Source organism: uncultured Gemella sp., assembly GCF_963519265.1.
Classification (GTDB): Bacteria; Bacillota; Bacilli; order Staphylococcales; family Gemellaceae; genus Gemella.
Genome location: NZ_CAUQNQ010000003.1, coordinates 1 through 57,671, shown reverse-complemented (window position 1 = coordinate 57,671; position 57,671 = coordinate 1). Strand labels below are relative to the sequence as shown.

At 30.5% G+C, this 57,671-nt stretch carries 48 protein-coding genes and 2 pseudogenes (1 of these 50 running past the window's edge); 43 read left to right on the top strand and 7 right to left on the bottom strand.

Features of this window, described 5'->3' with window-relative positions; all coding sequences use genetic code 11:
- The 20 genes from RWN11_RS01035 to RWN11_RS00940 form a co-directional block, all read left to right on the top strand.
- Positions 1–74: the 3' portion of a glycosyltransferase family 2 protein gene (locus tag RWN11_RS01035; protein WP_314159939.1), read on the top strand. Its footprint begins 910 nt before the window's first position; only the last 74 of its 984 coding nucleotides appear in the window; its start codon lies off the left edge, out of view; it ends in the stop codon at positions 72–74.
- Between the two features lie 3 nt (positions 75–77).
- Complete coding sequence (locus RWN11_RS01030) at positions 78–1,025, top strand: glycosyltransferase family 2 protein (protein WP_314159938.1); 948 nt, start codon at positions 78–80, stop codon at positions 1,023–1,025.
- A gap of 49 nt (positions 1,026–1,074) precedes the next feature.
- Entirely contained in the window at positions 1,075–2,073 is a 999-nt protein-coding gene (locus RWN11_RS01025) for a Stealth CR1 domain-containing protein (RefSeq protein ID WP_314159937.1), read from the top strand.
- A 24-nt stretch (positions 2,074–2,097) separates the two neighbouring features.
- Complete coding sequence (locus RWN11_RS01020) at positions 2,098–3,159, top strand: glycosyltransferase (RefSeq protein WP_314159936.1); 1,062 nt, start codon at positions 2,098–2,100, stop codon at positions 3,157–3,159.
- On the top strand, positions 3,152–4,291 hold the full coding sequence (locus tag RWN11_RS01015; RefSeq protein ID WP_314159935.1) for a hypothetical protein: 1,140 nt from the start codon (positions 3,152–3,154) through the stop codon (positions 4,289–4,291). Before RWN11_RS01020 ends, RWN11_RS01015 begins: the two co-directional genes overlap by 8 nt.
- A gap of 6 nt (positions 4,292–4,297) precedes the next feature.
- A complete protein-coding gene (glf, locus tag RWN11_RS01010) occupies positions 4,298–5,395 on the top strand; it encodes a UDP-galactopyranose mutase (protein ID WP_314159934.1) in 1,098 nt (365 codons plus the stop codon).
- Positions 5,396–5,514: 119 nt separating this feature from the next.
- Entirely contained in the window at positions 5,515–6,924 is a 1,410-nt protein-coding gene (locus RWN11_RS01005) for an oligosaccharide flippase family protein (protein WP_314159933.1), read from the top strand.
- Between the two features lie 61 nt (positions 6,925–6,985).
- Entirely contained in the window at positions 6,986–7,858 is an 873-nt protein-coding gene (gene rfbA, locus RWN11_RS01000; RefSeq protein ID WP_314159932.1) for a glucose-1-phosphate thymidylyltransferase RfbA, read from the top strand.
- 2 nt (positions 7,859–7,860) lie between these two features.
- A complete protein-coding gene (gene rfbC, locus RWN11_RS00995) occupies positions 7,861–8,433 on the top strand; it encodes a dTDP-4-dehydrorhamnose 3,5-epimerase (RefSeq protein WP_314159931.1) in 573 nt (190 codons plus the stop codon).
- A 143-nt stretch (positions 8,434–8,576) separates the two neighbouring features.
- Complete coding sequence (locus RWN11_RS00990) at positions 8,577–10,136, top strand: RNA-binding domain-containing protein (protein WP_314159930.1); 1,560 nt, start codon at positions 8,577–8,579, stop codon at positions 10,134–10,136.
- Between the two features lie 34 nt (positions 10,137–10,170).
- Entirely contained in the window at positions 10,171–11,199 is a 1,029-nt protein-coding gene (gene rfbB / locus RWN11_RS00985) for a dTDP-glucose 4,6-dehydratase (RefSeq protein ID WP_314159929.1), read from the top strand.
- Positions 11,200–11,345: 146 nt separating this feature from the next.
- Complete coding sequence (gene rfbD, locus RWN11_RS00980) at positions 11,346–12,200, top strand: dTDP-4-dehydrorhamnose reductase (RefSeq protein WP_314159928.1); 855 nt, start codon at positions 11,346–11,348, stop codon at positions 12,198–12,200.
- A gap of 18 nt (positions 12,201–12,218) precedes the next feature.
- The gene (locus RWN11_RS00975; protein ID WP_314159927.1) at positions 12,219–12,974 is read left to right on the top strand and encodes a hypothetical protein; all 756 of its coding nucleotides are present in this window, start codon (positions 12,219–12,221) and stop codon (positions 12,972–12,974) included.
- Positions 12,975–13,235: 261 nt separating this feature from the next.
- On the top strand, positions 13,236–13,391 hold the full coding sequence (locus tag RWN11_RS00970; RefSeq protein ID WP_314159926.1) for a hypothetical protein: 156 nt from the start codon (positions 13,236–13,238) through the stop codon (positions 13,389–13,391).
- A gap of 441 nt (positions 13,392–13,832) precedes the next feature.
- On the top strand, positions 13,833–14,138 hold the full coding sequence (locus tag RWN11_RS00965) for a hypothetical protein (protein WP_314159925.1): 306 nt from the start codon (positions 13,833–13,835) through the stop codon (positions 14,136–14,138).
- A 362-nt stretch (positions 14,139–14,500) separates the two neighbouring features.
- Positions 14,501–15,334 carry a KilA-N domain-containing protein gene (locus RWN11_RS00960; RefSeq protein ID WP_314159924.1) on the top strand — a complete coding sequence of 278 codons (834 nt, stop codon included), beginning with the start codon at positions 14,501–14,503 and terminating at the stop codon, positions 15,332–15,334.
- Between the two features lie 7 nt (positions 15,335–15,341).
- Positions 15,342–16,781: an Eco57I restriction-modification methylase domain-containing protein gene (locus tag RWN11_RS00955; RefSeq protein ID WP_314159923.1), complete on the top strand. Its 1,440-nt coding sequence runs from the start codon at positions 15,342–15,344 to the stop codon at positions 16,779–16,781.
- A gap of 10 nt (positions 16,782–16,791) precedes the next feature.
- Positions 16,792–18,951 (top strand): ATP-binding protein, encoded by a 2,160-nt coding sequence (locus RWN11_RS00950; RefSeq protein ID WP_314159922.1) that lies wholly within the window; start codon positions 16,792–16,794, stop codon positions 18,949–18,951.
- Positions 18,920–19,516: a hypothetical protein gene (locus RWN11_RS00945; RefSeq protein WP_314159921.1), complete on the top strand. Its 597-nt coding sequence runs from the start codon at positions 18,920–18,922 to the stop codon at positions 19,514–19,516. Before RWN11_RS00950 ends, RWN11_RS00945 begins: the two co-directional genes overlap by 32 nt.
- Entirely contained in the window at positions 19,506–20,132 is a 627-nt protein-coding gene (locus RWN11_RS00940) for an HNH endonuclease (RefSeq protein WP_314159920.1), read from the top strand. Before RWN11_RS00945 ends, RWN11_RS00940 begins: the two co-directional genes overlap by 11 nt.
- Positions 20,133–20,416: 284 nt before the next feature.
- On the opposite strand, the pseudogene RWN11_RS00935 reads toward RWN11_RS00940, so the two are convergent.
- A pseudogene (locus RWN11_RS00935) lies at positions 20,417–20,662 on the bottom strand (transposase); the annotation flags it as partial.
- A 2,005-nt stretch (positions 20,663–22,667) separates the two neighbouring features.
- Here RWN11_RS00935 and RWN11_RS00930 point away from each other — a divergent pair.
- Together RWN11_RS00930 and RWN11_RS00925 are read left to right on the top strand one after the other, a co-directional pair.
- Positions 22,668–23,819: a hypothetical protein gene (locus RWN11_RS00930; protein WP_314159919.1), complete on the top strand. Its 1,152-nt coding sequence runs from the start codon at positions 22,668–22,670 to the stop codon at positions 23,817–23,819.
- Positions 23,813–24,844 (top strand): hypothetical protein, encoded by a 1,032-nt coding sequence (locus RWN11_RS00925; RefSeq protein ID WP_314159918.1) that lies wholly within the window; start codon positions 23,813–23,815, stop codon positions 24,842–24,844. The genes RWN11_RS00930 and RWN11_RS00925 overlap by 7 nt, the downstream gene beginning before the upstream one ends.
- A gap of 810 nt (positions 24,845–25,654) precedes the next feature.
- On the opposite strand, the gene RWN11_RS00920 is transcribed toward RWN11_RS00925, so the two are convergent.
- From RWN11_RS00920 to RWN11_RS00910, 3 genes are read right to left on the bottom strand one after another with little or no spacing between them, the layout of a single operon-like run.
- A complete protein-coding gene (locus RWN11_RS00920) occupies positions 25,655–26,227 on the bottom strand; it encodes a CYTH domain-containing protein (RefSeq protein WP_314159917.1) in 573 nt (190 codons plus the stop codon).
- The gene (locus tag RWN11_RS00915; RefSeq protein ID WP_314159916.1) at positions 26,215–26,784 is read right to left on the bottom strand and encodes a class I SAM-dependent methyltransferase; all 570 of its coding nucleotides are present in this window, start codon (positions 26,782–26,784) and stop codon (positions 26,215–26,217) included. Before RWN11_RS00915 ends, RWN11_RS00920 begins: the two co-directional genes overlap by 13 nt.
- Positions 26,785–26,805: 21 nt before the next feature.
- A complete protein-coding gene (locus tag RWN11_RS00910; protein WP_314159915.1) occupies positions 26,806–27,735 on the bottom strand; it encodes an SAM-dependent methyltransferase in 930 nt (309 codons plus the stop codon).
- Between the two features lie 735 nt (positions 27,736–28,470).
- Here RWN11_RS00910 and RWN11_RS00905 point away from each other — a divergent pair.
- From RWN11_RS00905 to RWN11_RS00855, 11 genes are all read left to right on the top strand, one after another.
- Complete coding sequence (locus RWN11_RS00905; protein WP_274460090.1) at positions 28,471–28,752, top strand: DUF6110 family protein; 282 nt, start codon at positions 28,471–28,473, stop codon at positions 28,750–28,752.
- Position 28,753: 1 nt separating this feature from the next.
- Positions 28,754–30,808, top strand: coding sequence for a heavy metal translocating P-type ATPase (locus tag RWN11_RS00900; RefSeq protein ID WP_314159914.1), 2,055 nt, complete (start codon positions 28,754–28,756; stop codon positions 30,806–30,808).
- Between the two features lie 535 nt (positions 30,809–31,343).
- Positions 31,344–32,942 (top strand): hypothetical protein, encoded by a 1,599-nt coding sequence (locus tag RWN11_RS00895; protein WP_314159913.1) that lies wholly within the window; start codon positions 31,344–31,346, stop codon positions 32,940–32,942.
- Positions 32,942–33,952, top strand: a complete 1,011-nt coding sequence (locus tag RWN11_RS00890; protein ID WP_314159912.1) for an acyltransferase — start codon at positions 32,942–32,944, stop codon at positions 33,950–33,952. The genes RWN11_RS00895 and RWN11_RS00890 overlap by 1 nt, the downstream gene beginning before the upstream one ends.
- A 117-nt stretch (positions 33,953–34,069) precedes the next feature.
- Positions 34,070–34,750: a sugar transferase gene (locus RWN11_RS00885; RefSeq protein WP_314159911.1), complete on the top strand. Its 681-nt coding sequence runs from the start codon at positions 34,070–34,072 to the stop codon at positions 34,748–34,750.
- A 45-nt stretch (positions 34,751–34,795) separates the two neighbouring features.
- Positions 34,796–36,013: a DegT/DnrJ/EryC1/StrS aminotransferase family protein gene (locus RWN11_RS00880; protein ID WP_314159910.1), complete on the top strand. Its 1,218-nt coding sequence runs from the start codon at positions 34,796–34,798 to the stop codon at positions 36,011–36,013.
- On the top strand, positions 36,006–36,851 hold the full coding sequence (locus RWN11_RS00875; protein WP_314159909.1) for a phosphorylcholine transferase LicD: 846 nt from the start codon (positions 36,006–36,008) through the stop codon (positions 36,849–36,851). The genes RWN11_RS00880 and RWN11_RS00875 overlap by 8 nt, the downstream gene beginning before the upstream one ends.
- Entirely contained in the window at positions 36,835–37,797 is a 963-nt protein-coding gene (locus tag RWN11_RS00870; protein WP_314159908.1) for a glycosyltransferase family 2 protein, read from the top strand. The genes RWN11_RS00875 and RWN11_RS00870 overlap by 17 nt, the downstream gene beginning before the upstream one ends.
- 7 nt (positions 37,798–37,804) lie before the next feature.
- Positions 37,805–39,961 carry a LicD family protein gene (locus RWN11_RS00865; protein WP_314159907.1) on the top strand — a complete coding sequence of 719 codons (2,157 nt, stop codon included), beginning with the start codon at positions 37,805–37,807 and terminating at the stop codon, positions 39,959–39,961.
- Between the two features lies 1 nt (position 39,962).
- Positions 39,963–40,679 carry a LicD family protein gene (locus tag RWN11_RS00860; protein ID WP_314159906.1) on the top strand — a complete coding sequence of 239 codons (717 nt, stop codon included), beginning with the start codon at positions 39,963–39,965 and terminating at the stop codon, positions 40,677–40,679.
- 22 nt (positions 40,680–40,701) lie between these two features.
- Positions 40,702–41,694 carry an acyltransferase family protein gene (locus RWN11_RS00855; protein ID WP_314159905.1) on the top strand — a complete coding sequence of 331 codons (993 nt, stop codon included), beginning with the start codon at positions 40,702–40,704 and terminating at the stop codon, positions 41,692–41,694.
- 2 nt (positions 41,695–41,696) lie between these two features.
- Here RWN11_RS00855 and RWN11_RS00850 read toward each other — a convergent pair whose 3' ends face one another.
- Complete coding sequence (locus tag RWN11_RS00850; RefSeq protein ID WP_314159904.1) at positions 41,697–43,172, bottom strand: MBL fold metallo-hydrolase; 1,476 nt, start codon at positions 43,170–43,172, stop codon at positions 41,697–41,699.
- A gap of 13 nt (positions 43,173–43,185) precedes the next feature.
- Positions 43,186–44,667, bottom strand: coding sequence for an oligosaccharide flippase family protein (locus RWN11_RS00845; RefSeq protein WP_314159903.1), 1,482 nt, complete (start codon positions 44,665–44,667; stop codon positions 43,186–43,188).
- Positions 44,668–44,832: 165 nt separating this feature from the next.
- Between RWN11_RS00845 and RWN11_RS00840 the strand changes: the two genes are divergently transcribed.
- From RWN11_RS00840 to RWN11_RS00800, 9 genes are all read left to right on the top strand, one after another.
- A complete protein-coding gene (locus RWN11_RS00840; RefSeq protein WP_003144473.1) occupies positions 44,833–45,540 on the top strand; it encodes a 2-C-methyl-D-erythritol 4-phosphate cytidylyltransferase in 708 nt (235 codons plus the stop codon).
- Position 45,541: 1 nt separating this feature from the next.
- Positions 45,542–46,564, top strand: a complete 1,023-nt coding sequence (locus RWN11_RS00835) for a ribitol-5-phosphate dehydrogenase (protein ID WP_314159902.1) — start codon at positions 45,542–45,544, stop codon at positions 46,562–46,564.
- A 161-nt stretch (positions 46,565–46,725) separates the two neighbouring features.
- On the top strand, positions 46,726–47,595 hold the full coding sequence (locus RWN11_RS00830; protein WP_314159901.1) for a phosphotransferase family protein: 870 nt from the start codon (positions 46,726–46,728) through the stop codon (positions 47,593–47,595).
- Positions 47,585–48,463: a DMT family transporter gene (locus RWN11_RS00825; protein ID WP_314159900.1), complete on the top strand. Its 879-nt coding sequence runs from the start codon at positions 47,585–47,587 to the stop codon at positions 48,461–48,463. The genes RWN11_RS00830 and RWN11_RS00825 overlap by 11 nt, the downstream gene beginning before the upstream one ends.
- Before the next feature lie 10 nt (positions 48,464–48,473).
- Positions 48,474–49,169, top strand: coding sequence for a sugar phosphate nucleotidyltransferase (locus RWN11_RS00820; RefSeq protein WP_314159899.1), 696 nt, complete (start codon positions 48,474–48,476; stop codon positions 49,167–49,169).
- A 160-nt stretch (positions 49,170–49,329) separates the two neighbouring features.
- The gene (locus RWN11_RS00815) at positions 49,330–51,456 is read left to right on the top strand and encodes a glucosaminidase domain-containing protein (RefSeq protein ID WP_314159898.1); all 2,127 of its coding nucleotides are present in this window, start codon (positions 49,330–49,332) and stop codon (positions 51,454–51,456) included.
- A 59-nt stretch (positions 51,457–51,515) separates the two neighbouring features.
- Complete coding sequence (locus RWN11_RS00810) at positions 51,516–52,517, top strand: glycosyltransferase family 2 protein (RefSeq protein ID WP_314159897.1); 1,002 nt, start codon at positions 51,516–51,518, stop codon at positions 52,515–52,517.
- A 168-nt stretch (positions 52,518–52,685) separates the two neighbouring features.
- On the top strand, positions 52,686–54,461 hold the full coding sequence (locus tag RWN11_RS00805; protein ID WP_314159896.1) for a CHAP domain-containing protein: 1,776 nt from the start codon (positions 52,686–52,688) through the stop codon (positions 54,459–54,461).
- 230 nt (positions 54,462–54,691) lie between these two features.
- A complete protein-coding gene (locus RWN11_RS00800) occupies positions 54,692–55,378 on the top strand; it encodes a C39 family peptidase (protein ID WP_314159895.1) in 687 nt (228 codons plus the stop codon).
- A 360-nt stretch (positions 55,379–55,738) separates the two neighbouring features.
- On the opposite strand, the gene galE is transcribed toward RWN11_RS00800, so the two are convergent.
- Complete coding sequence (gene galE, locus RWN11_RS00795) at positions 55,739–56,761, bottom strand: UDP-glucose 4-epimerase GalE (RefSeq protein WP_294683680.1); 1,023 nt, start codon at positions 56,759–56,761, stop codon at positions 55,739–55,741.
- Between the two features lie 216 nt (positions 56,762–56,977).
- Here galE and RWN11_RS00790 point away from each other — a divergent pair.
- Positions 56,978–57,671 (top strand): annotated as a pseudogene (locus RWN11_RS00790) (choline-binding protein); the annotation flags it as partial.

Here is a 57,671-nt window from a genome sequence, read left to right as displayed (position 1 = left end):
CATTATATAAATCGAGGTTACTAATCCCAATAATTAAATTAAAGAAAATTTTAACTAAGGAAGGAACTAGATAATTTATGAATGTTGAAATTTCTATTATTGTACCCTGTTATAATTGTCAGGATACAATTAGGGAGTGTTATAAAAGTATTGTTAAATCAATAGATAATCTATTTTTGTATGAAGTGATTTTCATTAATGATGGATCGACAGATAATACATTAAATATACTTAATGAAATAAAAAGTATAGATAAAAATGTAAATGTCATAAATCAAGAAAATTTTGGTGTTTCAGTTGCTAGGAATAATGGCTTGAAAATATCAAAAGGAATGTATGTAAGTTTTGTAGATTCTGATGATACTATTATGTCAGAGTTTTATCCAAAAATGTTAGCACCGTTCAAAGAAGAAAAAGGATTAGACTTAGTTATGTGTGATTATACTAGCAGTGGATTAGTTGAAAAGGATATACAAAATATTGCATTGGAAAATATATATACTGAGGTATTAAAATCAAAAGGTAGTTTAGTGAAACTTAGAGGATCTGCATGTAACAAAATTTATAAAAAGGAAATACTGGATGAAAAAAATATTTTTTTTGATGAAAAGATAAAATTTTGTGAAGATTTAGGATTTAATTTAATATATTTTAAATATATCAGTAAGATTAGTATTATACCTGAGAAACTATATGTTTACGATATACATAACACTGATATTCCAGGGAATTCTGATAAAAAAATTACAGCATTTAAAATATGGGATAATCTGTTTTCTAGAGAGAACGAAGAAAAATATGAAAATGTAATAAAGTTGGAAAAATATAAATATATGATTTGGGGACTATGTGAACAACTATCAGAAAAAGGAGAAATTCAGAATAAAGAGTATCTTGAATTATTAAAAAAAGAGAAGGATTTTATTATTAAAAATAAATTTTTATTAGGTAGAAAATTTGAATTATTTTTTAGATTGATGATGATATCACCTATTCTTGTAAAATATCTTTATAAAATATTATAAAAAATGTTAAGTTTGTTATATACAAAAATTATAATTAGAAGGTGTAAAAATGACTGAAAAAATTGACATCGTTGTTACCTGGGTTGATTCAGAAGATTTAAATTGGTATAACGAGAAAAATAAATATCTAGGTAATACAGGTATTAATCAAACAATGAATAGCGATGAAAGATATAGAAACTGGAACTTAATTAAATATTGGTTTCGTGCAGTAGAGAGGTATGCCCCATGGGTGAATAAAATCTTCTTTATTACTGAAGGACATTTACCCGAATGGCTGAATGCTAATCATGAGAAGTTAGTGATAGTAAAGCATTCTGATTTTATTGATCAGAAGTTTCTTCCTACATATAATTCGAATGTAATAGAATTAAATTTACATAATATTGAGAGTTTATCTGAGAACTTTATTTTATTTAATGATGATATATTTTTGATGAATTCTACAACTGAGAAAGATTTTTTCGAGGATGGATTACCAAAGGATATAGGAGTATTTAGCCCACTAGTTCCAAATTATGGGGGGATTGCTTCTATTGTCTTGAATAACTTGGAGGTTATAAATAAGTATTTTAACAAAAAATCTGTGCTAGATGTTGCTGGAAAGAAATTCTTTAAACTATCTTATGGAAAACACTTAATAAAAAATTTTGTAGCTCTACTCTGGAAACCTGTTTTGGGTTTTTATGATTATCATATTCCTATATCACATAAGAAGAGTGTCTTTAAGCTATTAGAAAATCAGGAAAAACAACTTTTTCTTGATACTTACAAGAATAAATTTAGATCGAAAGATGAGATTAATCACTGGCTGATGAGGTATTGGAATTTATGTAGTGGAGACTTTATTCCCCGAAATATAAACTTCGGAAGATACTATGAGATTTCTAATTCAAATATTGAATTAAGAAATATTCTTATGAAAGATAAATGTAAAGTTATTTGTGTTAATGATAGTACAGATATTGAAAATTTCGAAGAAACAAAAAAAGAAATATTAGAGATATTTGAAGAAAAGTTTCCTAATAAATCAAAATATGAATTATAAAATTGCTGAAGATGGAGGAATTATATGATATATTTTATTGAACTTAGAAAAAATGATGAGCACACTGCAGGTCCAAAGGCTCCAAATGATATATATGATATATCAAAAAAGTTAGGGTTTAAAAGCTTAAAGTTAATGATAGAAGATGGGAAGGCATCTAAACTTAAGAAAAAATTTGAAGTTGGTAAATTGTGGTTAAGTTTATTGTTTAAATTGAAGAAAGATGATGTTATAATATTTCAACATCCAATGTATGGAATTAAAGAAGCAATTAAACTTATTCCAATTTTTAAGAAGATAAAGAAAACCAAGTTTGTTACTGTTATTCATGATTTAGAATTATTACGTGGGGGGACCTCAACTTACGATGAAGAAGTTGCAATATTGTCAGATAAGGTTCTTTTGCCCATGTTTGATAAGATAGTCTGTCACAATGACAGTATGAAGAAGTATTTAGTTAATGAGGGAATTAGTGAAAGTAAGTTAGTTAATTTGGATATATTTGATTACTTATGTAATAAAAGTCAAGAAACAGAGAATAATGGAGTAGGATTAATTATAGCAGGGAATCTTAATAGAGCAAAAAGTAGTTATTTGTATAAATTAATTGAACAAAATCCAAATTATACATTAAATTTATATGGTCCAAGTTTTGATAAAGACATCAATTTGAGTGAGAATATTTATTATTTAGGAAGCTTTACTCCGGATGAATTGCCCAACAAGCTACAAGGAGAATTTGGATTAGTTTGGGATGGAGATAGTATAGAAACTTGTAGTGGGAATACAGGGAACTATCTTAGATATAATAATCCACACAAAACTTCGTTATATTTATCAGCTGGAATTCCAGTATTAATATGGAAAGAAGCGGCAATTGCGAAATTTGTTAAAGAAAATAATGTAGGAATATTGATTGATAATCTTGGGGAAATTGAAGAAATATTAAGTAATACTCCTCAAGAAAAACTAGATGAAATACAGAAAAATGCTAAAGAAGTAGGTTTAAAACTTAGAGATGGCTACTATTTTAAGAGAGCAATTGAGAAGTGTCTAGATAGAAGGGAAGTCAAAGAATATGAATAGAAGTATAGTATCAAAGTATTTATATATCTTTTCATTTGTATTAGTTATTTTTGTTGACTTTTTATCTAGAACTATGTTTGTAGAGGGATTCTCTATCTTAAAAAATGTTAGTAAGATATTAGTAATATCTGCTTGTATCATGTTATTAGTAAAATTATTAATAGACAAACATAGTAAAATAGAGTTATATACAATTTTAATTTTAATCCCTATTTTATCAGTAATAATTTTTATGACAAAAACTTATTACACATTATTGCCAATTTTTTTGTTAGTAATAAGTGTTAGGAACATTAATTTAGAAAAAATATTAAGAATTTGGTTATTTGAAATTATTATATTAATGTTATTTGTATCAGTTTCTTATTATATGGATATCATAGGTGAAACAACTCGTGTGTTCGGGAGAGAAGGAGATAAAATAAGATATGGATTAGGATATGGGTACTCTAGTTTCTCAGCAAACTATTTTTTCCACTTTACACTATTTTATAGCTTCATTAGAAGAGAAAAGATAAAAGTTTTAGAGATAATAGCTTTATTTATAACTAATTATTACTTATATATAAAAACTGATACTAAATCTGCTTTTGCTTGTAGTGTATTACTATTATTTTTAGTATCGATCATTAAATATTTAAAATTATCGAAGCAAAGTAATTTTTTAAACAAGTATACTATGTTATGTGGTTTCATAATATCATTAGGTACGTTGTTCCTATATCGATTTGGAACTGAAGTAGGAGAATTATTAAATACATTAGTTACAGGGCGTTTACGTTTGGCTGATAAGGCATGGGATGAATTTGGAATTACTATATTCGGTCAAAAGATATTGTGGGTGACAGAGAACCAGTGGATGTCAGAAATAGAATACGATTATGTAGATTCATCTTTTCTTAATATACTATTTAACTATGGGATAATACTAATATTATTAATTATTGTAGGATATTATTTATTAGGGAAAAAGAAACTGAGTAATAATGTTTTTTATACGTTAATGATTGTTATATTAGGAATTCATTGTATATACGATCCGCAATTATTAGAGATTTCTCACAATCCATCTATTCTGTTCTTAGGATACTTAATTACAGGTAGTGATATAATTTATAATCTAAAGAGGTAATAGAACATGTACGATTATTTAATAGTAGGAGCTGGATTGTCAGGTGCAATCTTTGCTCATGAAGCAACAAAACAAGGAAAAAAAGTAAAAGTAATAGATAAACGTGACCACATTGGTGGGAATATCTATTGTGAGAACGTTGAAGGAATCAATGTTCACAAATACGGTGCACATATCTTCCATACTTCTAACAAAGAAGTGTGGGATTATGTGAATCAATTTGCTGAGTTTAACAACTACATTAACTCGCCAGTAGCAAACTACAAAGGTAAGTTATATAATCTACCTTTCAATATGAATACTTTCTATGGATTATGGGGAACTAAGACTCCTGCAGAAGTAAAAGCTAAAATCGCTGAACAAACAGCCCATCTGCAAGATAGTGAACCTAAAAACCTAGAAGAACAAGCTATCAAACTTATTGGTACTGACGTATATGAAACTTTAATTAAAGGCTACACAGAAAAACAATGGGGACGCAGTGCTACAGAACTACCACCATTTATTATTAAACGTCTTCCAGTACGCTTCACATTCGATAACAACTACTTCAACGATAGATATCAAGGTATTCCAATTGGTGGGTACAATGTTATTATTGACAATATGCTGAAAGGTATCGAAGTAGAACTAAATGTGGACTTCTTTGAGAATCGTGAAGAATTAGAAGCAAGTGCGAAAAAAGTAGTATTCACAGGAATGATCGATCAATACTTCGATTATAAACACGGAGAATTAGAATATAGAAGTCTTCGCTTTGAACATGAAGTACTAGATGAAGAGAACTACCAAGGTAATGCTGTAGTGAACTACACAGAGCGTGAAGTTCCTTACACTCGTATTATCGAGCACAAACACTTCGAAAAAGGTACTCAAGAGAAAACAGTTATTACGCGTGAATACTCAGTAGATTGGAAACGTGGGGATGAACCATACTATCCAATTAACGATGCTAAAAATAATGAAATGTATCAAAAATATTTGGAAGAAGCAAAAGGTAAAAATGTTATCTTCTGCGGACGTCTTGCAGACTATAAATATTATGATATGCACGTAGTAATCGAAAGAGCTCTTAATGTAGTAAGAGAGGAATTGAATAAATAAGAGGGAATAAGTACTCTATTCTAATACCAGCTGTTATAGTTTAGTGTATAGCAGTTGGTATTTTGTGAAGTGAGATTACTTTATAATATTAGAAACTCTTAGTATGATGAGGAAATATAATGAAAGTAATAAAAAATTATTTATACAATCTTTCGTATCAAATATTAACGATAATTCTTCCTATAATCACAGTTCCATATGTTACAAGGATTTTTACTAGTGAAGATTTAGGTAATTATGTATTTTATAGCTCTATTGTAAATTACTTCTCCTTATTTGCGATGTTAGGAGTTGCAGTATATGGTACGAAGCAAATCGCTGCTGCAAGTGATGTTAGTAGCACATTTTGGAATATTTATGCAATTCAATTTATTGCGAGTTTGCTTGCACTTATTGCGTATGTGATAGCGGTCATTAGTATTCCAAATATGGGTGGAATAATACCGATAATATTAGGTGTTGTTCTATTTTCAAAAATGATTGATATTTCATGGTTATTCGCAGGAAAAGAAGATTTTAAGAAAATAACACTTAGAAATACTGTTGTGAAATTATCTGGAGTAATTAGTATTTTCACCCTTGTTAAAAGTAGTGAAGATTTATATCTTTATGCATTTCTAATTATCGTATTTGATTTTCTAGGACAATTTGTAATGTGGGTACCAGCAAAGAAATTTATAAAATACCCTTCATTTAATATTAAACTTATTAAGAAAAATTTTCATCCAATAGTGTTATTATTTTTACCGCAAGTTGCTATCTCGCTTTATGTGGTATTGGACAAAACGTTACTAGGTATTTTAGGGTCGTATTCGGATGTTGGAATTTATGAACAAGGTCAGAAGCTAACGAGTATTCTTATTACTGTAGTTAGTTCATTAGGTGCTGTTATGCTTCCTAGGGTAGCGAATCTTCTTTCTGAAAAAAAAGAAAAAGAAGCACAAAATATGGTGAGATTTTCATTTATTTTGTATAATCTAATAATTTTTCCAATGATTTTCGGATTAATTGCGGTTAATGAAGTGTTTGTTAAATTATTCTTAGGAGAAAATTTCCAAGATGTTAAGTATGTCTTGTATATTATAGTATTTAACATTATGTTCATTGGGTGGACTAATATTCTTGGATATCAAGTATTAGTGGCTAGAAATAAGAATAAAGAATTTATGTTGTCAACAACGATACCTGCATTTGTCAGTGTAGTCGTTAATATTGTAGTCATTCCATTTTTTGGATATATCGGAGCGAGTATAACATCTGTAGTAGTAGAAATTCTTGTATTTACCATTCAATGGTATTATAGCCGTAATATTATTAGCAAGAACCTATTGTTTAATATTGATCTAGTAAAAATTATTAGTGCATCTCTCCTAATGTTTATAGCTATTATGTTATGTAAATATATGTTAGGATTAGAAGGAGTAGTTGGGCTATTGATTTATATTGGAGTTGGTGGTATTACGTATGTTATAATGAATATTGTATTAAGAACAATAAACATTAAAGAGATCAGAACACTTTTAAAGTAATATATATGAGAAAGATATAATTAAGAAAAATAAACTATTCTAAAATAAGGATGTGATTTTCATGAAAGGAATAATTTTAGCGGGAGGAAGCGGAACGCGTTTATATCCTCTTACAAAGGCGATATCAAAACAATTGATGCCAATATACGATAAACCGATGATTTATTATCCGATGTCTATCTTAATGCTTGCAGGAATTAAAGATATTTTAATAATATCTACACCAACAGATACTCCGCGTTTTGAGGAGTTATTTGGAAATGGTAATGAATTAGGTTTAAACATTGAATACAAAGTTCAAGAAAGTCCAGATGGATTAGCTCAGGCGTTTATCATTGGAGAAGAATTTATCGGTGATGATTCTGTGTGCTTAATTCTTGGAGATAATATATACTATGGTGGTGGACTTAGTAAGATGCTTCAACGTGCTGCTAGTCGTCCAAGTGGTGCTACGGTATTTGGATATCATGTTCATGATCCAGAGAGATTTGGGGTTGTTGAATTTGATAAGGAAATGAAGGCTGTATCAATCGAAGAAAAACCAGAAAAACCTAAATCTAATTATGCAGTAACTGGTTTATATTTCTATGATAACACAGTAGTAGATATTGCGAAAAATATTAAACCTTCTCCAAGAGGAGAGTTAGAAATAACTGACGTAAATAAAGCATATCTAGAAAAAGGTGAATTAAATGTAGAGCTTTTAGGGCGTGGATATGCATGGTTAGATTCAGGAACACATGAATCATTACTAGAAGCAAGTAATTTTATTGAAACTATAGAAAAACGTCAAAATCTTAAAGTTGCATGTCTAGAAGAAATAGCATATCGCATGGGATACATCGATAGAGAACAATTGATTAAGTTAGCACAACCGTTGAAGAAAAATAATTACGGACAATATATGTTACGTATTGCTGAACAGGAGTTATAACAATGATAGTAATGGAAGCAAAATTAAAAGATGTAAAAATAATAGAGCCAGATGTTTTTGGTGATCATCGCGGATTTTTCACGGAAAGTTATTCTGAAGAAAAATATAAAAAACTAGGTATAGATTTTAACTTTGTTCAAGACAATCATTCATTATCAGTTGAAGCTGGTGTTGTTCGTGGTTTACATTTCCAAAGAGGAAGTGCTGCGCAAACAAAGCTTATTCGTGTGGTGACTGGAGCAGTGCTTGATGTTATTGTCGACATGAGAAAAGGCAGTCCTACATATGGTCAGTGGGAAAGTTTTATCCTTTCAGAACATAATAGAAGACAACTTTTAGTTCCTAGAGGATTTGCTCATGGTTTTGCGACTTTAACACCTAATGTTAACTTCATGTATAAGTGTGATAATTATTATAATGCAGAGGCAGATGCAGGAATTGCGTTCGATGATAAAGAGCTTGGAATTGACTGGCAGATTGATCTATCAAAAGCTATTACATCAGAAAAAGATGCTAAACATCCTACATTTAAAGAATATGAAGCAAATAATGATTTCGTATATGGAGAGATATAATAACTGAGTAGGAGCTCATAACTCATCATTGATGAGAAAGTAGTTGTATATGTTATTTTAAAGATTCAAAGTTGAAGTATATTAAAGAATAATTTGATAAGATTAGAGTGTATATTTATATTATATAAAGGTGAGAAAATATTATGAAAATAGAAGATATTAAGGAGCTTGCGAATGAAATTTTGCAATCAAAGAAAATAGAGAATGAATATATAGAATATAAAAAATCTGCTAGTTTTAAAGATAAAATTTTAAAAACCGCATGTGCATTTGCCAATAATTATATGGAATCGGAAATAGGTTTAATATTCATTGGAGTAGAGGAAGAAAACGATATCGAGAAGGGGATAAAGGCTATTCCGAAAATTCCAATTTGTGGAATAGAAGAGTCTGTGATAGAAACAACAGAAAATCAATTGAGGAAGTTATTAGCGAATATACATCCAAGAATATGTTATCAAATTATAGTAAATGAATATCAAGGTATTAAGTATTTAATAATCGCTGTAGAACCTGGTACTAATGGACCCTATCAAACCAGTGATAAAGCTGAGAGTACTAAGGGGATTAATCTGAAACCTGGTAGGTATATAAGGGATAATAGAGACAGTGTTTTACCATCTCCGTCACAAGAATTAGTGTTATTAAAAAAATTTACTGGGAAATTATTTTCGAGTTCATTAAATAATACTGCAACTCTAGATGATTTAAATTATGAATATATGAGAGAATACCTTATTGAAACAGAATCAAAACAAGATATAAAAGAGCAAAATAAACTTGAAATGGCTAAAAGTCTAGATTTGATTAGTAAGACTGAATTAGGAAAATTTAGAGTTAAGAATTTTGCTGTACTTATGTTTTGTGATGAACCTAGGAGATTTATTCCTGGGGCATTTGTTAAAGTAATAAGAGAAGTTTCTAAAACAGATAAAATGGAAGCTAAGGATTTTGCAGGACCAATTTGGAAGCAGGCAAAAAGAGTGATAGACTATTTTAAAGATGAGGTTATGCGATCACATACAATCAGGAAAGAAGATAAAATTGAGCATAATATCAAATACAATTATCCGCTTTCCACATTTGAAGAACTACTAATAAATGCAATAGTTCATAAAGATTATGAATCACAACAATATATAGGTGTATATATTTATGAAAATTATATTTCGATTATTAATCATAATCGCCCATTGCCACCTGTGACTATAGATTCCTTAAATTCTAAGGATAGTTTTGATAATAGGCAGTATATTAGTGGTGAATTAAAAGATATGTTCTATTCCTTGAATTTAATAGAGTCTTATGGTTCGGGAGTAAGGCGCGCCAAAGAAGCGCTGAGAGCAAATGCATCACCTTCTTTGGAATATGTATTAGATAATAAAGATGATGACTATACAAATGTAATAATAAAAATTAATGAAGAGTTCATGGAAACAGTTCAAAATAGTAATAAAAATGAGATTCATAAAACTACCCAAGAAACTACCCAAGAAACTACCCAAGAAACTACCCAGCAAGGTAGAATTCTAGAGATAATTAGAAGGCATCCACGGATTACTATAAAAGAATTAGCTGTTGAATTGGGATTAACTTATGATGGAGCTAAATATCATGTAAGTAAGTATAAAAAAGAGGGTATATTAGAACGTAAGGGGTCAACAAAAGCAGGAGAATGGATCATTAAAAGTATAGAGAAGTAGAAAGATAAAATTAAGTAGGAGTTAACAAGAAAAAATGAAGAATATTATAGTAACAGGTGGAGCTGGATTTATCGGTTCTAACTTTGTACATTATGTTATAAATAATCATCCAGATATTCATGTGACTGTTCTGGATAAATTGACTTATGCGGGAAATAGAGAGAATCTTGCTGGGCTTCCAGAAGATAGATTTGAATTAGTAGTTGGAGATATTTCAGATGCTGAATTAGTAGATAAATTAGTTAGTAAGACTGATGCAGTAGTACACTATGCAGCAGAGTCTCATAACGACAATTCCCTAAAAGATCCGTATCCATTTTTACATACGAATATCATTGGAACATATGCTTTAATCGAAGCGTGTCGTAAGTATGATGTTAGATATCACCACGTATCTACAGATGAGGTATACGGAGATCTTCCATTACGTGAAGATTTACCAGGAAAAGGTGAAGGAGTTGGAGAGAAGTTTACAGCTGAAACACCTTATAATCCATCAAGCCCATACTCATCAACAAAAGCAGGTTCAGATCTACTAGTAAAAGCGTGGGTGCGATCTTTTGGACTTAAGGCAACTATTTCTAACTGTTCAAATAACTACGGACCATATCAACATATTGAAAAATTTATCCCTAGACAAATAACTAATGTCTTGTCAGGAATAACACCAAAACTATATGGTGAAGGAAAGAATGTGAGAGATTGGATTCACACAGAAGATCACTCATCAGCAGTTTGGACTATCTTAACAAAAGGTAGAATTGGAGAAACATATTTAATTGGTGCTGATGGAGAAGAGGATAATAAAACTGTTATTGAGTTAATCCTTGAACTTATGGGTGAAGATAAGAATGCATATGAGCATGTAAATGATCGTGCGGGACATGACCTACGTTATGCGATAGATGCTTCTAAATTACGCGATGAATTAGGATGGAAGCCGCAGTTCACAGACTTCCGTCAAGGATTAGCTGAAACTATCCGTTGGTATGAAGAAAATGAATCTTGGTGGAAAGAACAAAAAAAAGCAGTAGAAGCTAATTACGCTAAAAATGGACAGTAATAAAAAAGGGGTTGACCCGAAAGTAATAGTCCTAGATTAAAAAAATCTATATGAGGGTTCATAAATTTTGCGGGGGTGACTTGACAAAATCGATTTCTCCAAAATCACGATTTTGAGTCACTCCCTTTTTATTAGGAGGTAATATAATGATATTAATTACAGGTAGTAATGGACAATTAGGTAGTGAATTAAGAAATCTTTTAGATTCAAGAGATATTTCTTATGTAGCCACAACAACAAAAGAATTAGACATAACAGATAAAGATTTAGTTAGCAGATATGTTAAGGAATTAAATCCTAGTGTAATCTATCACTGTGCAGCGTACACAGCTGTCGATAATGCTGAAGATGTTGGTCGTGAAGATAATCACAAAGTAAATGCAGAAGGAACACGTAATCTTGCTTTGGCAGCAAAAGAATGTGGAGCAACTTTTGTGTATATTAGTACTGATTATGTTTTTGATGGGACTTCTGAAACGGAATATTTACCAGAAGACGCAACTAATCCACAAAATGAATATGGTCGAGCAAAATTAGAAGGTGAAAATGCAGTACGAGAATTATTAGAAAAATACTATATAATTCGTACATCATGGGTATTCGGAGAATATGGAAACAACTTTGTATATACAATGCAAAGATTAGCTAAAGATCGTGATAAATTAACAATCGTAGCAGACCAGTTCGGAAGACCAACATGGACAAAAACATTGGCAGAATTCATGGTATATTCAGTAGAAAATAATGTAGAATATGGAACATATCATTTATCAAATGATAATAGCTGTTCATGGTATGAATTTGCAAAAGAAATTCTAAAAGATGAAGCTGTAGAAGTAGTACCGATTGAATCTAAGGATTTCCCACAAAAAGCAAATAGACCAAAATATTCAATTATGAATTTAGAAAAAACAAAAAAAACAGGGTTTGAAATCCCAACATGGCAAGAAGCGTTGGGGGAGTTTAAAAATAAAATTTTTAATAATATATATGAAAGTTAATTATAGGAGGTGGATATTATGAAATATATTTCTTATTTAGCCGAGTTGATAACCATTATTAAAGAAATTATTGCTGTGCTATTTCGTGTGAAAAAATATTTTAATAAATATGTAGAAAAAAGAAAATTAAAAAGGAATAATATATATATTTTTATTGCTGATCGAGCAGAAAAACGATTTTCTATAAATTATGAAAAAAGTACAAAAATAGATTTTAATGATTGGAGTGATAAGATAAATAAAGGAGGAGAGTTATTTGTGGAATGTGAGTGGTCTAAGGAAATAGAAAAGGGACTCAGTGACAAGAATTTAGATGAGAAAACTAGCAAAGAAATAAAAAATGCAATAAGAATATTGGACAAGCATGAAGATAGGATAAAGAGTATGCTTATGATGGCGTTATCAGATGGTATAATATCTTCTAAAATTAGTTGTTTCCCTCGTGTTGTAGAAGCTATTATAGATAAATATTTTTCTGCTTATAGAGAAAATGACAGCAAAGATAAAAAAATAGTTCTTGCTGTATATAATCATAAAAATCAGCATTTTAATTTTGAAATCTCTAAAGATGAGTATTTGAATGTTTTGGATAAGAGTAACGGAAGAATAAAAATCATCCATTTTGTCAGTTTAAAAGAGTTTATAACCATGCTAAATGATAAAACGATATTAGAAAGTGAAATTATTCCGAGTTATTTGATGAGTACTGTAAAGACAGTAAATAGTGAAGTGCCGATTGAAGATTTTATGCACTGGGATATTTCAGTTGCTTAGAGTTGAGAATAGATGATAATGATAAAATTTTAAATAACGTAATAAAGTTAGATAAATATTTCTTATGATTGACTATTCCAAATTTAAGTTCTAGTTAAAAAATTGATTTCAGGTTAAATTCCAGTTTTTTATTTGAACTGGAATTTACTTAGGGAATTAACAAATTTACTTTGAGAATTTACGTTTTGACATTATATATAGAATTTTAATTAGAAATATGATAAAATTATTTGGAGATTATATTATGCTAGGAGAATAATAATGAAAAAGGAAGCAACAACGACTAACCAATATATCAGAAGAAAAATAGAAAAGTTTGGAGTGCGTTATGATGAACAAGGTTCAATAGCTAAAGCGCTTAAAGTAGCAAGTAAACAAGGAAAATCTGGAATTTGGAAACCTGAATTTGTTATGTAAATTTCAGACTATCTAGTTGTTATAGAAAATAAGAGAGATAATGATAAACTCATTAAGTTTGATAAATGCTTTATTGCCAAGGATGTTGCTTCTTTATCAGGCTATGCAGTTAATGGTGCGGTTCACTATGCAAACAATATTGTAACTAAAACTAGCTCTTTTGATGAAGTAATTGCAATAGGTGTAACAGGAGATGAGGAGTTACATAATATTTAACCTGTCTTAGTTAGTTTTGTAGATAGTGAGATTACTGAAAAGATTTTTCCAATATTGTGAGATTTCCAAGTACTTAATCTAGATAATATTAATGAATGGTATTCTGTTAATGTTCTTGGAGAGGCTCCGATTGAACAAAAACGTATTTTTGAGTTGCAAAATGTTTCTAGAGAGCTTCATGAGGATTTGAGGAATTACGCTTCTCTTGAGGGCGAAAATAAGGCTATGGTAAATTCAGCAATACTTCTAGCTCTTAATGAAGATGGGATTGATATACCTAAATTAAGGGGTAATAAATATCCTAAAGGTAAAGATGGGAAAGAGGATTTAACAAAACCAGTAATTAGCAGTGATGGAATGAGAATACTGAAATCAGTTAAAGATTATATTACGGCTGAAGGTATTATGCCAGAAGACAAGGTCAGTATTCTTATTAATAAGTTCTCTTTTTTAGAAACAAATGTTTACTTAAATGGAAAAAACGAGATGTTGGGGATAACACCACTTCATTATTTTATTAGAAAATTATAAGATAAAGTTATTCATCATTTTAAGTAAAATATAAATTACGATATTTTAGGTAATTTTTATGACGAGTTTGTTAAATATGGAGGTAGCGACGGAAATGGTCTAGGAATTGTTTTAACGCCCCACCATATTACAACTCTTATGACAAAATTTATTGATGTATTGCTAACTGATTATGTGTTAGAGCCTGTTTGTGGATTTCATGTCATAATAATGACATAGGCAAATAGTCGAGTAATTACAAGGATTTTAGAGCTTCTACCAAAGTTTAAAACTAGAAAAATGAATTGTTGGTATGTTGTTTAGAGCGGTTATTACGAAAATAAATGTTGTAAATAGTACATCAGCATAAAGGAGGAACATACATGTCTAAGGTAAAAAAAGATATGATTGAAGCAAAAGGTTTTGCTATTCAAATTTATACTGAAGATTTTAAAAACGACTATATAAGTCTAACGGATATTGCAAGGTATAAAAGTGATGAACCAAGTGATGTAATTAAAAATTGGATGAGAAGAAAAGATACAATTGAATTTCTTGGTTTATGGGAAAGCTTAAACAACATGAATTTCAATTCGGTCGAATTCGACCGAATTAAATCGGAAGTTGGATATAATCCCTTTACATTGTCTCCTGAGAAATGGGTAGAGAAAACAGAAGCAATCGGAATTATCTCAAAAGGTGGAAGATATGGAGGTGCATTTGCACATACAGATATTGTCTTTGAATTTGCTTCATGGATTTCTGCTGAATTTAAGATGTATGTAATTCAAGATTACAGAAGACTTAAATTAGATGAGAATTCAAAACTATCATTAGGTTGGAACTTGAAGAGGGAAATTTCAAAGATTAACTACAAAATCCATATAGATGCACTCAAAGAATATCTCTTAAAGGATCTTACCAACGAACAGTTATCCTATAAATACGAAAGTGAAGAAGATATGCTAAATGTTGCTTTATTTAATAAAAGAGTAAAACAGTGGTGTGAAGAAAATCCAGATTTAAAGGGTAATATGAGAGACTATGCAAGTCTGAATGAGTTATTGGTACTTGTAAATATGGAAAGTTATAATGCAATCCTAATTGGAAAAGGTACGGACCAAAAAGAAAGAATGATAGAACTTAGAAAGCTTGCTCAAAAGCAAATTATTTCTTTGGAAAAAGTAAATAATGAAGTAATAAAAAAAATGGAGTAATTTAATGATGAAAAAATTAAATAAAAAAAATATAGCGAATAAATGTCAAATTTTTACTCCATCAAATTACGTTAATGAGTTGCTGGATTCGGTTGGATATTGTAGAAATATAATAAATAAAACAGTATTAGAGAATTCATGTGGTGATGGTAATATTCTTGTTGAAATAGTTAAAAGATATATTGAAGAAGCAGTAAAACTTAAATATTCTAACAAAAAAATAAAAGATGGTTTAGAACGTAATATTTTTGGGTTTGAAATTGACAAAAAACAATTTGAAAAGTGCATATATAACTTAAACTTAATTGCGGAAGAAAATGAAATACAGGATGTTAATTGGAAAATTTATAATGAAGACTATCTAAAAAGTGAAATAAAAACACAATTCGATTTTATAGTAGGGAATCCGCCTTATATAACTTATAGTGATTTGTCTAAAGAGGAAAGAACATTTATTAAGGAGAAATACGAAACATGTAGACAAGGGAAATTTGACTATTGCTATGCATTTATAGAACATAGTATAAAGTTGTTATCAAATGAAGGTAAAATGTCTTATTTAATACCGAGTAGTATATTTAAAACGGTTTTTGGTGATAAACTTAGAGAATTTATGAGTGAGAATATTGTTGTCATAAAAGATTATACAAAAGAAAAGATATTTGATGATGCATTAGTTAAGTCAGCTATTATAATTTTTGATAAAAACTATATTAGTAAAAAAATTAAATATTTCGACATGTGTTGTAATAATAGATTATCCATTAATAAAAAAATAATGAAAGGGAAATGGATTTTTTCTAATGAGTTTAATATAGGAAACAACCGATTTGGCGATTATTTCAAAGTTTCACATGTGATAGCAACTTTGTTAAATAAAGCATATGTAATTAATGAAAATATGTATGATGAAATAGAGGAATATTATAAAGTTGGAAATTTCATGATTGAAAAAGGTGCAGTAATGCCAACTGCAACACCAAGAACTATAAGGTATGGTAAAGTTGAAAAAATTATTTTTCCATATAAATATATTAATAATCGGTTAATAAAATATGAAGAAAATGAATTTGCAAATTTATATCCTGGTACTTTTTTCTATTTGAGCCAATTCAAAAGAGAATTAACAGAAAGAAAATCTGACAAAAGATCAAAGTGGTTTGAATATGGAAGAACGCAAGCACTTTCAGGAATTAAATGCGAAAAACTTCTTATATCAACAATTATCACAGATAAAGTCTGTATATATAGGCTAGAGGAGGATTATATTCCATATGCAGGAATGTATATTTCCTTAAGAGATGAAAACCAAGAATATAATTTGGATTTTGCAAAAAGAATTCTTGAAAGTGAAAATTTCATGGACTATGTAAAGAAGGTGGGGATAAATATTAGTGGAAGTTCATTGAGAATTACATCGAAGGATATTGAAGAATTTAATTTTTAGAGGAGGAAATATGGAATATCTTAAGTATAGTATTGAAGATAGTACAATTGCAGAGCTTTTAGGCGTACAAAACTTTTCCAATGATGAGGCGGCAGTTTTAGAATTGGTTAAAAATGCATATGATGCGAATGCTTTGATTGTTACATTAGAGTTTATTGATAAAACAACGCTGAGAATAACTGATAATGGAGATGGCATGGATTCAGAGGATATAAAGAAACACTGGATGCATATTGGAAAAAGCAGTAAAGGATATGATTTCATTGATACAAATAATAATGTTAGAGTGCAAGCTGGAGCGAAAGGAGTAGGTCGTTTTGCCTTGTCTAGATTAGGTGAAAATATACGATTGTATAGTAAAAAGGCACAAAAAGATGGAGTCGTTTGGAAAACAGATTGGGATAAATCAACATTAGATTTAGATTCTAGCATAGAAAATAAAGGTACTTGTATAGTAATAAACAATCTTAGAAAAAAATGGACTCTTAGGAGAATTGAAAAATTAAATAAGTACCTTGAGAAAACATATAATGATACAGCTATGAAGATACGGATTATAGCTAATGAATACGATGAATTTGTGAAGTTGCATTTTCCAAAACCTGAACCTGGAAAAAATTGTAGAGCGAATATTGTACTAAAATATAATAAAGGAATACTGTCTGTATTAGTGCTTTCAGACGAGTTTGATAGTGAAGCCATAAAGTATTGCCCAGAAATGGATTTAAATACATATAAAAGTGAAGTGAATATTTTTGATGAATTTGAAGGTAATGAAATTGCTGAGATGCGAGGAGAAGAATTATTTTCTGAGTTAGAGGAACTTGGGGGATTCTCTGTAAACTTATTTTTCAACTTAAACGCAACAAAGCAAGATAAAGAAAAATTTTTATATAAATATTTAAGTACTGATGAAAGTGTTGATAGTGGGGTGATTCTTTATAGAAATGCTTTTAGCATATCATCGTTTGAAGGTGAAAGAGATTGGTTAGGATTAGGGAAAAGAACAAGAAAATCTCCAGCAGCGGCATCACATCCCACAGGGGCTTGGAGAGTTAGAGAAAATCAAATGTCTGGATATGTATTGATTGATAAGCAACAAAATATAGTATTGCAAGATCTTATGAATAGACAAGGATTAGATGAAAATATATACTATAAATTGTTCGTTCAAATTATATTAACTGGTATCAAAGAATTTGAAAGATATAGACAAAAAATAATTCGAAAAATAAATGAAAAAAATAAAGGTGAAGAAGCGCCTATAAAAAAAATATCAGATGAAATTGTTAAAAATCCTAAAAAGATAGAAAATTTAAATAAAAGTGAACAGGATAAGCTTATTAATGAACTAAAATTATTTAAACAAGATAGTAAAAAATTTGAGCAAGAGAAAGCAAGGTATAAATATGATGTTAGAATTTTAAATGCTCTAGCAACATCTGGAATGAAGGCTACATCAATAGCACATGAAATAAATAACGACAGAAATCAAATGGAACCATCCTATGATGACATCGTTAATGCTTTAAAAAAATATAGGGTTTGGGAAATTGTTAATAGTCCAGAGAATAGAAAAATTGCGTGTGAAGATATACCAGGTTTGTTAGAAAATAATCATATTGCAGTAAAAAAAATACTGAGATTTATTGATGCGATTTTAGAAAAAGTAGAAAAAAATCAATTTTTTGCAGAATGTTTAAATATAAAAGAAATTTTAAATCAAATATTAGAAGGTTGGAAAAAAGATTATTCTTGGTTACATATAGAAACGTGTATAGATGATAAAGTAGAATTTAATATATCAAAAGACACATTCTACACTATATTTGATAATTTAATACTAAATAGTGTTCAACAAAACAGCGAAGCTAATGAATTAAGAATAAAAATTGTAATTAGTAGAGATAATAATAAGCTGAAAATATTGTATTACGATGATGGGAAGGGATTGTCAAAAAAATATTTAGATAACCCAAGAATTATTTTAGAACCGCATGAAACAAGCAGAACAAATGGACACGGTCTTGGGATGTGGATAATTAACAATACAATTAATTTACAAAAAGGAAAAATTCTTTCTATTTCAGGAGAGAGTGGGTTTAAATTTAGTTTTGAAATGGAGGAAACGATTTTAAATGGAATTAATAACTATGCTTTATGTAGATGACAAAATTGATTTGTATGTTTCGAAATATTTAAATTCATATTCAAATGATAAGGCTGAATATAAATATTCAGAATTGAAATTTGAAAATAAATATTCCTACGAAGACTTGCTTGAGAATGATGAAATTCAAAAAGCTGATATATTGTTTTTGGATTCAATGCTTTTTGAAAATGGAAACGTACAAGATAAGAAAATTTCTGGGGAAGAGCTTGGCTTGATAATTAAAAAAATTTTTCCTTTTAAAGAAATAATAGTAATTACTCAATATCAAGAAAAGATGGAATATAGTACATTAAAAAAATATAATTCTAATACGTATCTTTGTGGTGTGGATTCATTTTTTCAAGATAATTGGAATGAAGGAATAGTTAATGCCACCCAAAATATAATTTTAAATAGAAATATTTTAAAAAATATTTCCATGAAAAATTATGTTGAGAAATTCCTATTTGAAAAAATGGAGAATTCAATAAATGGAGTGTCAAATTATGATAATTTAACTAAGATGGATATTGATAATCTTATTAAAGCTTTTGAAGAAATGAGAAAAAATTATGAAGAATGATTATAGAAATACAGTATATGAAGTTCCCAAAAAGAACATTATTGATGAAAAAAAAGCTTTAGAAGAGAGAATAAAAAGAGAACATCCTAAGGTAAAAATAATATACAATCAAATAAATAAAAGAGATAGTGAATATAATAAGCAATTTAGGAATATATATAATAATAAATGTGCTTATTGTGGTATCACAACAGATGTGATAAGTTGTGAATTATTTGAAGTAGATCATTTTATTTGTGAATCATCATTCAATGAAGATTTTATAAATGCTGGCAAAATAAATAATTTGGTTCTCTCATGCAAAAAATGTAATAGAGCAAAAAAAGATTTTATATGGAGTGAAGCATATTCTCCAAGATTTAATGTTGATGATGAAAGCATAACAGAATTATTTTATAGAGATGAGGAGTATTATATTAGGACGGAGCAAAAATATATTACAGATAATATTATTTGTAGCTTCTATAGAAAATTGAAATTGGATGAAGAAATTAGAAGATTGGATTTTTTGCTCATGAATATGTATGGATTTTACAATAAATATTCCGATGATAAAAATATTGAAAAAATATTAAAATGTATTATGTTTTTGCAAAAAAAAAGAAATGAGCTATAGTGGACGCATCGTCTGGGTTTCGCGTCATAATAATGACACAGTCAAATAGTCGAGTAATTACAAGGGTTTTGTAGCTTCTGTTAAAGTCAAATTATTACGGAAAATAAATTCCAAAAAATTAAATTACAATGAAAAATTAAAAAAATTTTTTCGTCGGCAAGAATTAAGTAACAAATTTTGGCTCTTTGTCAAGTTCGGGGCATGGGAAAAAATCACTCTAGAAATCTAGGCAGCATTTTGCGGTTCTTTGTCAAATTCGGTTGATTTAGAAAATTAGGAGAAAGCTATGCTATATTAAGTAGTATAGCTTTTTTTCTATTTTTTCGTTTTAGTTTTATTTCTTTCTTTTTATCGAGAATATCTTGGCGCTCTTCTTTCGAATATCTAGGTTTTTTGTTAGTTTCAGAAGGTATAAATAAGCTGAATACAAGGAGTATTTTAGCTTTAAAGTTACTAAAAGATCTATAACCATAAGAAATACGCTTAATAACTTTAATTTTGTTGTTAATTCCTTCTAAAGGACCGTTATTAGTTATCTTACATTCTTTACAATAAGGACAAGAGTTAGATGAAGCTTCCAATACTCCGTAATAAACGAGATGCTTACAACCATTTATTTCAATTTCCTCTGTTTTATCTAGAATTTTTATATTTTCGTCAGTTATTTGTAGCGTTATTTTAAGAGATTTGCTATAATTACACATATGAATGTAAATTTCCTTTCTTGATTTTTTGCTCATACTTAAATTATAGAGGAATTTTACATTCTTTTCTATTTTTTTATAAATTTAAATACGGCTGATATTTATTATCAACCGTATTTATTATAGACCCGCAATTTATAGTTTAAAGAAATTTATTTTTTTTCTACCCTTTCCGAATTTTATTATATCCAGCTCTTCGAATTAATTGACAACAAGAAAAGGTATGTGATAGAATATAGGAAAGTGAATGTGAAATGCTAGTACATTCCAACACGAAAGCCAATTGAAGTGCTATTTCAATTGGCTTTTTATATTAATATTTAATATTCACATACAAAGTGAAGAGTATGCATCGTGTCCTAAAATGGCTACTTTTTCTTGTTGTTATCTTTTAGGAAATAATATTCTATTATCAGAAGAATAACTCCGGATAATAGATTCACAAGAATTTGTGAAATGCTAGTATTCATACCAACACCTCCCTTCCGGGGCAGTAGCCTACCTTTATTATAGCACTAGAAATTATTTTAGAAAAGGTTTTCTTATTAATGTTAAAACTAAAGTTAGATTTTTAAGATTATGTAAATAGGAGAAGGGATAGAGGATATGCCTTCGAATTAATTGACAACAAGAAAAGGTATGTGGTAGAATATATATAAGTGAATTGGACGATTATATTCACATGAGACCACGAAAAGCAACTGAAACGCCATTCAGTTGCTTTTTTATATGTATTAACATACTACTTAGTATGAGAATAGATATTCATACATGAGTGAATAACATGTACGTCGTGCCTAAATAGGGCTACCTTTTCTTGTTGTTTTTATCATTTAGGAAATAAAAATATTCTATAAATAGGAGAATAATTCCTATAAATAGTCCAACAAGAATTTGAACGATTATATCGTACATGCAACCACCTCCTTTTGGAGCTAGTAGCCTAACTTTATTATAGCACTAGAAGTCATGTTAGAAAAGGTTTTCTTATTGATGTTGAGATTAAAATTGCATTTTTAAGATTATGTAAACGGAAAATAAAAAAGGTAGTTATCAAGAAAAAAAGAATAGTGATTTTAAATGAAAGTTGTTTGACATGATATAGAAAGATATGATAAAGTATAGACAAGTGAATAGGAAGTAATAATACTTTTTAATATAAGCTCTAATTTTGATTTTAATCAGATTAGTGGTGGAAATCACGTATAGAGTGGAATTTATGAGCTGTGTCTAAAAGTAAGTTGATATAAATTAAGAGGATAATATTATATATTAGGATTAGTATTTCTGATAATAATTAACAAGAATTTGGGTAATGTCTATCTCCATTCAACCACCTCCTTTCGGGCAAGGTATCAATTGATATTAGACATAAGTGAAGATGATTTACGCTGGGTCAATAGCTAAAACATGGGATAGACTATAAGAAGTGAATGATGTCTATCAAATTCCACCACGAAAGCCAATTGAAGATTCAGTTCAATTGGCTTTTTATACTAATATTTACACACAAGTGAAGTATGTGCGTCGTGAGCTAAAATGGCTATCTACTTCCCTTGTTTTATCATTATAGGTCACTATGTCAAGTTATAAAGAATCTTATCTTATTAAGTATGAGATAAGTTTTTTTATTTCTGTTAACTACCATAAATTATTTTTTATTCTTCATATTTGGCGATTTGCTGATTGTTAAGTTTGTATTATATTGAAATTTGGTGTAGAATAAAGTTGAAGGAAGAGTGAATTTTATAAAGATTTTCATATATAAGAGGATTGATAAAATCGCTGTAAATTTTGTATATTTATTATAAAGATAAAAGGAGGGGCAGACATGAATAATAAAAAAATTATAAAATTTCCTGTTAATAAAAAAGGATATACAGGAATTAGGAATAAAACATCTAGAGACTTTAAACTTAATCAAGGTTATGGTAAGATTAGATTTACTTCTAAAGAGATTGAATCTGATTTTAAAGAATCGATGAGGCTTTTTGCGGAGTTTATTGAGAATATTGATGATTCTAAATATGCGATTTATATTGAAGATGCAATAGCTTTATCTAAGTATAATGTGGATGCTAGAGTCTGGAAAATTGTTAGTAAAGATTGTACAGAATATGAAATAGAATTAGCATTACTACGCCTAAAAGATGAAGTATACACCTTTGAAGAAGGTTATGTCGAGGGTAAACTATTTCCGATTAACTATCTTCATCTAATAGTTTGCCACCACCTTGCGGAATTTTATTTAGGTAATAAGCTCTACAATAAAGTTTGGGATGCATATAAACCTTTTTATATGGCTTTAGATATGGCTGATGAAGTTTTAGTGCCGATGTATCATAATTTTATCGTGGCTAGTCTTATATTAAATGATTTCACAATGCTTAACCATTACTATAAACTTATGAATAAACGTGGTAAAAATGATGATGTAATTTTATTATCAAAAGTTTTCTATCACTTGATGCAAGGTGAGGAGAAAGAGGCAGTTGCATTCTATAATAAATTGATAAAAAATAATAAATACATTTCGGATGTATTAGATAGAATTGCTAATCCTAAGCTGATTGAATTTAGCACGGATGATGATTGTAAGTATCTAGATGCTCTTAATACGGTTATGAAATTTGATTATTTTATAAATAGAGAGTATTATTTCGACTTCCTTATGCATGTGAGAGAAAGTGAATATGTAATTGGAGATGAATTAGATAAGTATGCCGACCGCAAGGAAATAACGGTTGCTGATATGAAACGAGATAAATCGTTTATGGCAATTAGAGATACGGAATTAAAAATTATGCATGAGAACTTTTTATTAACAAAAGAGGATTTCTTGAAGATTACGAAGTCAGAATTTCTTAAAATAAAAGGTTTAGGTAAGGGGACTATCAAAAACCTACATTTAAACGGTGTAATGTTCGCTGATGATAGTGAGTTTGATATCCAGATGGATCTTATGGAGGATGACTTATGGTAAAACATGATAGAGAATTCGAAATATTGCTTAAAGAGTTTTTGAAAACTGAAGGGAAGCATTTTTCTAGTAAGGAAGAGGCTACCGAGGTATTTGAACGTATTTACAATTTAGTCGACGAAGGTTATGAGATAGATGCTTCTCTTAGCGATCTTGTTGATGCGATAGATGAAGGGAATATGAGTGTCGTTGATAAAATTAGCGCCTTACGTGAACTTCATGAGGAAAATAAAGATGCTCTAGAAAGGGCTGTAGAGTTGGAAGAGGATATCATGTACTCAGATAATGATGAAGATGCTGAACAGATGATAATAGCGGATGTTCTGGCTGAATATTATAGTAAGGCTGGTATGAATGAAGAAGCCGCGAAACTATATGAACTTATGTTGATGGCGAATCCAAGTGATTTCCATGAGGTGATAGATCTCTTGACACTTATGTATGTTCGCCTAGATAGAGAAAGTTTATTGATGGATCATATTGATTGTTTTGACTATGAAGATTCAGAAGCGACATTGCTATTGTTAAGTATCTTTAGCATAAATCAAGAAAGATTTGATGAAGCACATTATTATATGACTAAACTTAAAAAACTTAATAAGTGCACGGGTGATATTTTTAAAGGCGGATTCAATAAAGTTCTAGATTATTTAGAAGGAAATCCAGGTAATGTGAAAGGTGCTAATAAGGAAAAATATTTTGAAATGCAATTCTCAGTGGGCATTGCTAAAGAATATTTGACTAATAAATATCATTACGAATTATTAGAGAAATTCTATAGAGAAGATATAGAGAAAAAACAAAGCCTGATTGTTGAAGGACGTAAGTCTGTGTCCAAAGAAGATATGAAAGAAGATCCTGTCTTCAAAGGTATGGAAAAACAATTGAACAAGATTATCGATGCAGAATTGTATAATAAAGAAATTATCGAATGTTATACAGAAAAGGAACTGAAAAAACTAGATGGTATTGGAGTAGGTATTATCAAAAAACTGAAAGATAATGGTGTGAAGTTCAAAGAAGAATAAACTAGATTTATTTTTCGAGACATATATATACAAAAAACAGAAACCTTTTGACTTATGTTTATACATGAAAGTAAATAGATATAAGAGTTCGATTTTCTAAATAGTTGTATATATAAAAAATCTGGGAAGAGTGAGTGACTTCAAAACCGATTTTATCGAGTCATCTCATAGTTTCCTAGATTTTTTATTAAGCAAAATGGAAAAAATAGTCGAAATTTCCATTTTAAGAAGAAAAAGAGAGCCCAAAATGGAAAAAATAGTCAAAATTTCCATTTTTGGAAGAAAAAGAGAGCTCAAAATGGAAAAAACGGGTAAAATTTCCATTTTTGGAAGAAAAAGAGAGTTCAAAATGGAAAAAACGGGTAAAATTTCCAATTTGGGAAGAAAAAAAGAGTTCAAAATGGAAAAAACAGTCAAAATTTCCATTTTGAAATTAGGGTGCGAGTGCCACCTCACGCCCCTAATAAGTTATAATAAAAAACTACTATGTCAGGAAATAACTCGAAAATCGTCATTTCAGAGAAATCGATTTTGTCGAATTATCCTAAATTGCATATGATAGGTGAAAAAGGGAGTGACTCAAAAATTGTGATTTTTAAGAAATCGATTTTGTCGAGTCACCCCCGCAAAGTTTATTAGACATCTAAAAAGCTTTTATAAAGCGAATTTAGATGTCAATAAACCACTGCGTTTATGAGTTTTCATATACACTTTGTTAAAATTTAGGACTTTTGAGCCCATACCTTCTAGTATGATTTCTCCCATGCCCCGAAGTTGACAGAGCGCTGTTTCTTAAATCTTTATTTAGTTTTATCTTTTTGAATACTCAACAGCTCTTGCTATTTTTGGTTTAGCAGGATTTTTGTCTATATTGTTTTCTTCTAATAATTTCTCGAATGCGACTACTCCTGTTTCGTAATCTTTTGTCTCGAATTCTAATTCATAATCGACGATATCATTGATAAATGTTGTCTCATCAAGTACCAATAAGCCTTCTTCTAAAGTAACTTCGTGTCTTAACGTCTCGATTTTTTGAATCAGCATTGGAGTTTTAATCTTCACGTTCATTCGCTCTAGCTCAGCGATAATTTCATTCGGCAAAATTGGCAGTACCGTTGGCTCTTTTGGATATTTTTCATCAAGAGGTACGTTTATCTCAACATTTTGAGTTTCACCTTTTACCTTTAGAGTCATCTCTGTTTTTTTATTTGTATAACGAATTCTTAGTGCTGCTCCGATTTTCTTGAAACTTTCATCTGCATCATCATAGTAGAAATTTTTGTTTATTATTTTTTCAGAATTCTTTAAGTCATATTTTTCAAATAGTGACGCATATTGATCTTTTGTAAGTAAGTTTTTAAATTCTATTTCTATTTCTCGCATGAAATTTCCTTTCTCTTTTCAATCGCAATAATAAATGGTGCGTTGTTTTTCTGATTTATAAATTGATAAACCAATACTTCAGCTTCTTTTTGGTCGAGATTTTGAAGTTCATTTAACAATGCTTCCTTTTCTACCTTACCATTCTCATGTCCCCAATAGACAACAATAACGATTCTTCCACCAACTTCTAAGTGTAATAAGAACTTTTTAATCGTCGCAAGTGTCGTCTCAGCTAGTGTAGTAATCTCGTGATCTGCATTCGGTAGGTATCCCAGATTAAAGATAACTGCACGAATTTTTTCATCTATATACTTATTAAATTCAAAGTGCGAATCAAGAATAACCTCGCATTTATCTGATAGCTCAGCTTCTTCGATTAGACTCGTAGTATTTTTTATTGCTAATTCTTGGATATCAAATGCATAGACTTTTTTAGCTGAAGTCTTCGCTAGAAACAATGTATCATTTCCATTTCCAGCTGTAGCATCAACGACGACTGAATTTTTATCAATAACTTCTTTTAATAATTTTTTGCTAAAAGCTAATACCTTATCCATATTATTATCCTTATTATAAAATTATTTTTTTCTGTCTGCTTTCATTTCAGAAAGAATGTCACTAAGTTCGTAATAGTTATCGCTAGCTATTGTAAAGTCAAGTGACGTGTTAATAATCTCAGCTAATAGTTTCGAATTATCACTTGTATAGTCTTCTTCTCGATTTAAATTTTCTTTAAGACCTGCGACAAGTTTTTCTAATTTTTCTACTAAATCAGCTTCTGTAGTTTCATCATTTTCATCAAATTCTTTAGTGTAGTCTTTGATATTAAAGCTAAGTCCATCTTTTAACGGTGCGATATATAAAGCACGTAGGTTATTTACGTCCTCACCAACTGCAGCTGAAAGTTCATGTAGAGGAGCAGTGTAAATTTTCTCATCTTCTGCACCGGCTTGCTCAATAACTGTAACCTCATGATCATAAGGATAGAACGACATAAGTTCGTCAGAGACATTAGCCGCAGTTAAATCATCATAGCATTGAGTGATAAGTAGGTGTTGTAGTGGGTTAACCTGTCTTAACGTCTCAAGCGCAGTGGCATCAACAAGAGAGAATCCCTCTACAGGATCGAACTTCGCTGCGTTAAAACAAGAATCTAAAAAGCTCTCACCACCAACGATTTTTACGTCTTTACCGCTGTTTATAAGCAGTTGAGTAGTCAGCTCAGCGACCATAGGATGCCCAGGAACGAGATACATTACATCGTTAGCCTCAGCAACTTCAAGAATATAATTCGCAATACCGTTATATGTATTTTCGAAATTTTCACTTTCTGTATAAAACCTGTCACAAGTTTCAAATACGATATTATTTTCCTCCAAGAAAGAAATCGCAGGGTGCTCTTTAGTACGAGCGATAACCTTTGCATTAGTGTTATCTAGTAATAGTTGTTTGATATTTTCCTTAATGTTTGAACTATCATTAGGTCCAAGTCCAATAATATAAATCATAATGTGCTCCTTATTTATCGATTTAATTGAGTTTTTTTATTCAAAAGTAGTGCGTAAACCTAGTACGGATCACTGTTTCGAATTCTTAATAATATGTTTCGATTCAAAAGCAATATGTAAATCCAGTACAAATAATTTTTTTAAAAATTAATAACTTCATCTAGTACAAATCACTTTTTTTCATTTTTGTATGTTTTCTTTAATACAAAAGTGTCTTGATTGTCTCAAGTGCCTCACTTTCTTCAACATTGTTATTATAACATAAATTAAGGTTTGAGTTGATAAAAATATTTATCTACATATTATCGATTCATTATTCAAATATGCAGTATGGTACGACTGGGAATGGAGTGAATTATAAAAAATTATGATAAATCTTATATTAATAAACAAGGTTGTTCACTACAGTAAAGAGAAGAAATATTTCCTTGGGAATTTAAGTTTCCCTTACGAAGATTTATGAGCTATGGTATTTTTAGAGTTAAATTATAGAAAAGTATAGATGATATTTGCTATTAAGCTTTGACATAATAAGGTTTTAATAAAAAATAAAATCCAAATATAGCATTAAATTTATGTCTATACAAGACTGAGAAAAGTAAGAATATTTTTTGAGATAAAAAGTTTTATAAAACTTAATTAAAATAGTTTTATGCTTGATATATTAGGATTTACATATATATTGTAAAATGATATAATATGATTATAATAAAGTATTATAAGGAGGAAATAAATATGTCAATTAAAGTATTAAAAGTCGCTAAAGCAGCACTTAAAACACCAGGAGTATTTGCAGGAGGAGTAGCATTTGGGACTTTCGGTCTTAAACTTTTATCAAGTAAAGATGCGAAGAAAGGGTACTCAGTTGTTTTATCAAAATTATATAAGGCAAAAGATGGAGTAGAAGGAACAGTATCAAATATCAAGCAACATGCTGACGATGTTGTAGCGGATGCTAAAGACTTATACGAAAAAGAAAAAAGAGAAAGCAATCTTCAAGAATTAGAGGAAAAATAAGATGGATTTCAAAATACTACATCTTTCAAGTGCAAGAGCGAGGGTTAGAGTTAATTTTCGCTTAACACCAGATGTAAAAGTATATTTTAAAGAACAGGCATCAAAAATCGAAAATATACAAAAAGTGGACTTTTATCAAGATGAGTACACTTTTGTTGTTATATTTAAAGATGGTTGCAACAGTTGTTTGCGAGAATTTTTTAAATTAGTAAATAAAGAAAGAGTTAAGGACTGTTATGAGAATCCGGTTGCAGTAGCTGAAGAAAGTCCTTATTCAATTATTATGAATGCCGTGTTTTGGCGTGCGATGTCTAAGCTATTCGTGCCACTTCCATTTAGAGCTATTCACACATGGTGGAAAGCATCAGGGTATTTAAAAGATACGCTGAAATTACTATCACGCAAGCAACTTACTATGGAAACACTTGATTCTGCAGCGATTCTTGTGTCATTGGCGACGGGAGCTCGTGAAACAGCAAGTTCTATTATGTTCATCTTAGAATTAGGAGAAGCTTTAAACAACTGGTCTGAGAAAAAATCTGTAAAAGTACTAGAACAAAGTTTAACTTCTATGGATAAAGAAATTTGGCTTGTTGAAGAAGATGGTAATAGAAAAATAACTTGTGCAGAGGTGAAAAAAGGCGATATAATTCTAGTTTCAGAAGGAAATGAAATTCTTTTTGATGGTATTGTGATGAGTGAGGGAGCTAGTGTTGATGAAAGTTCATTGACAGGTGAAAGTTTCCCTGTTGTGAAGAATATCGGAGATAATGTTTATTCTAATACGATAGTTGTTAATGGTGAGATTAAGCTAAAAGTTGAAAATCCACAGGTTAATGGTCGCATTCATCATTTAATTCAACTGATGAAAGATTCTGAAAGTAGAGAAGATGCATATCATTACAAATATATTAAGTTAGCCGACAGCATCGTAAAATATAACTTCCTAGCGATGGGATTAACGTATTTATTTACAAGATCATTCGTGAAGGCGATGTCGTTTCTATTAGTAGACTACTCATGTGCATTGAAATTATCAACACCAGTAGCATATCTAACTACTATAAAAAATCTAATCGATCAAAAAATTGTGGTAAAAAATTCAGTAACCCTTGATAAATATGAGGATATAGATACATTTGTTTTTGATAAAACAGGAACAATTACAGTATCTAAGCCATATATTCAAGAAGTACTACCATTTTATGAATATTCTTATGAAGAAGTTCTTAGAATTGGAGCATGTTTAGAGGAGCATATCTATCATCCAATTGCTAGTGCCGTAGTAAGTAAGGCGGAAGAAGATGGGATTGAGCATGAAGAGATGCACACAGAACTATATCACATCGCTTCAAAAGGGATAGTGTCTCATATCGACGGAGAGAAAGTAGTTATCGGAAGTAGACAATTGCTAAAAGACGAAGGTGTAGTTGTTACTGCCGAACAAGAACAAATCATATCCGAAAAACAAGAACAATATAACCTACTATTCTTAGGATATAAAGAAAAATTAATCTCAATTTTCTGTGTGGATATTCCATTAAGAGATGAGGCAAGTACAGTATTAGCTGAGCTTAGAAATAAAGGTAAAAAGGTAGTTCTGTTAACAGGTGATAACGAAATTAGAACTAAGAAAATTTTAAAAGACGTAACTTTTGATGAAGTACATACAAGTATGACGCCAGTTACGAAGTTTGAGTATATTAAGGGCGAAAAAGAACGAGGAAGACATGTCCTGATGATAGGTGACGGTCTAAATGACTCAGCGGCACTGTCGGAAAGTGACGTAAGTATTGTTATGAGCGAAAGTGCTGATCTTTCGAAACAAATAAGTGATGTCGTCCTAAAATCAGATTCACTAAACTCGCTATTATTACTGTCAGATGTTTCAAAAACACTACGTGTGCAAATGAGCAACAACGTTAAGAGCACAGTATCGATTAATAGTTCACTAATATTCTTAGGGTTAATAAATGTATTACCATCGAACTTATTAGCATTACTACATAATCTAACTACATTTAGTATCGTACTTAAGAATTTTAATATTAAGTAGAGTAAAAGTTAGCTTGTGTCTGTACATAATATAGGTATCAGCTCGTGAGATTATGTAAACAAAACAAAATTATAAGCTGTTGGGCTATGTGAACTAAATAATAATAAAACTCGAGTCTGGGAGAATCTAGATTCGAGTTTTTGTTTATATTGGAAGAAATAGTAAAAAGATAGTCTCACTATAATGTGAAACTATCTTCTTGCAAGTTTTATAGATTTAGAAAGTACTGATAAGATAATTCTTACAATTATAACAAGGATTATAGTCAGTATAAAGTTCAGGACTACTATCACTGGGAACATACTGAACCTCATGTTCATATTAGTAATTTGATTTACAAAAGGATACGTAATATTATCTACAATATATGAAAGTAAGTAGGCTAATAAAGTGTTATTTAATACGAAAATGATGGTAGTTCTAAATAAAGAAAAGTAAAATCATCTTTAATTTGAAAAAACCTTTTAATTATAGTATTATACTAGTGTTATTAAATTTTTAATATTATATTTTAAGGGAAGGAGGCAGGTAAATAGTGAAGAAAACTACATCGTTAATAATTTCAATTGGTATACCATTATTTATTGTAGTGCTATATAGATATTTATATGGTTATATTTATCATGCTGTTGATGATGTTACAATTAATTATTCAATTTTAAATAAAGAATATATGTTACTTCCCTACATGGGAATAGTATTAACTAGGATATTAGTAATATTACAAAGTTTATTTTCAAATATTAATATTTATTTCGTTTTTTTAGCATCAGCGTATAGTATAAGTTTTTCATGTTTGCTTTATCTGTTTCGAGATAGAAAATATAAAATAGTTCTATGGATAATAGTTTTAGTAATAGAGTTTGCTTTATTAAAATATTTTACATATTCTGTGGTTGCTTATTTGTTATCTATCTCCGGAATATTTTTACTTTATAAAGAAAAAAACATAGTTTTTGCTGTTATACTTATATTTATAGGTATCTCTCTTAGAGTTCAAATAATACCCAGTCTTTTAGTAATATGTTCAGCGATAATCGTATTTGAACTAATTAGGAATAAAAAGGTAAAACAAACAGCTATTTTAATTAGTACAATTTTTATTGTAAGTTTAGCAAATTGGTTATTTATACAAAGTGATGATGTAGAAAAATCTTATATAGAATGGAATGAAAAGAGTACTTTGATAAGAGACTATCCTGCTATTGATTATTCTGAAAAAAAAGAAAGTCTAGATAAGATTGGTATTACTGAAAATACATTAGTAAGTCATAATTCTTGGATACTCTCAGAAAAACAAATCTTTAGTAATGAGTTATTAGATAATCTTGATAGAGTACGATCAGTATCAGAAAAATATAATTTTTCGATTAAAAAGATAATACTTGAGTACTTTTCTAATGAGTTTTATAAGTTGTTTACATTTTTTGTAATTCTTGTTTTTATATTTTATAAATCTAAAAGTTATTATGGATATCTGCTATTTTTGAGTCCTTTAGCTCTGCTAACAGCGCTAATAGTTAGACAAAGAGTAGTAGAGAGAGTTTATATACCTATCATTATTCTAGCTCTATTTATCTTTATTGTATATGGAAATGAGTTATTTATAAAAAGAAATTATAAATTATTGAATAATCTAGAAAATGTTATCTTTACAATTTTATGCATACTATTAATGGGCTCTATATGGAAATATGGGAAAAATGAATTGTATTGGTTTAATTATCACTCTTATGATTTTAATAAGGCTTATAATAATATACTAGTCAATAATAAAGATAATTTATATATTATTTCAGGATATGGAAACTTAGTTAGTTCGCAACCTAATGTTAGTAAGGTTTTTGTTGAGACAGATAAGTTAACAAAAAACATAATAACTTTTGGGACCTGGCAAACATTCTCGCCTGAATATCATAATAAACTAAAAGAATTTGGAGTGAAAGATACGAATAATATACTTTCTAGTGCGGTAAATAGTGATAATATTAAATTTATTTTACCCAAGGACTCTAGTTCTTTCGATAAAATCAGAGTATTGTTTAAAGAAAACTATGATAAGGATGTTTACTTTGTAAAAGAAAGTGATATTTTAAATGATATGAATATATATATTTTAAGGAGTGATAAGTAATGAGTAGTAAGAGAATTAAATATATCGATATGTTGAAGGCTTTTTGCATAATCTTAGTAATAGCTGGTCACATGGGATACACTCCAGCCAAGGTAAAATTATTACTATATATATTCCATATACCTTTATTTTTCTTTTTATCTGGAATGACTTTAAATGTAGCAAAGTATACTTCGTTCTTTGAATTCTTTTCTAGAAAATTTAAAACTATAGTTATACCTTGCTTTTTAATGAATATTTCTATATTTTTTATTAAATCATTTATTTTGCAACCGCAATTTATTTTGAAAATAGATATTATACATTTTATAAAAGCCATGATAGTAGCAGATAGAATGCATATTTATTATCAACTGTGGTTTTTAAATGTGTTGTTTTTAGCGGAATTAGTTTGTTATTTTGCGATAAAATACAGTGATGAACTATATCAATATGTAATTGTATTTGTTGTGCTTATACTGTGTGGTAGTTTAGGAAAAAAACTATATGTAATGGAATTTTGGTTGATTTGGAGTTTTGATCTTGTACCGTATGCGACTATCTTCATATTATCAGGATATATATTAAGAAAAAATCTAGATACTTTACAAAGGTATTTCAGAAAAGAATATTTTTTACCAGTTGTTGTAGTAAGTATTATATGTGGAGTTTATAACACTAGAGTAGATCTTTATTACCAACAGATTAATTCGACTTTCTTATATTTTGTTGCTGCGTTCTTTGGTATCTGGGCAAGTTTTATATTATTCAAAAATATTCCAAATATACAAATATTAGAGAGAATTGGTAGCAACACATTGATATATTATGCATATCATTCACCAATAGTTTTATATATTTTAGACATAATCATGGAGCAGCTTGCGAGTAAGTATACAGGAATATTTGTTAGTAATTATATAATAGCTAGTGTAGAATTATTATTAGCAATACTATTATGTGAAGTAATTGCTAAGATAATTAATAATAGTTTTCCATTTCTTATTGGAAAATCATTTAAGACAACCTAATTTGGTTGTCTTTTTTGCTTTCATTTCTTCTGTTCTATTGCGAAGTGTGGTATAATAAAGAGATGAAATAAATTAGTAGAGCTAATCGAAACAGTTGATTGGCTATTAAGGTGAAAGATGAACATTGATAATAGATTTGAAACAGAAGCCGTAAAAAAGTATAGAGCTTCTATTGAAAAGAAGAAGATATCATTATTTCTAAAATTACTTTTTGATAAGGTGCTTGCATTAATTTTGCTTATCCCTTTATCGCCGATAATTTTAGGAATAGCTATTTGGATAAAACTTGATAGTGAAGGTCCTGTATTTTACAGGCAAGAGCGTATTACAACTTATGGTCGAACTTTTAGAATTTTTAAGTTTAGAACTATGGTTAAAGATGCTGATAAGCTTGGAACAGCTGTTACTCAGCAAAATGATCCTCGTATTAGTAAGGTCGGACATAAGCTACGTAAACTACGTCTTGATGAACTACCTCAACTTATAAACGTACTTGTAGGTGATATGAGCTTTGTTGGTGTAAGACCGGAAGTAGCGAAATATGTAGATAAGTACACTGATGAAATGAATGCAACATTACTTCTTCCTGCTGGGATAACTTCTCCAGCGAGTATCGAATACAAAGATGAAGACGAAGTTATTGAGAAATTCAAAGGAAGTGGAAGAAGTGTAGATGAAATCTATGTGAAGGAAATTCTTCCAGACAAGATGAAATATAATTTAAAGTACATTGAAGAATTCAGTGTTATAAATGATATTAAAATAATGATAAGAACTACTATTGCGGTTGTTAAATAGAGTTAAGATACTTTTAAGTAGAATTTTAATAATTAGGAGTTTGAGATGAAAAAATATAATATACCATTTTCTCCACCGGATATTAGTGAAGAAGAAATAAATGAAGTAATAGATACTTTGAAATCAGGTTGGATTACAACTGGACCGAAGACAAAAGAATTAGAAAGAAGATTATCTGAATTTACTAATACACCGAAAACTGTTTGTCTTAATTCAGCAACTGCAGCGTTAGAATTAACATTACGTGTTCTAGGTATTGGTGAAGGTGATGAAGTTATCGTTCCTGCGATGACATACACAGCTTCTTGTAGTGTGATTTATCATGTCGGAGCGAAGGCTGTTATTGTTGATATTGCTGAAGATAGCCATGAGATGGACTACGACGCTTTAGCTGATGCTATTACTGAGAATACAAAAGCTGTTATTCCAGTTGATTTAGCAGGGATACCATGTGATTACGATAAAATCTTTGAGGTAGTGGAGAGTAAGAAACACTTATTCAAAGCCAATAGTGAATATCAAGAAAAGCTTGGTAGAGTGGCTGTAGTAGCTGATGGCGCGCATGCTTTAGGAAGTATGTATAAAGGTGAGAAAATTGGTTCTGTAGCTGACTTTACGACATTTTCATTCCATGCTGTAAAGAACTTCACTACTGCTGAAGGTGGAAGTGTAACATGGAAACAAAATGAAAACTTTGATAACGAAGAGTTATATAGAGAATATCAAATATATTCTCTTCACGGTCAAACAAAAGATGCTTTAGCTAAAACAAAAGCAGGATCTTGGGAGTATGATATTGTTATTCCTGGATATAAATGTAATTTAACTGATATCGCAGCATCTATTGGATTAGTTCAACTAGATCGTTATCCAAAACTTTTAGAACGTCGTGATAACATTATTAGTAAGTACAATAAAGGTTTTGAAGGAACAAAAATTAAAGGCCTAAGTCACAGTTCAGACTATTATAAATCTTGTGGACACCTTTATATTACTCATGTTGAAGGTGCTACATTTGAACAACGTGGTGAGATAATTGTTAAAATGGCAGAGCGTGGAATTAGCTGTAATGTTCACTATAAACCATTACCGTTATTAACTGCGTATAAAAACTTAGGATTTGATATTGAAAACTATCCTAACGCATATAATTACTATGTAAAAGAAATAACATTACCTTTACACACTAGACTTAGTGATGAAGATGTAGCTGTTATTATTGAAAACTTCAAGGAAATAGTTGAGGAGGTAGTAGGTGAGTAGTTTAAAAGAAATACAAAATAAAAGCTTAGAGATGGCTGAATATTTTGTAGAATTTTGTCGTGAACATGACTTACTTTGTTATCTTTGTGGTGGTGGAGCTATTGGTGGACTGAGAAATAAAGGATTTATCCCTTGGGATGATGATTTAGATTTTTTCATGCCTAGAAAAGACTATGAAAAACTTCCAGAACTTTGGAGAAAGTATGCTAAAGAACAATATTTCTTATCAAAAAGTGATAGTAACTTCGTTGATAGAAACTTATTTATCACGATTCGTGATAGAGAAACAACATGTATAAAACCATATCAACAAGATCTAGATATACCACATGGTTTAGCTTTAGATGTTATTCCTTTGGATTATTATCCTAAAAATGAAGCGGATAGAAAAAAACAAATTCGTTGGGCATTGATTTACTCACTATTCTGTGCGCAGACTATTCCAGAAAAACATGGTAAATTAGTTAAATATATTAGTTCTATGTTATTGAGTTTAACGACAAGTAAATTACGTTATAAAATCTGGAAAAAAGCTGAAAAAGAAATGATGAAATACACACTTGAAGAAAGTGATGGTATAACAGAACTTTGTACAGGGCCTGGATATATGAAGAAAAAATATCCAATTGAAGCATTTGAGGATAATATCTTTATAGATTTTGAAAATACTAAAATGCCAATACCAGTGGGGTATGATATTTATCTAAAAACAGCATTTGGTGACTATATGACACCTCCACCAAAAGAAAAACAAGTACCACATCATGATGTAGTTATAGCGGATATGGAAAATAGTTATCTTAAGTATAAAGGGGAATATTATGGACGAAAAAATTAGTGTAATAGTACCGGTATACAATGTAGAGCAATACTTAGAGCGTTGTGTTGCTTCAATAATCAATCAAACTTATAAAAACTTAGAAATTATTTTAGTCAATGATGGATCTACTGATAACAGTGGACAACTTTGTGACGAGCTCGCAAAGAAAGATGATAGAATAAGGGTTATTCATAAGAAAAATGGTGGTTTGTCTGATGCGCGGAATGTTGGTATAGCTGAAGCTGAAGCCGAGTTAATCGGATTTATAGATAGTGACGATTACATAGATGAAGATATGTATGAAATGCTGATAAATAATCTAAAAGCTGCAAACGCAGATTTATCCATGTGTGGACATTATGATGTCTATCATAATCTTCCTGAGGCTCAAGTAACTGAAAAGAAAACATGGGAGCTTAGTCCTCAAGAAGCTATTAAAATGGTTATGGAAGCTAAGATATTATCTGTAACAGCTGTTAATAAATTATATAAAAAGAGTTTATTTTCAGAGTTCAAATTTGAAATTGGGAAAATCGCTGAAGATGCATTTATTATGATAAAGTTATTAGATAAGTGCAATAAAATAGTAGCAACTAATGAGAAAAAATATTACTATGTCCATAGAGAAAATAGCATTACTACCCAAAAATTTTCACTTAAGTTTTTAAATGTAATAGAAGCTTATGAACAGAATAAAGAGATTATTTTAGAGAAATATCCTGAATTAAAAGAGGTAGCTCAGATGAGGATGAATTGGGCGTATTTTTATGTATTAGATAGGCTATTGTTAGATAAAGATTATAATGATAAAAAATTAGAAAATAAGTTAATATCGTATTTAAAAGATCATAGTAAGAGTATTTTAACAGATTCATTATTTACAAAAGGTAGAAAAATTGGATTTGTTGCCTTATTATTGAATAGAAATCTATATAGAAAAATAATAGAGAAGAGAGGATATTAATTAGAGTATGTTAAAACTGATAGAAAAAAATTATTTTAAAATAAATCTGGCATTTATTTTAATAGTTGCTATTTATTGTATGTGTGGTCTAATAGTGCCACTACAATTTATTTCAGCTAACAAAGTAGTTGCAGGGGGGATGACATTACTTGGAATTCTTTTAGCAACGTATAACTTAGTTATTAAGAAAGTTTATCTAAAGATAAAAACAATAGAGTACCTATTACTATTTTTTGCTTTTAATATAATTACCAGCATTCTAGTGATATCTTATGGTTATTCTACAAATATAAAAAATGCATTAGTATTTTATATTTACTTCTTAACGGTATTTCCTATATTTACGGGAGTAACTAGAGAAGAGAGTAAAAAAATATATGATTACTTTTTTTATGTAGTTACTCTACTTAATACTTTTGGAGTATTAGTTTCATTAATTCAATTCGTATTATTGAAAGGCTATAGAGTACATGACTATAAAGGGTTGTATATTAGACAAGGGTTTGTAGAGTCTAGATTATTTGGTATTTTGGCAAGCCCAAACTTTCTATCATTAATTTCGCTAATTGTAATTATATTTTTAATTACAAAAATCGATAACTTTATAAAAATATATAAAAATATAAGTATATTAGCTATTGTATTGAATTTTATTTATATAGTATTATCAGGTTCAAGAACTGCGTTTATCTGTATGATGATAGCTGCTGTTATATATTCAATAGTGATGTTTTATCAAAGAGAAAATATCAGGTCACTATTTAAAGTAGTATTGGCGATAGTAGTTGTATTATTCAGTTATAAAGCAGTTAATTTCATTAGTGAACAATATTTACATTACAATAAAGAAAGATTAGAGGCTCAGGATAAAAAGTTAGAAAATGAAGATAACAATCTTTCTCTTGAAAGAACAGATACAAGTGAAGAAAATATTTCTAATAATAGATTTGCAATTTGGAAATCTACGGCATCTTTTGTACCTAAAAAACCTATCTTTGGTTATTCAGGTGGAAACTGGTATGAAATAGGTAAAAAGACGAATCCAGATGAGTATATAATAAAAGAGCATTATCTTACTCATAATGGATATTTAGAAATTCTATTTTATAATGGAATTGTAGGCTTTATCTTGATGGGAATATTTGTATTATCATTTTTCATATCAATGATAAAACGAATATTTAGAGATAAAAAAGAAGATTTAGTAAATAAAGATTTATTATCAATGATTATGATATTGATGGTGATTTTAGTGTCTAATCTATTCTTAAGTTCTACATTTTATGGAATTTCATTATTAGGTATCATCTTATTCTTAATGGCAGGTTATTTCTATTCTATAGTGAGTACAGATAAAAGTAATTTTAAAAAATTAGATATTGATGAAATTAAAGAAGTAGAATTAGGAGTTATGGATTATATTCATAATATTTGTAAAGAAAAAGGTATTAATTATTCATTAGCTTATGGAAGTTTGTTGGGTGCAGTTAGGCATAAAGGATTTATTCCATGGGACGATGATTTGGATATTGCTTTAAAGAGAACTGAATATGATAAATTATACCAAGCAATTTTAGAAGATAATAATAGTATTTACAAGGTTGTTTCTTGGGAAAATGATTCTAGATACCCTTATCCATTTTATAGAGTCTATGATAGTAGAACTGTTTATGAAAATAACTACATACAAAATGATATAGAATTAGGTATCTGCGTAGATGTTTTTCCCTTTGATGACTATAAAGATGTAAATAAAGAAATCACAAAACTAGATATGTATCGTAGACTATCTGTATACACTTTATATGGAATAAGAAATAAAGAAGCGGGTATTAAGAATATTATTCGTTATCTAATGTTAGTGGTGTTCAGATTAACGAGAGTAAAAACATGGAACAAGAAATTAAATGATTTTTCTAAAGTACCTGGTAATGGTGAGTATATAGATTATTTAATGGAATCTAAAAAATACAGTACTAAGATAGATGCTAAGGCTTTAGATGAAGTAGTTGAATGTAAATTTGAGGATAGAGTATATAATATACCAAAAGATTATGATCATATTTTAACTACAATTTATGGTTCGGACTATATAGAGATTCCACCATTAGAAAAAAGAATACAGCATGATGATTTTGTAGCGTATATTAAGAAGGAGAACTAGTATGTTGCAATGGCTTAAGAGGAGTTTAGCCAGTTTTTTAGGTGATAAGAAGGATGTGGTTAAAAATCTTCCTCTAATAAAAAAATTAAATGAAAAAGCTAATATTGAATTAGATTCTAAAAGAAGTAGTTTGTTAAAAGAAAACTTTGAGGAAATTCTGAGTACTGTTTATAGTTCTGATTTGAAGGATTATAATATTTGGTTAGATTTTGGAACGTTATTGGGATTTTATCGAGAAAATGATTTTATTAGCCATGATTTAGACATGGATTTCGGAATTCAAGTTTCAAGTCTAGAAGAATTTGAAGTTATAGAAAAATATCTTTCTGAAAATGATTTTAAACGAACAAAAGAGTTTTATTTTGATAAAGATTTAGTTGAGGTATCTTACAGTTATAAAGGCCTTAATGTAGATTTTATTATCTATAAAAAGGAAGAAGATAAAGTATCTTCTGATACAATATTTTTCATGACAAATGCATTAGGAAATCCTACTAGATATGAGGTTTACCACTATGAAATTCCATTCTTTGGTTTAAAAGAATGTGATTTTAAAAATCTAAAAGTAAAGGTTCCGACTAACACTGAGGAGTATTTAAGAACTTTATATGGAGAAGATTTTAAAACTCCTAATACTAACTATAATTGGAAAGAAAATCCGATTTATAAGAGCGGGAATGCAGAGTTAGCAGAGGTTGTGTTGAGAAAAGATAAGTAAACTAAATCTAGGAGAAAGTATTATGGGAAATAGGATAGCATTATGGGACAATTTAAAATTTTTCCTTGTAACTTGTGTGGTTATTGGGCACTTTGCGGATCAATTTACCGATGTATCTAATATATATGATAGTATATTTTTATTTATTTATTCATTTCATATACCACTTTTTATTTTTATATCAGGACTGATGTTTAAAAATAAAGATATTACAAGTAAAGCGATATTTTTTATGAGTATTGGTTTTGCTTACAAGATAGTTTCAGCGGTTGTGGAAAGATTACTAGGGACTATAAAAGTTGAATTTTTATTATTATCAGATGGTGGGATTTCATGGTTTATGTTTGCTTTGGCAGCATATATGGTAATTTTAAAAATAATTGAGAAACAAAATAAGGAATATATTTTAGTGTTTTCGATAGTCCTAGCTTGCTTTGTAGGATATGATCCAGGAATAGGTGATTTTCTATATCTATCAAGAATAATAATATTCTTTCCCTTCTTTTTAAGTGGGGTATTATTACAAAACTTTGATATAGTGGGTCTTAAAGATAAAAATTCTAAATATAAGTTCTTGGCTGGATTTATCGTAGTAATTTGGTTAGGATTGTGTATTTATGAATTGGATATTTTTTATCGATTAAGATATTTATTCACAGGAAGAAATCCATTCTTCCCTCAGATAATGAGTTACGCTCCATTAGCAAGATTAGCTAGCTATACCATATCTTTTGGAATGTGCTTTGCTCTTATAATGTTGATGCCTAATCGAAGGATGTTCTTAATTACAGACATGGGGAAAAATTCTATAAATGTATATTTTTGGCATATGCATATATATTATATTTTGAATAAAGTATTTAACATCTCTAATGTATTTAATTATGGAGTTAGTGGGAAACTAGTGTTTCTATTAATTGCAGTGTTATTGAGTATCGTACTATCTCATAATATTTTTAACTCCCCAATAAAACAGATAAGAGAACAAATATTTTTAAATAGGAAAGCATCGTGATTTTAATAACCACGATGCTTTCTATTTTTTATTTTATATTCTATATATATGATTATTGCTATTAGCACAATTGAAAGTGGATAGTTTCTATAATCAGAAAGACTAAGTCGTCCATCATTATTTGTATGAAGGAAACCAATCCATTTATTTTTACTTGGTGTCCCATCTGTTCCAAAATGATAGAGGTTTTCCCATTCATTTTTTGCGGCTTTACCATCTTTTTTGAAATAGTATTTTGTGTTTGAATCAATTTCTTTCCAAGAGTTTGTCAACATACCTTTGTTTTTGTCGATATAGTAAAGGTTGTTATTATCTTCCACAATACCTGTTCTTAGAGAACCATCATTATTAAAATAGTACCAGTTATTATCAAGATATTTCCAATCAACAGCGACAGTTCCAGAATTAAAGAAGTAATACCAATTGTCGTTATGTTGTGTCCATCCATCTTTTGGGGCTTTATTTTTCCAGTTTTTAAATTTTAATGTATTGTTCTCATTATAGAATCCATAGTGAGGATAATCATTAGAAATATCTTTTACTTCCCCATTATTGAACTCTAAAGAAATCGCTGCTCTGTCTAGTTGACCAGCATTTATAATGCTGATATTTTTTTGTTTTAGATATTCAGCATATTTTTCTTCTACAGGTCTAATACCAGTTTTAATAATCTTTTTAGGATTAAGTTTATCCACAAATTCTTTTGTATTTGATTTTGTTGTTTCTACATGATGATTAAATTTCATAACATCTACTTGACCAATTAATGGGCCATATTTTTCTTCAAGGTGTCTTTCAGTATTTTCTAAATCCCCACCTAAGAAAATCTTAGTATTGTTTATGTTTACTATTGCTAGAATTGAATTTAAATTATCGTCATATACTTTTTTTAATGAACCATCACTCTCGTATTCATTTTCATAATTTAATAAGTCAATTTTTATATCCCCTAGCATTAGGTGTGAATCTTTTTCAGTAATGTCTTGAATTACAGTAGTCTTAGTTTCTTTTGCTGCTTCTAATGCTCTCTCATATCCATATAAATTATCCCAAAGTCTTGTTTTATCAGAAATTCTATCGTCACTATATTTTTTTATATAAAGTTTATCCGTAGGAATAGTTTTCAAAACATCGTGTGCAGAGCCGATATGATCAGAGTGGGCATGTGTAATAATGATGAAATCAAATTTTTTAATACCTAATTGTTTAATGTGGGCAAATAATCTATCTTGTGTGATTTTATCTCTATCTTTTGTTATACCTTCTCTATCGGGATATCGTGGATTTGAACCATCTGGATATGAAAAATCTTCTCCAGTATCAATCATTGCATAGTGCCCGTTACTTTCTAATATCATCGCGTCAGACCATTCGGCAACAGTTATAATATGTAGTTTATCATCAGACTTTGCATGTACTGTTGGAAGAAAAATCATAGATACTAATACGATTATTATAAGTGTTTTTAAGATTTTCATAAGTACTCCTTTATTAGTTTTTATTGATTTTACTTTTTACCATATTTATCGCATAGTTCATTGTTGAATCTTTTAGTATTGTTAGGATAGCTAGATAATAAATGCCACAGATTGCTATAACTGTGCAGACCATAATAAGCATGTTTAATGTGATTTCATAAGAATTAACGTGGAATACGAATTTTGTAATGAAGTATATTGGAATAAAACCAAGTGATACTACAAGGTATTTGTAAAGCGAAGAAAATACAGCTGATAAGTTTATTAGCTTATGTTTTTTAATGAACTGTATTTCTAGCAATACTACTAATCCTTCTGCAAGTATTGTTGTTCCAATATAGTATTCTGGTTTAAAAATATTACAGAAGTATAATGTTGAATTTAACACTACATTTAATCCACCACCGATAAAGTAAAATGAAGTCAATTTATTTTCGAAATCATTGATAAATATAATTTGCTTTCCTAGTATCATCTCAATAGCCCAAATAATAGTTCTAATCGCAAATATACTTGTTACTATTCCTGCCTCTAAATATTTATCTGATGAATAGATAACAGTTGCATATGTTCCTAGAATCATTATTCCTATACTAGTCGGCATCATTAGGAAAAAGAAAAGAGAAGAACCTTGGTTGATTAGGTTTTCGTATGAATTATAATCTTTTTTTCCTAAATAATATCCCAGTCTTGGTAAACTAACACTTAGAGCTCCACTAAGCACACTGGCTATAAGCATAACTATGTTGAAAGATATAGTATAGTATGAAATATAGTTCGTATCAGGGCTCTTCGTAATAAACATTCTATCAAGTAGAGTATAAAGCATATTGGCATCAGTTAATAATAGCATAACAGTAAGTGCTTTACTAGATGATAATAATTCTTTCAATTCTATTTTAACAAATGAAACTTCTCTTTTTATCCATAAGAAACTTAGTAGATAGTTTAAGATTGTAGTAGCACTCATTATGATTGCATAAGGTATAATATCATCTTCTGTTTTTATAAATGCGAAGATTGATACTAACATTGCGATTCTAATAAATAAAGTTTTGTAAAGAATAAATGTGTAGTTTTCGTATGCTTCATTCATCCATTCAATATTTAAAAACTGAAATAGTGCTTGAATTCCAAGTATATAATATAATGTTTTTAGATTTTCAGTTTCATATTCCCCTACGCTAATAAATATAAAATATAAGGCCGTTACAGTAATCGAAGTAATTACTGATATGTAAAATAATTTTGAAAATACGTAATTAATTTTATTTTTATCATCTTTAACTTTACTTATTGATCTAATTCCGTAGTTATAAATACCGAAAGCTGCTATAGGAACGACAAAACTAGCCCATGTATTTGCTGTGTTGAAATAACTGTAGTTTGATTTACTAAGTATCCTAGTCAGATAAGGATTAGTGATTAATGGGAAAACTATGTTCAGTATGTTAACCATTAAACTTGCTAATGCATTGACTTTTATGTTTTTCATTTAAAGGAAATCCTTTCTAAAATTCTATTTTACATTATATCATATTTTTAATTTATTAGCTGAAAATTATAAGTTTAAGATAGAAGATTTTTGAAGTTTATTGATTCTCTATGATATAATAAAGTAGATAATATATTAAAAAATAGTATTTAAAAGGAGAAGAAAATGATATACGCAGGAATATTAGCTGGTGGAACAGGAACTAGAATGGGAATAAGTAATATGCCAAAACAATTCCTAGAATTAGGTAAGAAACCAATACTTATTCACACAATTGAGAAGTTCTTATTAGAACCTGAAATCGAAAAAATCGTAGTCGGTGTTCATGAAGATTGGGTATCTCATGCTGAAGACTTAGTTGAACAATATGTTTCAGCCTTTGCTGATAGAATCATTATTACACCTGGTGGTGTTGATAGAAATACAACGATTGAAAATATCATAAACAGAATTAATGAATACAAACCGTTAACTGACGAAGATATTATCGTTACTCACGATTCAGTTCGCCCATTCATCACACTTAGAATCATTAAAGACAACATACGTCTAGCTAAAGAGAGTGATGCAGTAGATACTGTAGTGGAAGCAGTAGATACAATCGTAGAGAGCACTAACGGAGAATATATTTCAAACATTCCAAACAGAGCACACTACTACCAAGGTCAAACACCTCAAAGCTTCAAATGTTTAGATTTCTTAAATCTATATAACTCATTAGACAAAGAGGAAAAACAAATACTTACAGATGCATGTAAGATATTCGTTATAAAAGGGAAAAAAGTAGCACTAGCTAAGGGAGAATACTCAAATATCAAAATAACTACAGTAACCGACCTTAAGATAGCTAAGAGTATGCTAGAGGACGAATAATATGATAAATCAAATATATCAATTAATTAAACCGAAATTTATTAATGTAAAATACAATGAAGAGAATATAAACGATGGTGATAAAATCATCATCCGTCCAAACTATATGGCACTATGTCACGCAGACCAAAGATACTACCAAGGGAAAAGAGATCCTAAGGTACTAGCTAAAAAACTGCCTATGGCACTTATTCATGAATGTGCAGGAATAGTAATTGCAGATCCAACAGGGACATATAAAGTAGGACAAAAGGTAGTAATGATACCTAACCAACCACCAAGACAAAGTGACGAAGAATTCTATGAAAACTACATGCCAGGAACACACTTCCTATCAAGTGGTTTTGATGGATTCATGAGAGAATTCGTAACTCTGCCTAAAGATAGAGTGGTAGCTTATGATGGTGTAGAAGATTCTGTTGCGGCTATTACAGAGTTCATAAGTGTTGGTATGCACGCAATGGACAGATTCTTAAAGAACTCACATAGTAAAAAAGAAAGAATAGCGATAATCGGTGATGGAAGCCTAGCTTATGTTATGGCAAACATAATAAACTACACTCTACCAGAGTGTGAGATAATCGTAATAGGTCGCCACTGGGAGAAACTAGAACTATTCAGTTTTGCAAAAGAAAGATACATTACTGATGATATTCCTGAAAACTTAACTTTTGATCATGGTGTAGAATGTTGTGGTGGAGATGGTAGTGGATACGCGATAAATGACTTAATCAAGTACATCAAACCACAAGGAAGTTTGGTACTTATGGGAGTTAGTGAATATAAGGTAAATATCAATACACGTGATATCTTAGAAAAAGGACTAATGCTAATAGGTTCATCACGTTCTGGTAGAATCGACTTTGAAAAAGCTATCGAGATGCTGAGTAATAAGAAATTCGAAAGAAGATTTAAGAATATTATTGAACTTGAGCAACCTGTGAGAAATATTAAAGACATTCATAGGGTGTTTATGACTGATTTAAATACTGCATTTAAGACAGTCTTTAAGTGGGAGATATAATAGAATAAAAATAATTTAGGTGATTCATGAAACTATTAAGGTGGTTTTCTGAGTCACCTTTCTATCTTGTAATATTAAAATAAGTAATATTATTTCTATGAATTATCACATTTTATGTTATAATGGTAAGTAATATTGTAATGTAGAAAAGAGGCTTTACATTGAAACAACTAATAAAAACTAAAATAGAAAAGCTACTTACTGAATCTGAGGAAGTAGTAAAAGTTGAAAAGCTAGGTGGTATGACGAATAGTAACTATCTAGTGGAAACTACGAGTAACAAGTATATAGTTAAGTTCTTTGGTAAAGGAACTGATAAGCTAATCAATAGGGTTGCGGAGAAAAATAATCTTGCGAATCTTGCTGATTTAGGTTTAGATGTAAAAAACTATATCTTTGATATTGAATCTGGAATAAAGGTAAATGAATATATTGAGAATGCAACGACTTTTGATGCGCATTATTTAAAAGCGAAGAAAGAAGAAGTTGCGAATATTCTAAAAAAAGTACATAGCTCTGGGAAGGTTCTTGAAGGTGAATTTAGAGTCTTCGATGAGATAAGAAAATATGAAAATCTGATTGAAGGTAATATCAATTATCCTTATTATGAGAAGATAAGGGAGAAGGTATTTTCTCTACAAAATCATCTAGAAGATATTGGTGTCGATAAAAAATCTTGTCATATCGATCTTGTGCCGGAGAATTTCATTGAAGATGAGAATGGGCGTATTTATCTTATTGATTGGGAATATTCTGCGATGAATGATCCGATGTGGGATTTGGCGGCGTTGTTCTTGGAGTCTAACTTTAGAAAAGCCGAGGAAGGGGAATTCTTTAAAGCGTACTTTAGTGAAGATACTCCAGTTAGCGTAGCTAAGATTATGATTTATAAAATATTACAGGACTTCTTGTGGAGTCTATGGACGATTTATAAAGAAGAACAGGGTGCAGATTTTGGAACTTATGGTAAAGATAGATACCTAAGAGCGGTTAAGAATTTAAAGGAGTATGTAGAAAGTTATGAAAAATAAAGTAGGAATTTCAGCTGGACTTTTATCTGGTATGTTCTGGGGGCTTGGGCTTGCGATTAGTGCGTGTATATTTTCACTGTATAATATATCGCCTTTTGCGGTTGCTGTAATCCATGATTTTATTAGTATTTTTGTTTTATTGGCGATTATTTTAGTTAAGTATAAAACAATTAATTTAAAGATTTTTACGAATATAAAAAGTGTTAGTGTTATTGTAGGTGCGCTTCTTGCGGGACCTATTGGGATGCAATGTAATCTATATGCGGTGAAGTATATAGGAAGTGGGTTGACATCTTCGATTACAGCGATTTATCCAGCTGTGTCGGTGATACTGGCTGTGATATTTTTAAAAAATAAAGTCTCATCGAAAACACTATTAGGAATAGCGCTTATTATTGTTGGTATTTTTATCCAAAGCTATAAGAGTGAACAGGTTGAATCATTTTATCTTGGATTTATGTTTGCATTGATTTGTGCAGTTGCATGGGGTAGTGAGAGTGTTCTTAGTTCATATGCTATGAAAAATAATCTTAATGAGCTAGAGACTTTATTAATCCGTCAGGTGACATCATTTTTAGCGTATTTAGTAATAATATCATTCAATGGACTAGGAATTGAAACGAGTCTTGATGTGAAATTCGGCGGACTTATCGTCTTCTTCGTAGTTAGTAATATGGTATCGTATATTTTATATTATATGGCGATTAATAAATTAGAACCAGCTAAGGCAACAGGACTAAATGTTAGTTATGTTGTTTGGACGATATTATTCTCGATGATTTTTGTCGCATTAGAGGTGAATTTACAATTAGTAGTTACATCTATTATTATCATACTAGGTGTTTATGTTATTGTTAGAGAGGAGTAACAAATAGATAATGAAAGCAATTATATTAGCTGCGGGTTTAGGAACGCGTCTTAGACCGATGACAGATAATACTCCCAAGGCTTTAATAAAGGTTAAAGATAAGCCGCTTGTGGAATATCAAATTGAATTTTTAAAAGAAAAAGGAATAGATGAAATAATCGTTGTTGTTGGATATTTACATGAACAATTCGATTATTTAAAAGAAAAGTATAATGTAGAGTTAGTGTTTAACGATAAATACGCTGAGTATAACAATTTTTACTCATTATACTTAGTTAAGGAAAAATTGGCGGATAGCTACGTAATCGATGCAGATAACTATTTATTCAAAAATATGTTTAGAACTGATATTGATCGTTCGACATATTTCAGTGTTTACCGTGAAGATTGTGAGAATGAATGGTTCTTAATCTACGGTGATGATTATAAAGTACAAGATATTATCGTGGACAGTAAAGCAGGAAGAATCCTTAGCGGGGTATCTTTCTGGGATAAGAAAACTGCAGAGAAAATCGTAAGTTTTATCGATAAAGCCTATGAAAGTAATGAGTTCATGAACTTGTACTGGGATAATATGGTTAAAGATAATATTGAGAAACTAGATGTTTATGTAGAAGAATTAGAACCGAATAGTATCTATGAAATTGATAGTGTTAAAGATTATAATAAATTAGAAGAAATACTAAAAGAAGAGTGTGAGAGATAATCTCCATTCTTTTTTTCTTTTGGTAAGGTATTAAGTAATAATATTTCTTGCTTTTTTGTAATATAGATGTAATAAAAAATAATCTAATTGTAACCCTAAAAATAGCTTAAATATGGTATAATTATCAGTGCAAAATAATGAGTAAAGAGGATAATGAAAAATGGGAAGAAATAAATTAAAATTAGGATTAGGAGTATTAACAGTATTAGCTACACCAATAGCTGTAAATGCAGTAGCTAGTAGCGACGCTTTAGCAGCACAAGGCTGGGTTAAAAGTGGAAATACTTGGTACTTTTATAATCAAAATGGAACATTAGCTAGAAATACTTGGGCAGGAAACTATTGGCTAGGAGCCGATGGTAAGATGGCTACTAATTCTTGGGTAGATAATGGTCGATATTATGTAGATGGTAATGGTGCATGGGTGAAAGGTGCCCATAGACAAGCTGAAGTCAAGAAGCAAGGCTGGGTACAAAATGGCTCAGCATGGAACTATTATCACCAGGGAAATATAGTTAGGAATGCTTGGATAGGAAGCTACTGGCTAGGAGCCGATGGAAGAATGGCAACAAGTTCATGGGTAGATAATGGTCGTTATTACGTAGATGGCAATGGAGTCTGGGTAAGAAATGCGCAAAAACCAGTAGAGAAGAAACACGGCTGGATAAAAGAAGGAAGCGCATGGTATTACTACGAAAATGGGGCATTAGCTAGAAACAAATGGATCAGCGGAAAATATTGGCTAGGTGCAGATGGTAAGATGGCGACAAGTTCATGGGTAGATAATGGTCGTTATTACGTAGATGGTAATGGAGTCTGGGTAAGAAATGCGCAAAAACCAGTAGAGAAGAAACACGGTTGGATAAAAGAAGAGAGCGCATGGTATTACTATGAAAATGGAGCATTAGCTAGAAATAAATGGATTAGCGGAAAATATTGGCTAGGAGCCGATGGTAAGATGGCGACGAGTTCATGGGTAGATAATGGTCGTTACTATGTAGACTCTAATGGTGTATGGGTAAAAGATGCAAAGAAACCAGAAGCTAAAAAACACGGCTGGGTGAAAGAAGGGACTACTTGGTATTATTTCTATCAAGGTCAAATTGTTAAGAATGCCTGGATTGGAGGTTACTGGCTAGGAGCTGATGGTAAGATGGCGACAAGTTCATGGGTGGATAATAATCGCTATTATGTAGGGGCTAATGGTCTATGGGATAAAAATGCTAAGAAACCTGAAGAAAAAGCAGTGGTTAAAAAGAACGGCTGGGTAAAAGAAGAAAACACTTGGTACTACTATGAAAATGGTACATTAGCTCGTAATAAATGGGCAGGGAATTACTGGTTAGGAGCCGATGGTAAGATGGCGACTAATGCATGGGTAGATAATGGTCGTTATTATGTAGATGGAAATGGGGCCTGGGTGAAAAACGCAGGTCATGGAGTTAACTATTCAAGTTATTACAAAGTAACGTCATTATACATTCCTGTATATGATGCGAATGGTCGTATTTTATCTCATGTTTCTAAAGATACAGTATTATTTAGAGATAATAGATCGACTGCGAACGGAAGAATTCCTGTTCAAGTCGCGGGACTTACAGGTTATGTTAATGCTAGCCAAGTAACTGCGATTGATTCTAGTAATACTTTTATTCCGGATTATGTAAGTGATGGAACGTATGTGTATCACAGATATTCACCGTATACTAAAGTAATGGTTGCTCATCATAATGCTAATATGCAAGTTGGTAAATCTTATTACTCTGCAGATGGAATTAACTTTGGAACATTCAAACTAGATCATCCATTCCAATTTTCTAATTTAAAATCTAGAACTAACTATACAGCGACTGATATTAATAGATTGTATAATATAATGGGAGCAAGTGATAGTAAGTTAGCAGGTAAAGGAGCTACATTTAAGGCTGCTGAACAAAGATACGGAGTTAATGCTTTATACCTGGTAGCGCACAGTGCTTTAGAAAGTGCATGGGGAAGAAGCAAAATTGCTAAAGATAAGAATAACTTCTTCGGTATTTCTGCATATGATGATAGTCCATACACTTCTGCGACTAAGTTTGATAATGTAGATAGTGGTATAATGGGAGCAGCTCGTTGGATTAATGAAAGATATCTACATAATTCTGGATATCCTGCGAATGGAGCATATCTAGGAAATAAAGCAGGTGGTATGAATGTTAACTACGCGACTGCACCATATTGGGGTGAGTCTATCGCGAGTATAATGTTCAGTGCTAATGAAAAATTAGGAAGAAAAGATAGATAAGAAAGGAAGGGCTAGGTTAGTATTTTAATCTAGCTTCCTTTTTGATAAAGGAGATAATTATGTTAGTTTCGGTTGTAATCGGACTTTTAAACGAGGAAAAGTTTTTACCAAGATTGATAGAAGACTTTAAGAATCAGACATATGATCACAGCAAGATAGAATTAATATTTATAGATGGAATGTCAAAAGATAAAAGTTGGGAAATATTGGAAAACTTTAAAGCTAGTAATCATGATTTTTACGATGTAGTATTGTTAAAAAATCCTAAGGTAATATTGTCAGCTGGTATGAATGTAGGTATAAAAGCTGCAAGAGGCAGATGTATCCTTAAAGTAGATTGCCATTCGCATATTACTGAGAATTTTATTGAGAATAATGTTAAAGTTATTGAGAGTGGAGAAGATGTTTGCGGGGGACCACGTCCAAATATTATCGAGAATGAAGATAATCTAAGTAAGACATTATTGTTGGTCGAGGAGAATATGTTTGGTAGTGGTATAGCGAATTATCGTAAACAGACTTCTAAACAATATGTAAGTTCAGTTTTTCAAGGTATGTACAAAAAGGAAATATTTGATAAGGTTGGCTTACTGGATGAAAAAGTAGGTCGCGTTGAGGATAATGAACTGCATTATCGAATTAGAAAAAATGGTTATAGGATTCGTTATAGCAATGATATATTATCGTATCAATATACTAGACCGACAGTAAATAGAATGTTAAAACAAAAATATTCAAACGGTTATTGGATTGGGAAAGTGAGTCATGTTTATCCAAAGGCTTTCTCTATCTTCCACTTTGTTCCTCTTGTATTTGTTTTAGGAATAATCTTTAGTTTATTGATGTTACCATTGACGAAGTTATTCGCAGTACTTCTTGTGATTGCTTATGGCATATTCACAATTCTCGTTACATTGATGACTATTATTAACAATAAGTTCAACGCAACGATGTTGTTAATTCCAATTTTACTATTCTTAGTACACTTCAGCTACGGAGTGGGGACTTTAGTAGGATTAGTTAAAGGATTTAAGTGGAAGAAGGAATATTATAAAAAATAGAATATGGAATTTAATGAGGTGATTTGACAAAATTGATTTCTGCGAAATAACGATTTTTGAGTCACTCCTATATTTGTAACTAACTTGTAATATCGCATGGGTTAGCTTAGTGGTATAATAGAAAATGCATGAGTGTATAAAAATAGGAGTAAGGAGCAGGAATTTATTATGAAAAAAAATAGATTAAAATTCGGATTAGGAGTGCTAACTGTATTAGCTACGCCAATCGCAGTAAATACGGTAGCTGGTACTGAAGTGCACGCAGCTCAAGGATGGGTGCAAGGTGGTTCATCATGGTTCTTTTTCAATAATCAAGGGCAATTAGTAAGAAATGCCTGGGCAGGAAATTATTGGCTAGGTGCTGACGGTAAGATGGTGACAGATGCTTGGGTAGACAATGGTCGCTATTATGTAGGAAGTAATGGCGCTTGGGTGAAAGGAGCTCAAAAACCTGCTGAAGTTAAGAAGCAAGGCTGGGTTCAAAATGGTTCAGCATGGTACTATTATTATCAAGGGAATATAGTTAGAAACGCTTGGATTGGAAGTTATTGGTTAGGCTCTGATGGCAAAATGGCAACAAATACATGGGTAGACGGAGGACGTTACTATGTGGGTGCTAATGGAGTTTGGGATAAAAATGCTAAGAAACAAGAAGCTCCAAAACCAGTTGAGAAGAAAAATGGTTGGGTAAAAGAAGGTAATACTTGGTATTACTATAACCAAGGAATTATGGTGAGAAATGCTTGGCAAGGAAACTACTGGTTAGGCTCTGATGGTAAGATGGCTACAAATACATGGGTAGATAATGATCGTTACTATGTAGGTGCTGATGGTTCTTGGGATAAGAATGCTAAGAAACAAGAAGAGAAAAAACAGGGTTGGAAAAAAGAAGGTAACTCATGGTACTATTATCACCAAGGACAAATGGTAAAAAATGCTTGGGTAGGAAGTTACTGGTTGGGCACTGATGGTAAAATGGTTACAAACTCATGGGTAGATAATGATCGTTATTACGTAGGAGCTAATGGAGTTTGGGAGAAAGATAAGAAAAAAGAAGAGAAAAAACGTGGTTGGAAAAAAGAAAACAACGTTTGGTATTACTACAATGAAGACGGTACATTAGCTCGTAATAAATGGACAGGGAACTACTGGCTAGGCTCTGATGGTAAGATGGTTACAAATGCCTGGGTAGATAATAACCGCTACTATGTAGGAAGCAATGGTGCATGGGAAAAAGATAAGAAAAAAGAAGATCCAATTCCAACAGGTAAACACACTGGTTGGGTTAAGAGTGGAAGTACATGGTACTACTTTAATGCGCAAGGACAGATGGTGAAAAATGCTTGGGCAGGTAATTATTGGTTAGGCTCTGATGGTAAAATGGCTACAAACTCATGGGTAGATAACAATCGTTATTTCGTTGGAAGTGATGGAGCTTGGGTTCAAAATCCAACAAATAATACTAATTTAAATAGAGTTCTTGATATAGCTCGTAGTTACTTAGGTGTTGAAACTGGTTCAAGAGAACACAAGAAAATTGTCGATGCATATAACTCTGTAGATCCAAAACCAGTTGGATATACAGCTAACTATCAAGATGATTGGTGTGATATCTTTGTTACAACAGTATATCAACAAGCAGGTCTAAGCGATCTTATCGGTAGAGAATGTGGTGTTCAACGTCATATCGGTATCATGGAGAAAAAAGGTATCTGGAAAGGAAGAACTCAACCTAAAGTAGGAGATATCGTTACATTTGACTGGGACGGTGGAGGTTGGGCAGACCACATCGGTATCGTTGAATCAGTAAATAATGGTGTAATCACTACTATTGAAGGTAACTCGTCGTTATATGCAGGAAGTACTGCTAAAACAAAAGTAAATAGAAAAACATATAATTGGAATTCTAGCTACATTAAAGGTTATGCAAGACCAGCGTACTAAAATTTAGTATTTAAAAATGTAAAGTTCTCAGAAGTTAAAGTATAAAGAAGATTAAAGATATTCAAGTATATCTCTCAGATAGATTTGAATATCTTTAGTTCATGAAGGGAAACTTAATAAAATTTATTTTTGTGAAATTATGATTTTTAAGTCTCTCTTATTTGTTTTTATTGTTTATAGATAGTATAATTTAAGGTGAATTAATTAGTTATTAAGGAGGTGACAGGTTTATGAAAAGAAGAATAAGTATGATTCTCGTAGGAAGTTTATTGTTAACAAGTTTTAATAATGCTAAAGCAGATTGGATAAAAGATCAGCAAGGTAAATGGGAATATTTCTTTAATGAAGACAGTATAAGTCATTTTTATGATGAAAAATCAAAAGATTTCGTAAAACCTGTAAAACTTCCGCAATATTATCAAGCGGATGCGAGATGGAGTTCTAAGAGATATGGAATCTCTAATATGAAGACTACAGGTTGCGTGCCTACATCGTTATCTATGATTATCTCTGGTCTAAAAGAGAATGTTACACCCGTTCAAGTTGCGGATTATATCTATGATACCTCTATGGAGATGAATACGCTGTTCACGGGGACGTCTAGTCTTGGAGCCGTAGCGGCTATTGAGCATTGGGGTTGCAACTATCGTGTTGTTAATTCTAAAGATGATCTAAAAACAGCGTTACAAAATGGAAATATTGTTTATGGTGCTGTAGGCCATGGAATTTTTGTAAAAGGATATAGCACGCATGCGATAGTTCTAAGTGGTTATCAAAATGATAAAACTCTTGCGATAGATCCAGATAATCCAGAAAGAACGAATAAATGGTACAATGTTGATGATATTTGGAATCAACGTAGTATGGAACTTGAAGATAATTCTGCAGGTGGTCCATTTATGGTGGTATATAAATAAAAGCAAGATTGTGAAGGAATTCACAGCCTTGCTTTTTTCTTGTGATTTTGATGGTTTAATTAATCTGATTATATAACGAATTCGGAGTTAATCCTAAAGTTTCAAATTTTTTAAAAAGTTTATAGAAAACTTATAGATACAGTGATTTATTGATATATAAATTCATTTTGTAAAAGATTTTTAGATATCTAGTAAGCTCTACAGAGATGACTCAACAAAAGTGATTTCTCCGAAATCACGATTTTCAATTCACTCTTTATCATTTTATATGTAGGCTGTCTAATATACTTGGTTAGGTAATAAATTCGGAGTTGGAAAAAATCCAACTCCGAATATTTTTATAATATTTATTAATAGGTCTTAGTCAGCGAATCCGTTTGGATGTTTACTTTGCCATCTCCAAGAGTCTTCACACATGCGTTTTACATCGTACTGTGCTTCCCAACCAAGTTCTTCTTTAGCTTTTGAAGCATCTGCGTAACATGCAGCGATATCTCCCGCACGACGTGGTGCGATAACGTAAGGTAGGTCACGACCAACAGCAGCTGAAGCACTCTTAATAATATCTAGTACAGAGTATCCTACTCCTGTTCCTAAGTTGTATTTGGTTAATCCACTACCTTTTTCAAGTTTTTTAAGGGCAGCTACGTGACCACGAGCTAAGTCTACTACGTGGATATAGTCGCGAACTCCAGTACCATCATGTGTATCGAAGTCATCACCGAAGACATTAACTTTTTCTAATTTACCAACAGCTACTTGCATTACGTATGGAAGTAGGTTATTAGGAATTCCTGTTGGATCTTCTCCGATATCTCCACATTCGTGTGCACCGATAGGGTTGAAGTAACGAAGTAATACAACGTTCCATTCATTATCAGCAGCATAAACATCTCCTAAAATCTCTTCTAAAATCAGTTTAGTACGTCCGTATGGGTTAGTTACAGATAATGGGAAATCTTCTTTAATTGGTAATGCGTGAGGATCTCCGTATACTGTAGCTGAAGAACTGAAGATGATGTTCTTACAGTTGTGTTTTTCCATAACGCGGCATAGTGTTGTAGTTCCGGCTACGTTGTTATCGTAGTATTTTAAAGGTAATTGGCAAGATTCACCTACAGCTTTTAATCCGGCGAAGTGAATAACTCCAAAAATATTTCCTTCTTTTTCAAAGATTTCGTCTAATTTAGCTTCATCACGAATATCAGCTTCGTAGAATGTTACTTTTTTTCCTGTAACTCTTTCTACTACTTCTAAACTTTTTTTGTTTGCATTATATAAGTTGTCAACAACAACTACTTCATTTCCATTGTTTAATAATTCTATACAAGTGTGAGACCCGATAAATCCAGCTCCACCAGTTACTAGTATCTTTTCAGTCATAGTGTAATTTTCTCGTTTTAAAACGAGTCCTTCCTATAATTTTATATATTCATTTTATAGGAAGTAAGGTAGAGTGTCAATAAATATGTGAGGAATATTAAGTTTATATTACAGATAGGGTAATTCTTTGAAATAATATTAAATTTATAATAAAATAGTAAAATATGTATTTATGTAAATAAAAATTATTTTTAAAGAATTTGAGAGGAATTATTTATGAAGAAAAATAAATTAAAACTAGGATTAGGAATGTTGACGGTATTAGCTACACCGATTGCGATTAATGCTGTAGTGAGTAACGATGCTTTGGCAGCTCAAGGATGGGTTAAGAGTGGAAATACTTGGTACTTCTACAATCAAAATGGAGTATTGACAAGAAACGCCTGGGCTGGAAACTATTGGTTAGGTGCAGATGGAAAAATGGTGACAAACGCATGGGTGGATAATGGACGATACTATGTAGATGGTAATGGAGCATGGGTGAAAAATGCTAAAAAACCAGAAGTAAAAAAACAAGGTTGGGTACAAAGTTCAGGAACATGGTACTACTATAATCAAGGTCAGTTAGTAAGAAGTGCGTGGATAGGAAATTACTGGCTAGGAATTGATGGTAAGATGGCAACAAATGCATGGGTAGACAACGGACGTTACTATGTAGGAAAAGATGGAGCATGGGTGAAAGGAGCTCAAAAACCAGTTGAAGTCAAAAAACAAGGTTGGGTAAAAGACGGAAATACTTGGTACTACTATGAAAATGGAACATTAGCTCGTAACAAATGGATTGGTAGCACATACTGGGTGGGAGCTGATGGAAAAATGGCAACAAATGCCTGGGTAGACAACGGACGTTACTATGTAGGAGCAAATGGTGCATGGGATAAAAACGCTAAGAAACAAGAAGCGCCGAAAC

Coding starts and splice junctions, on each gene's coding strand:
- RWN11_RS01030 (WP_314159938.1), top strand. CDS start 78: ATGAATGTTGAAATTTCTATTATTGTACCCTGTTATAATTGTCAGGAT.
- RWN11_RS01025 (WP_314159937.1), top strand. CDS start 1,075: ATGACTGAAAAAATTGACATCGTTGTTACCTGGGTTGATTCAGAAGAT.
- RWN11_RS01020 (WP_314159936.1), top strand. CDS start 2,098: ATGATATATTTTATTGAACTTAGAAAAAATGATGAGCACACTGCAGGT.
- RWN11_RS01015 (WP_314159935.1), top strand. CDS start 3,152: ATGAATAGAAGTATAGTATCAAAGTATTTATATATCTTTTCATTTGTA.
- glf (WP_314159934.1), top strand. CDS start 4,298: ATGTACGATTATTTAATAGTAGGAGCTGGATTGTCAGGTGCAATCTTT.
- RWN11_RS01005 (WP_314159933.1), top strand. CDS start 5,515: ATGAAAGTAATAAAAAATTATTTATACAATCTTTCGTATCAAATATTA.
- rfbA (WP_314159932.1), top strand. CDS start 6,986: ATGAAAGGAATAATTTTAGCGGGAGGAAGCGGAACGCGTTTATATCCT.
- rfbC (WP_314159931.1), top strand. CDS start 7,861: ATGATAGTAATGGAAGCAAAATTAAAAGATGTAAAAATAATAGAGCCA.
- RWN11_RS00990 (WP_314159930.1), top strand. CDS start 8,577: ATGAAAATAGAAGATATTAAGGAGCTTGCGAATGAAATTTTGCAATCA.
- rfbB (WP_314159929.1), top strand. CDS start 10,171: ATGAAGAATATTATAGTAACAGGTGGAGCTGGATTTATCGGTTCTAAC.
- rfbD (WP_314159928.1), top strand. CDS start 11,346: ATGATATTAATTACAGGTAGTAATGGACAATTAGGTAGTGAATTAAGA.
- RWN11_RS00975 (WP_314159927.1), top strand. CDS start 12,219: ATGAAATATATTTCTTATTTAGCCGAGTTGATAACCATTATTAAAGAA.
- RWN11_RS00970 (WP_314159926.1), top strand. CDS start 13,236: ATGAAAAAGGAAGCAACAACGACTAACCAATATATCAGAAGAAAAATA.
- RWN11_RS00965 (WP_314159925.1), top strand. CDS start 13,833: ATGGTAAATTCAGCAATACTTCTAGCTCTTAATGAAGATGGGATTGAT.
- RWN11_RS00960 (WP_314159924.1), top strand. CDS start 14,501: ATGTCTAAGGTAAAAAAAGATATGATTGAAGCAAAAGGTTTTGCTATT.
- RWN11_RS00955 (WP_314159923.1), top strand. CDS start 15,342: ATGAAAAAATTAAATAAAAAAAATATAGCGAATAAATGTCAAATTTTT.
- RWN11_RS00950 (WP_314159922.1), top strand. CDS start 16,792: ATGGAATATCTTAAGTATAGTATTGAAGATAGTACAATTGCAGAGCTT.
- RWN11_RS00945 (WP_314159921.1), top strand. CDS start 18,920: ATGGAATTAATAACTATGCTTTATGTAGATGACAAAATTGATTTGTAT.
- RWN11_RS00940 (WP_314159920.1), top strand. CDS start 19,506: ATGAAGAATGATTATAGAAATACAGTATATGAAGTTCCCAAAAAGAAC.
- RWN11_RS00930 (WP_314159919.1), top strand. CDS start 22,668: ATGAATAATAAAAAAATTATAAAATTTCCTGTTAATAAAAAAGGATAT.
- RWN11_RS00925 (WP_314159918.1), top strand. CDS start 23,813: ATGGTAAAACATGATAGAGAATTCGAAATATTGCTTAAAGAGTTTTTG.
- RWN11_RS00920 (WP_314159917.1), bottom strand. CDS start 26,227: ATGCGAGAAATAGAAATAGAATTTAAAAACTTACTTACAAAAGATCAA.
- RWN11_RS00915 (WP_314159916.1), bottom strand. CDS start 26,784: ATGGATAAGGTATTAGCTTTTAGCAAAAAATTATTAAAAGAAGTTATT.
- RWN11_RS00910 (WP_314159915.1), bottom strand. CDS start 27,735: ATGATTTATATTATTGGACTTGGACCTAATGATAGTTCAAACATTAAG.
- RWN11_RS00905 (WP_274460090.1), top strand. CDS start 28,471: ATGTCAATTAAAGTATTAAAAGTCGCTAAAGCAGCACTTAAAACACCA.
- RWN11_RS00900 (WP_314159914.1), top strand. CDS start 28,754: ATGGATTTCAAAATACTACATCTTTCAAGTGCAAGAGCGAGGGTTAGA.
- RWN11_RS00890 (WP_314159912.1), top strand. CDS start 32,942: ATGAGTAGTAAGAGAATTAAATATATCGATATGTTGAAGGCTTTTTGC.
- RWN11_RS00885 (WP_314159911.1), top strand. CDS start 34,070: ATGAACATTGATAATAGATTTGAAACAGAAGCCGTAAAAAAGTATAGA.
- RWN11_RS00880 (WP_314159910.1), top strand. CDS start 34,796: ATGAAAAAATATAATATACCATTTTCTCCACCGGATATTAGTGAAGAA.
- RWN11_RS00870 (WP_314159908.1), top strand. CDS start 36,835: ATGGACGAAAAAATTAGTGTAATAGTACCGGTATACAATGTAGAGCAA.
- RWN11_RS00865 (WP_314159907.1), top strand. CDS start 37,805: ATGTTAAAACTGATAGAAAAAAATTATTTTAAAATAAATCTGGCATTT.
- RWN11_RS00860 (WP_314159906.1), top strand. CDS start 39,963: ATGTTGCAATGGCTTAAGAGGAGTTTAGCCAGTTTTTTAGGTGATAAG.
- RWN11_RS00855 (WP_314159905.1), top strand. CDS start 40,702: ATGGGAAATAGGATAGCATTATGGGACAATTTAAAATTTTTCCTTGTA.
- RWN11_RS00850 (WP_314159904.1), bottom strand. CDS start 43,172: ATGAAAATCTTAAAAACACTTATAATAATCGTATTAGTATCTATGATT.
- RWN11_RS00845 (WP_314159903.1), bottom strand. CDS start 44,667: ATGAAAAACATAAAAGTCAATGCATTAGCAAGTTTAATGGTTAACATA.
- RWN11_RS00840 (WP_003144473.1), top strand. CDS start 44,833: ATGATATACGCAGGAATATTAGCTGGTGGAACAGGAACTAGAATGGGA.
- RWN11_RS00835 (WP_314159902.1), top strand. CDS start 45,542: ATGATAAATCAAATATATCAATTAATTAAACCGAAATTTATTAATGTA.
- RWN11_RS00825 (WP_314159900.1), top strand. CDS start 47,585: ATGAAAAATAAAGTAGGAATTTCAGCTGGACTTTTATCTGGTATGTTC.
- RWN11_RS00820 (WP_314159899.1), top strand. CDS start 48,474: ATGAAAGCAATTATATTAGCTGCGGGTTTAGGAACGCGTCTTAGACCG.
- RWN11_RS00815 (WP_314159898.1), top strand. CDS start 49,330: ATGGGAAGAAATAAATTAAAATTAGGATTAGGAGTATTAACAGTATTA.
- RWN11_RS00810 (WP_314159897.1), top strand. CDS start 51,516: ATGTTAGTTTCGGTTGTAATCGGACTTTTAAACGAGGAAAAGTTTTTA.
- RWN11_RS00805 (WP_314159896.1), top strand. CDS start 52,686: ATGAAAAAAAATAGATTAAAATTCGGATTAGGAGTGCTAACTGTATTA.
- RWN11_RS00800 (WP_314159895.1), top strand. CDS start 54,692: ATGAAAAGAAGAATAAGTATGATTCTCGTAGGAAGTTTATTGTTAACA.
- galE (WP_294683680.1), bottom strand. CDS start 56,761: ATGACTGAAAAGATACTAGTAACTGGTGGAGCTGGATTTATCGGGTCT.